Below are 57,671 nucleotides of genomic sequence, written 5' to 3'. Positions count from 1 at the left end.
ATTTCCCTAAAACCATTCTGCTTCACTTCACAATCAATTTTTAAGCTGTACCTAATGTCTACAGGGAAGAGATTTTCAATAAATTTTTGGTTATCCGTATAGGATGCCATAGCAAATCGACTTTCTGCAGATTTCTGTACAGTTTCGGGAATTGAAAAGTCCTTTCCGAAAAGCTCCTGCAATTTGTCGTAAAGGTCTTTACTTTCTTCCGTTAAATCTTTTATCTTGGAGTACGCTTCTTCCGCCTTTGACACAAATACTCCGTCTTTATTGTAAACTTGCTGTTTACTCCCTAAAGCACTCCAATATTTTTGGTCTGGATTCAATCCTTTCAGATAGGAAAATAAATCTTTTAAAAGGGATAAATAGTCATTAAACGTTGTAGACTCATATTTTGGATGTTTTTTAAAAAACTTATGTACCAGAGTATCTACTAAAAGCCCACCCATTTTAAAACCAATATGATTTTTCCATGCTCGAACCATCTGGCAGACATATTTAAAATGATGGTCCGTAAGCTCAATCATATACTCACTTTCACCAATTTCAACCATGGGATCAGTTCTTTTCCACTTACCGCCATTGTTAGTATCAGGATATTTATAACTGCCATCTTTTTCTTCAAACGCAGGGCAAACCTCAACTTCATAATTTAAAAATGTAACTACAACAACTTGCCCATCCCCTCTTACAATCGTGTTAGGATATCTCTTTTTTATTTCTGTTTTAACCGATTGAAGGAGAGCAGATTGTCCATTTCCCTCATAATTATTGTATTTTGTATATAGTTCATCGGGCAAGACAAACAGCATATCCAAGTCACTAACACCTTTTATGGCAGTATTTCTACCTAAAGATCCGACCTTATAACCATGGTCTTCTTCACTTTTGGTCCCAAAATAACTCGTATTTAACCGTTTTGTTATGGACTTAAATTTTGTATCAATGTCTTCTATATTACTAATCTGTAACGAATCAGCAAAACTTTCAAACACTTCGTTTAACATTTTATGCACCCCTTTCAAAAATAAAATACCAAGAAAAGAAAACAAGCGGTATAACAAGCACAAGGAAGAAAACAAGTGATAACGGAATCATATCTCTCAAAAATGAAAAAGGTCTTTGTTCTTCAATCCATTTTTTCTCCATTTGCCAAAAGAATTTATAATGAGCAAACCAGTCAGCACCAAAAATCTGTTGGCTACGACTTATCTGGTAATATTTTGTAAGGATCTCATTCAATTGTTGTACTTCTGTTGTAAATGTCTGCTCTGATGAATTTCTTACTTTGAAATAGAGTGCTTGTACTTCGTTAAATAATTGCGTTAACTCTTGTCCAATTTGACTGTATATTTCCTTTTCTGCATTGTATGAATTCATTGTAAGTCCGATTATGCTTGCTAATATAAGAATGGTCGAAATCATTGTACTATAGTTATAATTTGGATAAGCTAATTGTCCTACACCAATAAATAAACCTATTAATGATATTCCACTTGGAACTTTTGAGACAATATCATAGGTTGCAAAGTGCTTCTTAGCTCCAAAGCCAATTCTGTAACCATAATCCGCTAATTGTTTTAGAAGTGCATCTTTGTCCATTGAATTCAATATACATACCCCTTACATTAAGATTCTGATGTAACTATTTCTACAATTACCAAATCTAAAGTATTCATTAGGAATATTATACCATTATTTTTACGAATATGTTTTTACCACATTATCAATATTTTAGTTAAAAATAATTTACAATTTTATGTATAAAAAATATAGTAATTGGGGAAACTAATAAATTCCATGTGTGTTTTATAATTATTGAAGGATACTACCTCCAAGTCTAATTTTTTGGAGGTAGTAATTATAATGGATAAGAAAAATAACAAAGAACTTATGAGTTTAATGTGGGATAAACAAAAAAATAAGAATTTACTTAATTTGGAGTTTAGTGATGTAACTACAAAGGACAATAAATCCATGACGTATTGGATTTGTCACTTTGAGGGTAGGTCGTGTAGTTTTAGAAAGACACCTAATCAAGTATACAAAGCACTTTATCAAGGTTCTGCTAAATGTAATGTATGTCATGAACTTCCTTTTGAAAAAAGTATCATGTTTAAGAAACCAGATAGAGTAGCGAAATATTGGAATCATTTAAAAAATTCAGAAATAAATGTATTTCCCGAATATACTACCCCATATTCGAATAAATATGTCTATGTCCATTGTGAGAAGCATGATTGGCAAGGTAAACAAGGATGTTCAGATTTAATAGATCACAACCCTTGTCCTTATTGTAGCGGAAAAAGTGCAACAGCCGACTACAATTTGCAAGTGATATTTCCAGAAATCGCAAAAACTTTACATCCTGAATCAATGCTTATTGAATGCCTCTTCCTTCTCCCTGTATTACATTCTTTCTAGTAGAACAAGATCATACAATCATAATATTTTTCTAAAAATCATGATTTACTATTAAAATGACAAAAATCCCAATATATAATGATTTTCGAATAACCGTTTCATTCAAATAAAATACATTAACCAACAAGCGAAAACCGCGGTTACATGATGTTATCCCTTTGGATAACCATGTTCTGCGGTCTTTTTTGTCTTTAAATTTACACCACTATATCAATGAGAAAGGAAAAAAGACATTTATGGCCAGTAGAAACGAAATCATAAATACGCAAAACACAAAGCTTGATTTCAAAAGAATCTATGAGATTTGCGAAAAACATGGAATTTCAAAAGAGGTTGTATCCTTGTTTATACAGTTTGAAGGGAGAATACAAATTGATCAAAATAATTCAAGAACTTAATCTGCCAGGTGGGACTACACGATCGGTTGTAATTAAACGTAAATCGAAGTCTTCTGCATCGGTTAAGGAAGTTGAAATACAGTTGGGATTAGACTTATTTAAAAAAGTAGACTCTGAATTTACTAACAAAAAAGAATAAAAATAATCCTTCTTGTTCATAATGATTACATAAATGAACAGGAGGGATTCTAATGACGAAACCTAAAATAATAAGCATTACTTATTCTGAAGAAATACCGGAGGAATCAGCAATCATGTTATATCGGACTATTGAAAAATTAATAATAGAGTCATTGCCTTCGGATCCACATTTAATTGGACTTTTCTTAACCGGTTCTTTGGATGAATTTAAAAAACAATAAAAAAGGAGTCAAAGGTGAAGAAATATATGAAAAATAAAATTTCCAGACAACTTAAAGCGGAGTATAAACGAACCAGTTCAGGAGGACAAGACTTTGAGTTACAAACTAGCTCAAACGCGCAGTTTTTAATAGATATTCCCTCCGATGAGATTTTGACTTTCACTGATTTTGATGTGTCAGCAACAAAACTTACAATGGATGATAGACCTGCTCTAATGAGAATGATTAAACTAGTTAAACAGGGGCGTATTAATAAAATTATTGTGTATGAACGGGATCGACTTGCAAGAAATGTATACGAATATATTTATATTGTGAAAATTTTCTATGAACATAAAGTAGAAGTTATTTTTACTGCTACAGATGCACCAGCATTTTCTAGAGATTTGTTTCTAGAGACTTGGTATGGCTTATCGGCTCAATTTGAAGGAAGAAGAATTTCAACTCGCTTATCTGATGCTAGAAAGAGAAATCCTTCATCTTTAATTGGATTTAAAAAAGAAGTAATCAAACATGAAAATGGGCAGTCGCAACGTTTCTATACACCAGATCCTAAGAATAAAGATGAGTTGCTAAATTTATTTACAGAATTTGCTGAGGTTAAAAGTCGAGAACAAGTTTTTGAAGTGCTTATGGAATATCGAGCTTTACTGGATAGAAATGAGTTTAGAGTGATTGATATTCTCCGCACCCCCTTCTTTGCTGCTCATTATGAAGGACCAGATAGAACATATCACAAACTATCTCACGTTGAACCTATTATACCTCTCGAACTTTTCAAAAATGTCCAAGTTAAACTAGATGAATTTGAATATGGAATTAATGATGGAATTTCGTTATCACAAAAATTAGCACTTATCATTCCCCTCTGCGGAAAATGTCAAAATGTATTAAAATTCAAAAAAGGAAATATCGGAGAATCAGGAACTTACTATTGCTCCAAACACAAAAAGCACTCTATTAGTGTTACAGAATTGCATGAAACAATCATCCAATCTCTAAAACTAACACTAAGTAAAATTAAATTCGAATCTATCAAAACAATTACACAAAAAGCAATTAATAACCAAATACAGTGTTGTAGTAAAGATTTTGATGAAAAGTACTCACAACTTGAAACATTATGTATTAAATTTTCTCAGCATCATAAACCAATCGATAATTCTTTAACTGTAAAAAGAGCTATGAACCAAATTGAACATATAAAAGAGACGTTGAGCAAATTAGAGAACACAATTACTTCCCTTCAAAACTTAAAAGTAGAAGTAAATACCCTTACTGAGATAGTAACTTCTAAACTAGCAAATTTAACTGAGAAAGATTATTTTGATTTAGCTGATTTATTAATTTCAAGTATTCAAATTAACGACGATTATGTACTTTTACACTATTATTTCAATGATTTTTTTGAAGAAGGGAATGAACAGCAAGATGTCTTTATTAGTTGATAATTTTTCAAAAAATGCAATAGGCATTGCAAGACGGTCAGACATTAAACAAAAACATAACGCTTCTATCGAGACACAATCAGAAGAAATACGATTACGCGCAACAAGTGAGGGCTTCAACATTGTTGAAGTCTTTATTGATGATGCAAATAGTGCCTATCATCAAGTTGTAACCAGTAGAAAGGCAATGACTGATTTATTGGAGGCCGCACTTTCAGAAGACTTAAATATTGAAGCAATATTTTTCTATGAGGAATCACGTGTCTCTAGGCAATTTTATGATTTCACTTTATTTATTCATGATGTTATAAAAAGAGATAAGCCATATATGAAGTTTTTCTCTACTTGCACTTTCGGTGAATGGGACCCTTATAAAGTAGAATCTATTATTAAATTTGCCACTGCTGCTAGTGAATCTGTTGCAAAATCAAGGCGTGCAAAAGACGGTCAAAAAAACGCATTATCCAAAAAAGATCGTCCCGGTTCTAAAATACCATTTGGATACAAGCTACATTTCCCATATCTAGCTGAAACAGATGAAAATCCAAATAACATTAAGGGAGAACAAATTCTTCATCCTGATTCAGCAAGAATTGTTTTATTCATTTTTCACCTTTCTTCCTGGGGGCATAGCCAACAAAGTATTGCGAACTTATTAAACGAAGCAGGTATTACCTCACCTGAAGGCAAAGTATGGAGCAGCGGTACGATAGATTATATTTTGGATAATGATCAGTATCTAGGTCATCTATCTTGGAACATTCGGGTAAGTCGTAATACTAGTCGAAAAAAACAACGTGGTGAATATGATCTCATCTTTAATCACCATGAACCAATAATTAGTGTTCACTTATGGAACATTACACATCAAACCATAGAGCTTCATAAAAGAAACGGAAAAAATAACAGCTCTCCCTTTTTACTAAGAGGGCTACTTCACTGCCAAAAGTGTAATCAATCTTTAGTTTCAAAGAATGAAACTCCAAAAAATTCGAAGCACAGTTATTTAGTCTATCGATGTCCTTCTTGCAAAAAAAAGTTAATCTTGGATGAAATCCATAACGAGATTCTAAAGGAACTATCTTCAAAATGGTATGTCATGTTGGAAAACTTGGAACATACTCTAGCAAAGCTCATGACTAAAGGGAAATCTAAGATCGAAGAACACCGAAATTCAATTAAAAACCAGCTTCAGGAAATCACTTTAAATGAAGAATTTTTAATTAATGATCCTGAAAAAGTAAATCAAAATAGTGACTGGGACTTTATACTTTCAATTAGTAAATCAAAGTTAAATAGAGAAATATTTAAAGCCAACACTTTCATTGAACATATAAATTTGCTAACTGATGGATTTCACTCTAACCAGATTTTCACATTATTAAAGCTAAACAATCTTCAAAACCCGGAATTAAGGACATTACTGTTAACATTATTTAAGAAGATTGATGTTGACTTTGAAAATGGTAAATTACTTTATGTAGATTATAAGTTAGCTCCATTCTCTGAAATCGATTTGTATTATGAGAGCATCAAAGAATAAATAGTAACTATTGAACACTTAGCTTCTTTATACAGCTAGTTGTTTTATTATTGTAATAATTTTGACTTGGTATGTTACCGATTAATCAAACAATTAACTTGGTATGTTACCGAATGGACATGCCATTGAAGATCAAATGAATATGAACAGAATTAACAAAACCCTTGATATCAAGTCTCTTTCAGAGTCATATTTCGGTAACTTAACTAGAACAGGATACTGTTCATGTCATCTTACCGAACTTATTATTAACATTCTTGTCATGTTACCGAAAATGTAAACCACTTTTCAGAGGAAAGTTCAAAAAATTACACACTGCAGCCCAATGATCTACAACTAACGCACCCGTTACTTTAATAAGCATTTGTCCGAATGTACCTATCTTCTGTAAGACACTATTCCCATAATCCAGCAACTGCAATACTCCACACCATAATAGCGAATGATACCGTCAACCAAACTGTGTTTATTGAAAAATTCTCTTCAGCTTTCACCTTTTTGATAATGCTAATTAAATTTAAACAAAAAATAATTGCAAGGATAGGAGTCCCATACACTGCAATAAAAATAAAAAACATCACTGTTAATCCCCCTCTTCTCTTTTTCTTAAAGCACCTCGTTAGCTTAATAATTTCTTTTTATAAATGAAATATAAAACTATAAAGAACAGGAATGAGTAAAGCTAATCCGAGACAAACTATCGCTGTTAATTTTGACTGTTTTGTAATGCGTTCATTCCCTTTGTGTAGGTTTTCAAAAAATGTAAGTGTGAAATAAAAACTGAAAATAATGAGTAAAATCGAAATAATTCCAGCCCAACCTACTGTTTCTAAATTATTCATTTTATCCTCTCCTGACCCATTTTTTTACTGAACTAAACTGCTTACGTTAGTTTGAGTGTAACATTTCACACATTGATCACCGAAATCAACTTGATGTTCTAGGCATAAAAATAGACAGGTATAGTAAGCAATAAAAATGGGTTTTTGCGGGATTTGTTTCATTTTGAAGGTTGAACTGAACTAACTTAACTAGTATTCAATAATCATTATGGCTAATTTTCATCTCCAGTACTTTTTATTTCTCCCTTTAGCCGCTATTATTAAAATAGAAGATATTCATGAGAGATACTTATTCGATTATTGATGAAAGGAGAATAACTGTATGAAGCTTGTATTGTGTTTGCATTGTCAAGACCTCTTTAATCTTGCTCTAGAAGAGAAGTCATGTCGATGTGGATTAACTAAAGGCAAGTATATCAACCAATTACATGCTATATATTCTGGTGAACATGCCATGCCACTAGGCTTCGCTAATTCCTCCCTGATAAAAGCAATTCAAAATCAGCCGAAAGAAGGCTTGGGTGAGACATTTACCGCCTTTATCATTCCTAGAGAATGTGCAACCTTTGTGAAGGAAGATTAAAACTTATACTTATATGAATCCTCTTTTTATAATAAACGTAAGAGCGGGGTTAGATAAATGGACTTCAACAAACTGATGCTTTATGCCAATATTTTAGGCATATGCCTACCAGTAACATTAACGTTTTAGTTATTGCGAACCTAATCACTGGGCAACCGATTTATCCATACACAATCGTTGGTCTGGCCTTTGGCTATGCAGTAATGATAAAACGGAATATCTTGTTTCAGGACCTATGGCAGAAATGGTTCAAGAAAGATAAATAATAGTTAAGCTCCTTCTTCATCAAAAAACGGAACAAAGAGCAAATATTTTGGACATCTAAACATAATCTCTATAAAACTATTAATATTCGACTGCTTGATTATTTCCGTTCGCTTCAAAATCCTTCTGTAACTGTTCTTTTTAGTTCCTTTCAATAATTATTCTTTAATACTCTCAACGTGTGTAGGAGACAATACTAAAGTCTCAGCAATTTCATCAACCGTTATATTTGCATGGATTAATTTTGTAACGGCTATGGTGTTGTCCGTTATCTCATATTTTCGATTATCATTTGCGTTTTTCTCCGCTTCTTCCTTTATAAGTGATTCCAAAAAACCTCCCACTTATTATCTTCAATATAGAAAAAATTTAGATAACCTGCATCCACTTCTTTTCCCATTGAAGTTTTGTTCCTTCATCTTTCTTTTTCCGTAGCCTTGTTTTTACGTGAGTACATATGTTGAAGGTTAGAAGTCAATTGATTAAAACGCACATCGGATTGTTGCTGCCATATGGTTTCGCGAAATGACAAAATTTCATTGGATGCGGGCTTTTTCTCTCATGTTCAGTTCGCGTTCTTTGTTAGATTATTATAATGAAGGGAAAACGAATCTAAACAGTAAAGTGCCTAGATTCTTGTCCTTAATTCTCAGTTTATAGTATCCAAAATAGTATTGAATAATCTTACACCCAACTTTATCTATCTACTATGAAGTATATGAACTTCCCTTCAATTCCTTCCCAAGTTCTCTCTCATTCAAGTATTCCACTTAACAGAATAGATTTGTCTGAATTCTTAGGACCTGGTAACCGACATTAATTTATTTAATAAATTTATTGGTTATAGAATAAATAACCAAATAATAGACAATAAATATTGTATATTGGAGGTAAAATGATCATGATAATAATAAAAAAAAGTGATGATAAAATAATTTATTGCTACTGCTGTCGCAAAAGAACTCTATTTGTATGTAGAGATCTGCACAATAATAGTGGTGTAGATAGTCATTGTAGTGAATGTCCATACGTATGGTTTGAATGGCAAAATCGAGCCGTGGAGCGAGAAAAGGAAAAGTGGTTGGAGTATAATGGCGGAGTAGTTAATAAATTGAAAGTTAACAAAAAAGTCTTTATACAATAACGACCATTTTCACTTTCATTTTCTTCCGTTTAGAAGACATTAAAACCACGCGCGATTTAACACACCAATAAACTTATATTAGCACTATTGAACCGTTTTTAACTTGACACTTGTGATGATTAATAGCAACGTGTTTGTTATTGGGATTAGGATGTCTAGGATACTTTTTTTGGATAAGAATGTCTTCCGATTGAGAAGTTTCAAAAACATAGATATCGTTCTTATAATTCTTTTCAATGATATTCAATAAATTATTTGTCTCGATATCATAACAATTAGCCTTATCAGATGCATCTCCGCTACATTGACCATATCCCAGGAACAAGTGCGTTGTTGTACGAAGTGTTTTCTTAATTTCCTTTCTATTTTCTTTCATGGCAGAAAGGTATTCTGTCTCGGAAAGAGACTGTATTAAAGTATAGATTTTAGATGAACTAGGTTCATAGAATGGGTAAAGATTATAAAATCTTATCCAATGTATATCAGGTATATTCATATGAATGTATTTAGTTACAAAGTTTATGGTATCATCGGAATCAATGTTATCCGCACTGCTTGGATTCATAAGGATACAGGATGCAATACCTCTCTTTAAAGGTATTCTTAAAGAATTCCTAATTTCAACATTGCTATTAAGAGGATTCTTATCTGCAATAATACTGTTTATTTTAACTAAATCAGAGTCATAACTTCTTCTAGCCAAACAAACACCCCCTTTTCGGATAATATTTAAAGTAATAGTATCAAATTGCTTTAAATATTTCTCCGTGTGTTAAGTAAGTTGTTGAAAAAACTTGTTTATTTTTTCTTCAATTCTTTTTGTCCATTAATATGCTTTATTAGAAAATTCTTTTCCTCTACTAATTCTTTCATCCTCATATCGAGTAGTTCGAATAAACTATTAAAATCAGTATATGTTTTCCTTTTGAATATTTCATAATAAGGTTCATTGAACCACTGAAGGATACCTTTAATTATGTTTCGGCTTTCGTAGAAGGGATTATACCCGCCATAATCATCATCGGATTTAGGTTCAAAGCCAAATCTTATGAGGTAAGAAACTATATCATCTCCAACCATGTACTCCTGATATTCTGCATCATAATGTTCTTCAAGTAGAGATTCTAAATGTTCTAATTTATAACTTAAGAAAAAAGCATCAAACTCGAATTCATCCTTAAAATCCCCTATATAATCTTCTCCATTTGATTCTACCTTTATAATCAATTCGATATGTCGATCGAATAAGTCTTGATATGACTCCTTTATAGAGCTAATGATATTCTCTAGGTCGGTATATAGATTTATAAAATATTCTCCGTTTATAATTATCTTACTATCAATGGCAATTGTCTTCTTATGATTAGTTAGTAATGGAATTAATTCATTAGAGAGCTTCTCTATGTAATCCGTATTCTTTATAAGTATCCCTGCTTCGATATTTTCTTTACCATAAAAATTACCTGAACCGATATAAGCGATATTTTCTGTCATCACAATTTTTAGATGAGCGTCAAGATTAATATAGTGAGAAATACTGTCTTTATCTTTTTGAAAGAGTTCTATATAATTTTGTATATTTCTTCGTGCTGTTTTTATTGCTGCTGCTCTTCTTTCAGTAGACATTTTAGTAAGATGTTCTTCTTTAAAAACATTAGGTACACTTGAAATTAGAGTTACTTTTCCTTTTACATTCTTTAGATGTTGAAGGAGTTCATCATTGTATTTAATGCTGTAAGTGGTGATGAAGATTTCTTTAGCGTTAGGAAAGTCATTAAGTACATCCCGAAAGTTATATTCCCCTTGTGAACAAATAAATTCAATATCTCCTAGAGGAATCCTTGCTATCACTTCCATATTTTAAACCTCTTTCGATTATGTGATTTTAATGTTAATTGTATTTGAAAATATTTCATCTCAAATACCGTAATAAATTATATAAGAATAAGAGGAACCTTTTACTTCTCATCATTTGCACTAATTTTACTATCACATCATTATTACGTCCCAGTAGTACTTTTAAGTATTCGCTGGGGCGTTGGTATTTTTGGGTTTTTGGGATTGATTGTAGAGGATGTATAAAATAAACTATTAAATATACCTCTTGATGTGCAAAGATACAAAATAAAAAACGATTTTAAACCAAAAATTTATAAATAATTAATGTTACAACAGTACTTATTTTTTTTGCCCGATCCACATTTACAGGGATGATTCCTTCCAACTTTAATTTTCCCATTTATTTTTTCATCTGATGATACCAAATCAGAAAAATATGTCCATTTAAATCGATCATCAAAATATTTCGATGGTTCACCACACAGCATGAATAAAATATTATCTAAAAATGTTTTTTTAGGAATTGTATGCTCAGTCATAGTGTAAGTTATATTACACTTGTCTTGTACTAACATTTCAGGATATTTTTCTAAAATCCAATATTGAGCAATAATACTTCTTACTGTTGAAGGATAGTCTCTCCAAGTCATATCAGAATTAATTTTTTCAATTACTTCATTATTTCTTTTATCTCGTCTCATAACATCTCTACAATAGTCTCTAGCCGGTATCCATTCATCATTATTAAAAAGTATCATGTTCAATACCGGAATATTGTCATTAACTATATCAACTGCATCTTCAGGAAGAATTTCATTTCCCCCTATTTTCTCGATTCGCATAGACAAAATTAATAAATAGATTCCTACTTCGACTGGTACTTCAAGGTTTAAATCTATATTTTGAATTGCTAATATAGAAAATTTATCACCCCTCTTCTCTAAAACTACTGAATAGCATCCAAGACTGGAATCATCAAGACTGGAAACACCTAAGTATCTTCCATTTGGTCCATTTCCTGCTTCAGAATGAGCAATTAATAATGCTCGTACAAAGGGATGCGGCATATAATTTATATCTTTTTTTATTTGTCTGTTAACATAATCCATATAGACATTAAAACTCATTTCAAATTCATCTAATTTTGGATTAAAACTACTTTTTCGTTCTAGCATCAAATAACATCCCCATTACGCCATTTTTTAATTCTTTTTTTTCTTTATTTAAGCGAGAAAATTGATGCACAAAATCAAAGATTCCATAACTCGCAGTTACAGTTGAGATAAGAGGTAATAAAGCAAGGCTTGCAGGTATTAAACCTGAGACAGCTGCTCCAGTAACTACCAATCCATCAACCGATAATTTTTTCCTTAATTTACTATTAATTTCATCTATCATAAATGTATGGTCTAAAAAAGCTTCTTCTATATTACTCAAAACTTGATATTTTACTTTTTCCGATGTTAGAGCATTATTTGCATTGTAAATATTTTTTCTTAGAATATTTCTTAATTGAACTAATTCTTCTTCATTTCTTAGTATATTGAATTTTTCCATATCATAATTAATTAGCCATTTAAATTCACTTTGTTGTAATGATTCAAGAATTAAAGTATCGGGATCACTTTTAAAAATAAAGTGATTTTTATATAAATCCCAATAATCACTTCTATCAAAGATAATTTGTGAGTTTAATCCTATAGCATGTGTAAGTTCATAAGAAATATTAGAGAATTGACCAAAAATTTTGAAAGCTAAGGTTTTACCAATCGAAAAGTCATTTCCATTTTGAAAAGTACCAGAGATATTTTCATGTACTTCCATTAAATAATCTTCTACTGACATTCCTCTAAAATCTATTAATTGGGGATTTTTTATTAATTGCTTTATCGTCTCTAAATCATTAATAGAACTTAAATACTCAAATATTTCTTCCCTTTCATTAAAATCGCTTTCAAGTACATTATTTACATATTGTGTCCCATATTCTTCAGCAATGCCATATATTTCATTCTGACCTTTTTCATCAAAAATTGGTGGAATTATTATAAAAAGAGGAATAGCACCTTCTCCAAAAAATAATTTCTTTAATTCAAACAAATTGAAAGCATGTTGAATAATATTATAAATATACGCTTCATCTGTAGAAATAGGTTTAGTAAACATTAAATACCCTATTGGCTCTTTTATTAAAATTGTATCAACATAAAGAGCTGTTCTATTTATAAATCCATTATGATTTAGTGGAGAAATATTCCCACAATAAGTTGTTTTAAAAATATTAGAGTTATTAATAAAACTTATCATTCTGTCAGCATGCTTTTCCCAAAAATTGAATAAATCTTTTTGTAAATCTTCAATACTTGCAATTAGCATCTTTGAAGCTAATTGATATTTTTCTATTCTAAAGGCTTGTAAACTCACATCAAGCCCTGGAATATAAATAGTACCAAAATAGTCTTCTAATAACGTAAAATATTCCTCCGTTATTTTTTCAATCTCTCTTATAACCATTGAATCCAATATATTCACCTTCGTCTGGAAAAATTTACTTCCTTTAGTATGTATATCTTTAAGCACAAAGTCTATGTATTATTTTTCCATTTAAAATATTTTATAACTTACTTATTAGATTTTTTTTCGAAAATATATTATCATTTAAGTTCTATAATTTTTCCACTACATTCCTTTTAAAAGAGAAAATTATCTTATTACTTACTTCTTTAAAGAGAAATGATTGTAAATCATAAGGTTAAGATATAATGAAATTTTGATGGTCCTTGGTCACGCATCATTAGAGATTACAACCTCTACATATGCACACCTCACGAAAGAGCTACGTGAAAAGGGTTCCAAACAAACGGTAGGCATTTTTGAGCGGCTATCTATCGTATAAAATCGTGTATAATTTGTTTAAAGAGGTGTATAAATCGCACCTTTTCCAATTACTTTCTAACGTGAGTAACCCTTAAAACATAAAATGCGCTTCAAACACTTATATAACAAGGGTTTGAAGCGCTTTGATTTTTATTCAATTCTATCCAACCTGAACCCTTTAACGTCCCAGGAAGTATTCAAACCCCCAGTATTAAAATACATTAAACAAAGCAAACCTTTTTAAAAAACAGATCACTTGCTCACCAAAATGCTCACAGATTGCTCACAGAATTATTTTTTTCAGTTGTTTTTATTTAACACAGTTGATTTTACGATTGATGAAAACCTTGTTAAATCAACGTTTCCCATACTTATTTAACTGAGCTGAACTAGCTTAATTTAGCCAAATGATTTCGACAAGGTGGGGGTCGCTGGTTCGAACCCAGTCGGGACCATAACAATAAACCATTGGTACGTATGGGTTTACAGAAAAACACCATCCTTTATTGGATGGTGTTTTTCTATGTTTGACGCAAATTTGACGCAAAACACTTTATATTTCGTTATATAAAGTTATAAACCATTGTATCGACAAGTTACTTCACTCGTTTTTAGCAACTTTTCTCTTTGAACCGTCATTTTCTTTAACCCACTCATTCAACCACTCAATTTCCTTTGGCTGCAAACTCTGTTCTTCCTTCGTTTCACTATCTACTACGTGGAAAAACCACTTTTTAATAATTTTCCTTTGTTTCTAGTAGTGAACATTTTAATTTGCCACATGTTCTCGAATCCTTTTTTCTCTACGTATTTTTAGTTCAGTACATAAGAAAACGGCATATTATCCTTTGAATTAAATAGATACACATTCAATTAATAGTTCTGCAAAGTTCTCTCTAAAATCCTCTACTGAAAAAAAACTGTTTTCTGTCATGCTTGTTGTTATAATAATTCCTCCTGAAAATTAATGTTTTTTTACATTCTCGGTTTTTTTATTCTTCTTGAAACAAAAAAAACTTCCGAATAGGAGATTGTTTGGATAGCGTTATGCTATGTGCAATCTTCAACCCGGAAGGCTGTATATACTATTTGTTTATAGGTCAAAAAAAAGTAAAAAATCAAGGGAATATATACTATTATATCGTCGATTTTGAAGTATTCCTATTCAGTGGAAGCGGGAGAAAAATAAAGTAAAGGGTATATGTATACACCGTAACAACTATCGCTAGTTTCGTTGTTCGGTGCAACTGTAAAGATGATATAGCAGCTCGTACATCACTCGATTGGTCGATTGAAAACCAAACTTCATAATTAGATGTTTCGCTTCCAGAGAAACCAAGTAAGCTGCTACCTTGTTCGTTTTCACTTGTTTAAAGCTTTTTTTACGAGTCGTTGACCTATTTGTGTATTTCGAAAAACAAGATGGACTAGAATGACATCAATAAAGGTTAAGTTTTCTCTTGTTTGTAAATCAATTCCTTCACCAAAAGATATCAGTTCGACGATCTCTGCTCCGAGATACGCACTAAGGATAGTCTTTCCAACTTTATACAGACTTCTAAACTATTAAGAGGTTCTATTTCTAGTCTACTCACATCTGACTTTGGGAAATTACTTTTGAAGATACCCAAAGTCTATTGTGTACTATGTGATTATTTTGATTTAGCTAAGCATCAATTTCACCGATATACAAAGGTGTAACCACTCTGAACCTTCCTCTTCTGTAATTTCCGCATAAATAGTATACTTTCAAATTCATCGGATTCTAATTAGTAGAGTGGATTTTTTAGGTGTTTTATTGAAATAAATAAATGGGGTGTCGAAAGATATTTTAATAAAAAAAATCGAGTGTAACTCGCTAGAGTTACACTCGATTTCATGTAGTTATACTTTATGAATCAACCAATTTAACCGACTTCTTCTGATACCCTTCTATGTTTCTCAATAAACGTGAGAGATGCAAGATTGAACTCTTGTGGCCTTTCTATATTACAAACATGACCACAATGATTGAGGATGATCATTTGAGCGTTTGCATCTCCTTTTATATCTTTCTCTAATACCTTCACAAACAAGTGGTCTTCATCACCTGAAATATAGAGCTTAGGAATATTCCCACTCGTTTCTTGTACAGTTTGATAGGTTGTATCTGCGTTTCGAATTAGATCAAACCATGAGAGAAAATTGGTTTTCTTCATTTTTTGAGCTTCTCGTATAAACAACTCCCTAGACTTCTTGTGATTCCTTTTCGGCATCATAATATGTGCAAATAAAGAATAAACCAACATAAAAGGAGTCACTCCTTTTATTAACCTACCCATTAATAACAACGTTTTAGAAAATAGGTTGAATCCTGTAATAGTACCTCCTAAAACCACACTTATCACTCGTTCAGGCTCTTTTTGTAGAATGTGATGAATGATAATAGAGCCTAATGATATTCCGACAAAGTGTGCCTCTCTAATCCCCAGTAAATCCATTATTTTCCCTATTTCTTCAACCACTAAATCATAGGTAAACTTCTTTTCGTACGCATCTGTATCTGGAGACTTTCCATGTCCCGGCAAGTGAATAGCTAACACATTAAATTTCTTTTTATATTCATCGATTTGTTTATAAAAGATTTGGGAATTACCACCTATTCCATGCAACAGAACAATATGGTCCAAACCTCCCCCTTGGTAATATTTATAATCTAACATTTATTCATCCTTTCAACACTTGTACTAGTTACTAAATTGTAACTGTGTCTATTTGTTCTTTCAATCATTATCTTCATAATATACAGTATTTTAAGTTGCTTATGACCTTTAAGGCTTTTGAAAATACCCTAACCCGAAAATGACTTTTTGCTTACAAAGAAAAAGTACAAAACCGAAAAAAAGAGAGACAAATATATCTCTCCTTATAACAATGCCTCATCATAATTTCCATCGCTTCATGTGGAAGTAATGAATTTTTCCCTGCAATTGGTCGAGTGAGGTTATCAAACATATCAGCTACAGCAATAATCTTCGCAAATAAATGAATGTCCTTTTCTCTGAGACTTCGAGGAAAACCCGAACCGTTAAAGTTTTCGCATCGTTGGTAGGCACAATGAGCGATCAACAAATTTAAGTCTCGTTCCTGTCTACACATTTCAAACCAAATTTCCGGATACTTTTCCCACTCATTTTGTTCTTCTTCTGTGAATTCTTCTTTCGTTAAAAGTTCCTTTTTGAGTTTGGTCTTCCCTATCTCATGGAAAGTCCCACCTAGTACTTCAAAGCCTCCATCTCTAGTATATGCGCTTTTGATATGTCTCCTAAACTGATTAAAAAACAATCTCCTTCTAAAGCTGGGAACATTTCTATTCTTATATTATCAAAATAATCCAACTCTCTTTAAAGTCCTCCTGAATTTATCACAGTATATAAAATATTTGGTTATATTACATTTTCGGTATAAATATATTCTTAAAATGAATAACCAATATCCTTGCTCTTTTTTATAAATCACTACTTTTCATTTAATCCTTATGATTTCCCCTCCACCTCTTATCTATTTTCTTGATTAATGCTGTCTTTTAATAAAAGGGTAGTGATCAGGACCTCATATTTAAAAAGCCTAATTTTTCACTTATATTACCGAGAAATTAGGCTTTTTATATTTGGATTCTCTTTAACATTGTAAACGCGATTTCTTGATGCTGCCCATCTGAAGGAAGTTGTCTTTTTAAGTTAGATGGGCAAAATAGCGCTTAAAATTAGTGCAAATTATCGCCTAAAGTGACAATGTGCTTTTTTCTTGCTATTTATGTAATAAAACCCTGTTCATTATTCTACGTTCAACAACCTATCCTGATTTATCTTAACTGTAGCACTTAATTTGCCAAACGGTCTTATATAAATATCCCTATTATTTTTCACATAGAATCAAATGCTGATACAAGCTATGTCCATAGGATTTATACTATAATAGTATTATTGTAAATTTAAGGAGGTTCAGTAGATGGAGAAAATTGCCCGAATTGTTAAGACATTATCAAGTGGTAAACATGAAATAACGATTCACATTCCTAATGTTCGATACGCTAAAGAAAATGATTTGTTGTGGAAAAGACATGGAATCACCCATAAAATGATTGAACATAATATGGAGCTATGTGGATTTGACATAGTTTCTTACGAAGAACATAATGGCTCTCAAACTAAAATTACAACAAAATGTTGTAATGTTGATTGTAATGGCACATGTGAAAAAAAGTATGGTAATTTTATTTCACATGAAAGTTTGCCATTATGTGCATCATGCACTTCAATTGTTATGTCCATAAACAGAAGCAATAAACGACCAATCGTAGCAATTAAAGGCTCTGAAAGAAGTTACCCACTTTTAAACGTTACGGGTGCAACACAGTGAAAGCGGGAAAGGTAATACTGAAATTAAATCATAAAGGATTAGCTATTATAAAACAGTTGTAACCTGTTTTCATCAAAAAAGTAATACAGACCACCTGTCTACTCTTCTGTCCGCATAATTAACTTTTTGTACCGATCTTATTTTACTCAAATGACTTTAACACTCGTGAAAACCTTATTAAACCAGACTTATTTAACTAAATCGAATTCAATTTAACTTGGTTATTTAAGGGTTACAAATTCGACAAGGTGGGGGTCGCTGGTTCGAGACCAGTCGGGACCATATTGCTGAAATCCCTTACCATCAGGGATTTCAGCCTTTTCTATTTCGAAAAACAATCAATTAATTGATTGACTTTTAGTACAGCGTGACGGATTTTTCAAAAACGTTTTTTTAAAACTTTGAACAATAAAAACAGCCACCTTCCATTACGGTCGGTCGTTTCCTTTATTCTAAAACTGTTACATCTACTATTTCATCTAGCTTCAACATAAAAGACTTGAATACATCTTCCATTTCGATTGTTCGTCTACCCAAATCCACCCAGATAATTTTTCCATTATGAAAAATGAATTTACCATCATCCCAAGTTTTTATCTTGACATCTACATTTCGTTTCATAGCTATTTCGATGTTTTCTTGTATCGCATCCAGGTCCCATTCATCTAAATCAGGTCGAGGTACTTTTTTAATTTCTTTATTATATTGTCTAATCAGTGCTACGTGCTCTGGCAACATCATGGCACCCATTTTTTACTTCCTCGATCACGTATCTTTGACAAGTCCAATTGATGATCCATCTCCTCGAAGTGCTCCATCAGATAGCATCCCTTTCACGATTCACGACTAGAACAAATGCAAGTACATTTTCTATTTTGAAAGTCCTTTTTGTACCACGCAAGAAATTATAAGCCTGAATAAATCTGGTGAAACACTCAAAACTTTTACTCGCCTTTTACTGATTTCACCTTTGTTATTCATGTAAATAATTTCTGTAATCTGACTATATTGCATGTACTTCAAAATATTTATAAGCACATACGTTCCCTATAACTCTTTTCCGCCATACGAACAATAGTTCTATTTTATAACAAGTAAATTTTGGACAAATAAAAAAAGCGACCAACTCAATTAATGAGAAGGTCGCTTTTTAAGAAGAGGAGATACAAAATAGGAAAGTATCTAACATTTAAAACTTTTTACTAACCATTTTTCTTAAAGTCCTTAGGCGCATCGGACAAATTATACCCCATGACTAAAAAGTGACGTTGCCAAAGCTGAAACACTGTCTAAATCTACATCATATTCGTTTAGTACTTCATAAAACTTGCTCCTACAATAATAAGTAGGATAAACAATACTACAATCAACACGAAGCTAGATCCGTTATTACTGTAGTTGCTGTTTTCGCCTCCGCTATATCCATACATCTTATACCCCCTCCTTCCCTCTTACTATTTATAGATTATGTAGAGATTGTAGGATGGTTAGGGTAATCTATCTTGTAATTATGAATATTATTTGTATCTTACTGTAATGAACATTTTAACAAAGCTCCCAAAATGACTATTATCGTAACTGCTAATTGAATAAAATATGTATGTATTTCCATCATTTATTCCTCCTTGTATTACTTTCCCTACTTCCACTAAATTGCTTTTTTTGTTGAAGAAAAGCTATCTTAACGATTAGCTAATACTGAAACTGTAGTAACCTGTTTTCATTAATTGAGTAATACAGACCACCAGTTTACTTTTTTGTCCGCATAATTAATTTTTTGTACCACACTTATTTTACTGAAATGATTTTATAGACAAAAGCCACAAACCTTGATATCTGAGGTTTGTGGCTTTTTATTTAGAATTCAATTTGTAATTATTAGTTTGGGATAAATTGGGGTTTAGATTCATATTAACTCAGTGAGCCTAATTACTTTAAGCATTGGATCTGGATTCTTCATCTTAAATCGATTCACTGCTACTTTTTTTATGGCATAATGTTCTTCCTCGGACATTTTTATCTTAGGATACTTTCTTTCACTATATTCATAGCCTAATGCTCGTAAAAAACTTAGAAAAGATGTTGTGTATTCAAACGAAGATGAATATCTAACATATTACTGTTGAAAAGTGTTTTAAAACACATTGACCAGGCTTTAGGGGATATAGAAAAACTACAAAATAGAACCAGTCTTAGGAAAAATATCGCTGAAAGTAGCAAGCCCAATAATTGAACGATACGAACAAAAAGCGTCTCCATATACTTCAAGGTCGAATAGTTTTTATTTCACTGTTCACATATTCCTTAAGGATTAGTAATTCCAATACGTCTTGCGCGGAATATTTATAAGTAGCATGCTCAGGAATAAGTTCGTTGAATTGTCTAACTAAATCATTAAGCGTTTCAAAATAAAAATTATCCATTGCTATTTCAAATTTAGTAATAGCGTTCACCTTCTTCTTTTTTAGAAGTATGAACCTATCAGGTGAGATTTATTCAGTTGAATAGGATAGCTGATGTTGCCAGCTTGCTTGAAATTAGCAAGGAAAAGAAAGGTGTTAGAGTCAGCCCTATAGTGAAAACAAATTTTCCAGCTACCAGTTCTAATGGTAGCAGATCTTAACGCTGATAATCTAAAAGGACCTTGAAGCTTTCTACATGTTCATGTTCCCCGGATGAAATAACTTCTTTAGTGGGGTGTAGGCAGCCTTATAAAGGTTTCAGCAAGTTGTACGGGGCGCTAAGTACTGATGATTGACCACGCTATTTTAGTCTGTAGCAGTATTATTACTTAAATGTACGCTTCCTTTAGATGAAGTATTTTATTTGCCGTTGTACACACCATGGAATATTCTACTAATTCCCATACGAAAAGACCCATCCCACCCATTTCAGATAAGATGGGTCTTAATTTTATGTCCAAACAACCATTAACGTAACTCCAACCACGCAACTGCTTCACAATGTGTTGAGTGTATATAGCAGCACACAAGATGCTAGTTACTTTATGTTAAATACTTGGTTGCACTGAAACGACTTTTACGTCTTTCCTAATTAAACCTCACATACTTCTGATACGGGTCACCGTAATACATCTAAATGAGTTTTTACTGCTTCAGACATTATTTATATGTTCTACAAACTTCTTCGCAGCACGTGATAACGGAATATTTTTTAAATAGCAGATGCCAATACTCCTTTTTGGAATTTCCTCTTCTAGCGTTATCTCGTATAAATCTCCTCTTTCTAAATAATCCCTAGAAAACTCTCTTATGACACATGAAATACCTAGATTTATTTTTGTAAATTCTAAAACTAGATCATACGACCCGAGTTCAAACACAGGTGAAACTTGAAAGCCCTTCTCTTTAAAGAAATTTTCGACAAACATTCGTGAATTTGATTTCTTTTCTAAAAAAATTAGGGGCATTCTCATTAAACTTTCTAAACTAATCGGTTTTTCCGTTAGTTTTTTATATTTTTCTCCGCATACAAAAATATCTTGGATTTCCTTACAAGGGATGACTTGAAGATGCTTGTCGTGGACCGGTAAATTACATATCCCCACATCTGCCTTTCCGGATTTAATAAAATCACATATTTCTGATGTGGTTCCATTTAATATATTTAATTTGATTTCAGGGTAGCTATTATGGAATTCTTCCAAATAAGGTAATAAAAAATAGCGAGAGATAGTATCTCCAACTCCGATACGTAATTGTCCAGTCTTTAATGTTTTAAATTCTAATATTTTATCTTCTGCGATATTAATTATTCCTAAAGCTGAATTAATATGCTCATTTAACAGTTTTCCTTCATTTGTCAATGTTACTCCCTTTGATGTTCGATAGAAAAGCAGTATTTCCAATTCTTTCTCCAACTTTGAAATTGCTTGACTAACAGCGGATTGGGTCATATATAGTTCTTGTGCTGCTTTAGAAAAACTTTTATTTCTGCTAACGATGTTAAATATACGGTATAAATCCAATTTTCCTATCATATAAGTTCTCCTAATATCACATATAATATTTATTAATTTTACTTATACCACTTTAACAAGGTATAGTAAACTTATAGGTGTTAGAACATTAGCACATAATATGATTTAAAGTGTACTTGATTAGGGGAGAGATTATATTGACAAGAGCAGTTGGAACAATAGTACGTGGACTTCGCGGTCCAATCATTAACCAAGGAGATAATATCGAACTAATCGTAGTTGATACGGTTTTAAATGCAGCAAAAAAGGAAGGATTTTTGATTGAGGATCGTGACATTGTAACAATAACGGAATCCATTGTCGCTCGTGCACAAGGAAACTATGCCTCAGTTGACGATATAGCAACAGATATAAAAGCAAAATTCGGTGACGACACAGTTGGCGTCATTTTCCCAATTCTTAGCCGTAATCGATTTGCCAATTGCTTACGAGGGATTGCAAAAGGCGCAAAAAGTATAGTTTTAATGTTGAGTTATCCAGCCGATGAAGTTGGGAACCACCTTGTAGACATTGACGAACTAGATGTTAAAGGCATAAATCCATGGACTGATGTATTATCTGAATCTGAGTTCCGTGAACACTTCGGTAAAATTCAACATCCATTTACCGGTGTTGATTACATCGAATACTATAAATCTCTAGTCCTGGCTGAAGGTATAACTTGCGAAGTTATTTTCTCAAACAATCCAAAAACCATATTAGATTATACAAAGTCTGTATTAACTTGTGATATTCACTCACGTTTCAGAACGAAACTAATTTTAACAAAAAACGGTGCTGAAAAAGTATATGGTCTTGATGATATTCTTTCAGAATCAATCAATGGTAGTGGCTTTAATGAAGAATATGGTCTTCTAGGATCAAATAAAGCAACAGAAGAAAGCGTCAAATTATTTCCGAACAACTGTCAACCAATCGTTGATGGAATTCAAGCAAAAATCAAAGAAGTAACAGGTAAAACCGTAGAAGTAATGGTTTATGGAGATGGAGCATTCAAAGATCCAGTCGGTAAAATTTGGGAGCTTGCGGACCCAGTAGTATCTCCTGCTTTTACTCATGGACTTAACGGTACTCCAAACGAAGTGAAATTAAAGTACTTAGCAGATAACAATTTCTCACACCTTCGTGGAGAAGAGTTAAAACAAGCTATATCTGGATTCATAGAGAATAAAAACGAAGACTTAGTTGGTGCGATGGAAGCTCAAGGTACCACACCTCGTAGACTAACAGACCTAATTGGATCATTATCTGATTTGACTTCTGGTAGTGGAGACAAAGGAACACCAATGGTCTATATCCAAGGTTACTTCGATAACTATACTAAATCATAAGGTAAAAAGGATGTCTTGATTAAGACATCCTTTTTACTTTTATATTTTTATACCCAATTCACTGCAGAACAAGATTTGATTAAGAAAGGTTTTTTCTCACAAAAATATATTATGGAATGATGTTTAGGCTGTGTATCTCCTCTTTGACACAATTACATTCATCCAAGTAAAGAGGTATTTATGACTCCCATTACTTATATTATGTCTAAAGCTATTTCTATCATCTTTGTAAATGAAGTTTGTCTCTCCTCTTGAGTTGTTTGTTCATGTGTAATCATATGGTCACTTACTGTTAAAATTGTTAATGCTTTAGCTCCAGCACTAGCAGCATTTAAATATAAACTTGTCGTTTCCATTTCTTCCGCTAATATTCCCATCTTAGCCCACTTTTCTGTTGCAGTTTCATCAGCATTATAGAAAACATCACTAGATAGTACATTCCCTACATGAACCTTATAATTCTTTTCATCAGCTATTTTCTTAGCTTTCTCTAATAATTCATAAGATGCTGTAATTGGAAATTGACCTGGAAGATTCCATTGATGTGCATAATTTGAATTTGTCGCTGCTCCCATTGCAAGTATAATATCATATAACTTAATATCATTTTGCATAGCCCCACATGAACCTATACGAATTAAACTTTTAACCCCAAAAATATTAATTAGTTCCCATGAATATATTGCCATACTTGGTGACCCCATACCGGTACCCATAACAGAAACTTTCTTTCCTTTATATTCGCCTGTGTACCCCAGCATACCTCGAACTTCATTAAAAAGAACTGGTTTTTCTAAAAAGTTTTCAGCAATAAACTTTGCACGAAGTGGATCTCCTGGCAAAAACATAGTTTCTGCTATTTCTACTCCATTTGGCTTAATATGTGGCGTTTCTTTTAATTTATTGTTTTTCATTTGTTTCTCTCCTTAATATCTTTATATTATTGTTAAACTGTATCGTTTAATTAAATTTCTAGTCTACTTATATTATTTACTATAAACAAAAAATATCAAGCATAAACTAATCAACATTGATAGCTTCCTGATCTGATTCAAAGTTTTATCAAGTTTCCCATACAATATTCACTATTATTAATTTTGAAATTTTTTTGTCCCTGTGTTAGAAACAAACATGAATGTTTCTAACACAAGGACATTTTATTAGGGACATTTTATTAAATAGACAAAAGCCACAAACCTTGATATATAAGGTTTGTGGCTTTTTTTGTCCCTGTGTTAGAAATAAACGTGAAAGTTTCTAACACAGGGATATTTTTTAATATGTTACTTTCTTAATGAGGACAAGAAAACATCTTGTGCCGCTTTTACTCCAGCTCCAGGCTCAAATTGATAGGATAAATCCTGCAAACCTGCTTCCATTAGAGAAACTGATTGAAGGATATCACTAGGGAAGCAATAGCCCATATGTCCGAATCTGAAAATTTCGCCTTGAAGATGACCGAGACCACCAGCAAAATCAAGGTGATACTTCTTCTTTAGATGTCCTAAAAAGGCTGTAAGATCTAATCCTTCTGGGGTACGTATCGCTGTAACTGTAGGTGATGCATACTTATCACTTGTTAATAATTCAATTGACAGGGCTCTCATGGCCTCACGAACCATGTTTTTCATAACTTCATGTCGTTCAACCGTTTTTGAAATACCGCCTTCCTCCTCAACTAAATCGCAAACAGCAGAAAGACCTTTGATGAGCGAAATTGCCGGAGTATTAGGTGTCATTCCTTTTGCTGCCCATTCACGGTAACTTAACAAATTTAAATAATAAGCAGTAGAATGATTAGCCTCAATCACTTTCCATGCTCTTTCACTTACGGCTAAAAGGGCAAGACCCGGGGGAAGCATCATCGCTTTTTGTGAACCTGTTACCAAAATATCAATACCCCATTGGTCCATTTCAGCAGGGACACCCCCAATACCACTTACTCCATCGACTATAAAGATAGCATCTGAATGGTTGCGAACCACTTCGGCTAATTGCTCGATAGGGTTTAGGATTCCTGTTGAAGTTTCGTTATAAGTAGCAAAAACAGCCTTAATATTGGATAGTGGTTTTAAAAATTCAATCAGATCTTCCTTGGTACAAGCTTCACCCCAATTTTTTGCAAGTTTATGTACATGTAAGCCATATCTCTCACATATGGAAATGAAATAATCCCCAAAGGCACCTACTGAGATGACGACTACCTCTTCACCAGGAGAAACCGTATTTACCACAGCTGCTTCTAATGCTGCCGTTCCGCCCGAAGGAAGAAGTAAAATATCTTGCTTCGTCCCGAAGAAAGCTTTTACATTTTGTGTTACTTCTTGATAAAGATTAACAAATTCTACTGTACGATGGCTAATCATATCTTGTGTCATTGCCAGTTCCACTTTTTTAGGAATTGGAGTAGGTCCAGGATGTCTAAGAATATTTGGATACATAATTTTTCCTCATTTCTACATTTTAATAAAATTTATTTTCTAGGTTGGATAAGACCTTGCTTTCCTCTTAAAACCGTATTGTAAACGATAATACAGCCACTATCCCTTTTGTTTTCAAATAAAATTTTACTGTCTTCGTACGGTTATCTTATAAACGTTCTTTCCATGAGATTCAGATCGCTTATTATAGTTACCTTAGCATAACTCTTATTTAATTTCAGTACATGTTTTTTGTCCCTGTGTTAGAATTAAACAAGAAAGTCTAAATATTCACATTTGTTTAAAGAAACGTGAATGTTTCTAACGCAGGGATATTTTTTAAATAGGCCCTAACTTGATTAAGAATATTCATACTGTTGAATCATTACTATAACGAGTAGCATATAAAATACAAAGGGGTGGTTGTAAATGAAGAAAGCAAATGTTTTAATCGGAGTGTCAATAGCATCAATGCTCGCATTGACTGGTTGTGTAAGCGAATCAACCAATGAAAAAGTAGAAACAGCTCAAACGGTGGAAAAAGCAGTAGAAAAGCCTGAAGTTCAAAAATCGGATAAGGTTCAGGATGATTTGTTAAGTTATATGAACGAGATCATGCCTTCACTTGCGGAACAAGAAGTAGAAGTAATTTCCTTATACGATAGTGTTTCAGGTCCTAACTATACAGATGATGAAACGATGTATAATACAATATTAGACGAAGTTATTCCGAAATATGGAAAGTTCATTACGAATTTAGAGGAAGTAAAAGTAGAAACGGAAGAATTAAGGAACATACATGAGAACTACATTAAAGCTGTCAATATTCAAAATAGTGGCTTTGTCACTATTCTTTCAGCACTGGAAGAGCAAGATATGGATAAAATGAATGAAGCCAATGAGAAGCTTACCGAGGCTAGAAAGATGATGAGGGACTACCAAACTCAAATTCAAGCACTTGCTAAAGAAAATGATGTAATAATTGAAATGGAATGAAACCTGTCTACATCGGCTGTAATTGAATGATTTTTTTGTCCCTGTGTTAGAAACAAACATGAAAGTTTAAACATTCACATTTGTTTAAATGAACGTGAATGTTTCTAACGCAGGGATATTTTAATATAATCAATATTTTACTCTTAATTCAGCATTAATTATTCTACTGAAGAAAATTTATGCATTAATATTCTTTTAACAGATTCGTCTATTCTTTCCTCTGATAGTTTATTCGTATTAACAGCATTTAAAATCCCATTATTTTTTGTCCCTGTGTTAGAAACAAACATGAAAGTTTAAATATTCACGTTTGTTTAAATAAACGTGAATGTTTCTAACACAGGGACATTTTTTATTGAATGTTCCCCGCATTGACAGCGACAGCTGTTGTAGCGATGGTTACATTATACATCAATAGAAAAAGTAACCACTCTCAGCTTCCGACCAAGAAGCTGAGTGGTTACTCTTTTGACTAACCGCACTTCATTCTAATGTCAGCCACATTATATAAAAGTGCCTGTCACCTCAATAAGCAAAACCTTCTTTACAAAACTGGCACCTTTTCCTGTTTAATTTGGCGTGCAATTTTCTCTGTTAAGCGTGTTGTCACTTTCGGTAATACCATTTTAATAACAGGTGTGAACACAGCGCCTGTTAAGCCACCTGCATTTACTTCAATTGTCCCTGTCATCGTTGTTTGCCCTGCCGTTTCTTCAGCAGTAAACTTACCACTACCTGTAAAGTTGTCCGTTAACCCTTCTAACTCGAACCGAATCGTCGATGGCTCATGAAATTCAGTGACGTTTAACTCCATTTTCACAGTCTTTTTAAATCCTTTAATATTCCCTTCGAATGTCCAAACTGACTTTTGTTCATCAATTTGTTCATGCTCCTTATAGGCAGGAACCATTACTGCCCAGTTTTCAATTCGACTAACGTATTCCCATACCTTCTCTACAGATGTTGGAATGATTACAGAATGCGATGTAATTGCCATACGTTTCACTACTTCCTTCTTTATGTATTTATAATGTGAATCTACTACTAACATATTAGTATTATAACTGTACAGATTCATTTTTAATATTCTTTCCGAAAGAAGTTACCCACTTCCAAACGTTACGGGTGCAACACAGTGAAAGTGGGAGATGAATTTCGGCTGACGCTAGTAAGAATACGAGTTTTTAGAGCCTAATAGTATAACATTCATTCTCTGTGTGGCATGATGAGTAGACAGAATGTTACGACTCTCGAATTGGAATGAAGACGATGATTCGTTATATGAAAACCCCATTTCGAACGAGCAAAGAAACCGTGTTATTTTCTTGTAGTAGAGAAAACCTGGTTTTTCGTAAAATGCTAAATTTGTGTCCCATAAGGTATGCTATTCTATAATTGCTTAATTTATCCCAATTGTTGTTTTCTTTTTATGGTAGTGGCGACAGTCTGCACGACCACCATAGCTACATTAATTACAATCAGTCCCGCTATTGCAGCTTAGAAGCTATCCGTCGCATCGTGAATCCAGCTGCAAAAATATGAATGAACAAGATAACTTTAAAGATAAAGCAACGTTTCCTTCGTTACATAATTACCATCCCAAGAATATTTCCATCGGAACTGAAACTTTTGCTCCCAATCAAACAAAAAATCCTCGAAATGAGGATTGACCTCTTTTATATGCACAAGCTAACATTCCTATCTAACTTGTTCGGATTTATAAAAATAAAATAAAAACACCGTTCAGTATTGAACGATGTTCTTACATGAATCCTGTTTAAAAAAATTTTATTGACTATTATCTTCTTGCTGCTCTGTAGGTTCTTCGGTTGGATCTGGCTCATCTTCATCGCCACCGTTACAGCCGAATAAAAAGCCTGCTGATAAAATAACAGTCATAAGCGCAAAAGCATTTTTTTGCTTCATCCTAATCCCTCCATTTCTGCATCTACTCCCGTTAATGTTTCCCACTTCTTAAAAAGTATTCATTAGACGCTGAAAACGTATTTATTTTAGCCATTTGTTTTCTCTCGTCGCTTGATGATAATTTCAATCGGACCTTCATCGATTTTTGTCCCTGTGTTAGAAACAAACATGAATGTTTCTAACACAGGGACATTTCACTAATTTTCGGCGTCATTGTGTTAATTGGAGCATGTACTGCAGCACTTGGTGGGGATGATTCCGATACCGAAGATGAAAAAGTGGAAACTACTGCACCAATTGTGGAAGAAGTAGAAGAAACACCAGAAGAGAAAACTACTCGTGAAGCCAAAGAAGCAGAAAAGAAAGCAGAGTCTGAACAAAAAGCCAAAGAAGAAGCGGAAGTGGAAGCCAAGGCGGAAGAAGAAAGAATTGCACAAGAAGAGGCTGAAGCTGAAGCCAAGGAAAAAGAGGAAAGTGTCCCTAGGGAGCATAAATCGGCGTTAAAGAAAGCGGAATCATACGCGGAAACTATGCACATGTCAAAGGTAGGCATTTATGATCAGTTGACTTCTGAATATGGAGAGAATTTCCCCCCAGAAGCTGCTCAATATGCGATGGATAACATTGTATTCGATTGGAAAGAAAACGCATTAAAAAAGGCACAATCATATGCAGAAACTATGAATATGTCAGATTCGGCTATTTACGAACAATTGATTTCGGAATACGGGGAAAAGTTCACTCCGGAAGAAGCGCAATACGCGATAGATAATTTATAATTTAGAATAAAATAAAAATGAACCACCGTCTCCTAATCGAGGTGGTGGTTTTTCTATTTACTCTAAAACTGTTACATCTACTATTTCATCAAGTTTTATCACAAAGGATTTGAATACATCTTCCATTTCAATTGTTCTTCTACTCAAATCCCCCCAGATGACTTTTCCATTATGAAAAGTGAATTGCCCATCTTCCCAAGTTTTTATCTCGATATCTACACTTCTTTTCATAGCAATCTCTATATCCTCTTTTATTGCATCCAGATCCCATACATCCTAGTTAGAACCACTATAGTGCAGTGTAATCTGTTTGTTTTTTTCCATCGTTGCTTCATAAATACTGATATTTCCTACAGATGAATCAGAGGCATCAGAATGAACCTCAAAATCTTCATTTAGTGATATAGTCCAAACAGCTTCGTTATTTTTCTTTAAAATGACAGCAAGTGTGCCAAACTGTTGAATATTATCCCATTCAAACAATTCCGTTTTATCATTTTGAATCACAGAAATACCTTCCGTATCGCTTATCACTTTTATGTTTTCACCTTGCCAGTGGCCATGAATCTCAGCCCCTACATAATAATAAGAACTACCACTACCACGATCACCATAAGTGGCAATAAATTGTTGAATGCTATTGTCTTTTGCTTCGTATGTAACGGCAACGATATCATTCGCTAACCATTCCACTTGAAATTCTCCTCTTGACTCAAAAGGCAATCTTTCTTTTGGGAGAGCTAGAATGCTATAGTAGTTCCGATAATAAACGATCTCTCCTTTCTCTATATTTTCTTTAATAGATAAAATATGCATCCAATTAGGGGATATACTTGTAATATTTTTGACTGTTTGATTACTGGAAACAAGCATGGATATATGAACTACAATAAAAACGACCACTATACTTGCACCGATTATTTTCAGCTTTTTAGTAAGTGTTATTAGAAGCAGAATTGCTAGAGTTAGAAAGACGATACATAAAATATTTATAATATAAAATAATCGATTATCAATGTACTCAACTTGATACTTTGCAGAGATAAACAAATAACACATTTGTAAACAGCAAAAACCAATTGCTAAACAAAGTAGAGTCCAGCCAATTATTCGATTTCGTTTACTCTTATTCTGTTTCATTTGGCTGTACCTCCTTCTGAAAAATCCATGTTTTACCGTTATCATTGGATACAAATTTACCTTTTACTCTACCACCTTCATAATCTCCATTAGGACCTTGATTAAGTAAAACTGTTAATTCTTCTCCCACTTTTACTGGTGTTTCAGCTGTAACAAAGACTTGATGATACTTCTCTGGTATATTAATTACTGCTTCACTCCAAGAGTTTCCACCATCATCGGTAACATAAAGATCCGGTTTCACAGGATTAATCGTTCCAAAAGATAAGAATCCTGTTAATTCATCTAAAAATCCTCCATCCGAAATCAATCTCGTTACCCCAGAATTGTTGGTTTCCTCCCAACTCTTTCCACCATCATGTGTTAAAAAGACATGTGAAGCCTCTTGTGACATTGTACGATCACCGGAAATAATGATATATCCAAAATTTTTATTTGGAAAGTCTACTTTTCTAAAACGCATGACTGGGAAGGGTTCCGTAACTAATGATTCCTCCCACGTTTTACCTTGATCATTTGAATAGATTAATGTAATCCTTTGATTAATGGAATATAAGAATGCAACTCGATTTTCTTCAAGAATATAGCTATTTTCAATTAGTACTTGTTTATCTCCATTATATTCCCCTTCAAATAATTGATCTTTTTCAACTGGAACCTTAATCCAATCATTTCCTTTATTATATGTAATGTTCACCTTGTCATTTTGTAACGTGTATGCAATCATTTCATCTATATTAATCGGTTGTAACTGTTTGATTTCACTTTGTGGCGCTTGGGTATCCTGCAAATTATTTAACTGATTTAGTTGTGGATATGTGATTTCTTTAGAATTTTGATAATGGAATACTGTTGCAATAATTAGGATGAACATAATAAAGCCTGTTAGAACTAATATAATTTTTTTTATGAGGATCGCTCCTTTTTTGTAATCCTTTTTCTAGCCCTAACAACACCATTATTTAAGAAACAGCCTATAGACCATCTAGGCTCACTATCGCTCTCTAAGCCTTTCCAGAATGAATAACTCCACTGCGAATTAATAAGAAGTTGTATGTTTTATTTTTTCATTATTTCACTCCACTCCTTTTGTAATGTATTCGAGATGAGCAATGAAACTCCTTCTTTAGTCTATAATTGTGTCATCTATTAATTCATACAGGCTCAAGCTGAACAAAAAGAAAGTATATTTTTTTGTCCCTGTATTAGAAACAAACATGAAAGTTTAAACATTCACATTTGTTTAAGTAAACGTGAATGTTTCTAACACAGGGATATTTTTCCCTGGACTTGCCTTTGAGTTGGGACTCGGATATACCCAATAACCTTCAACTTTTCACCCTTCCGTTACGACAGCCCCTTTTAAAACGATCGTGTGGATAGAACCCCAATTTTTCAATATTACTGGTGCATTTGATAAAAAACTCCTTTTATACAACTAAACCCCCATCATTTAATGGGGGTTCATTCTTTAATAATATTATTTTTGGCTTAAATCAAATTCTACTATCTGTTCATCAGTTCCACCATCATATGTGTCTGTTTTCATTGAACCGCCTATTACTAGTCTTACTTTCTCTATTTTGCTAGGGTCTGCATTAATTACGAATCCAACTTCTCCATCCTTATTTACCTTTCCATAATAAGAACCATCTTGGTCTTCATCATAATCAATAAAATCTAAACTACTCTCTAACACTTCTTGCTTTCCATTTGCAAACAATACTACTTGACTAATACCAGAAAAATTATAATCCTCATCAGATGTATTTTCAGCATTATAACTTACGTATAAATAATTAAACTCGCTTCCAACCTCTTTTTCAGCCAGATATGAAATATTTCCCTGTTCTTCTTCTGAAACATTACTAGCTTTCTTGAAAGATACTTCTTGAACATTAACATTAATAGGATTAACGTCATACTTTTGGTCTTTAGCAATTACTGAAACGACTACGATAGTTTTTTCTGATTGTGGCTCTTCCGCTACTTCCTCGCTTACTGCACCGTCATCACCTTCGCCAAACAAATCTTCTAATTGACTAAGATTAGCAAAAATAGATTCCGTAAAACTGTCATCGTTGACAATTTTATATACTCCATCTTTATTCTTTTCTAGATTCAATTTCACTTTACGTGTTGCCATTGTTACATCTTCCGATTTCAAGTGTTTTAATGTAGTTTTCTCCATTAAATCTTCGAATGCTTTTTCTGATTCTGGTGTTTGCTCTTCAAATGCATTTGCAAATGCTAATGGCATTACTTCTGCCATTGTACTTGTCATCGCATCCCCGAAGTCAACAGATGTAATTTTAGCTTCTACTACTGCCTTATCACCACTAACAGAAACTTCTACAGGTTTTTCAAATTTATAATTTTTAGATATTTCTTCTATCATAGAAATTGTAAACTCTTCATCGGCTGTGCTGTCTACATCTGTTTTTAAACTATCTGTGCCACCCTCAACATATGTTCCTGCCTTCTCAAAGTCTCCCTTTTGAATTGACGTTAAGAAGCCATCTACTGTATCAGTTGGTTTTTCTGCTCCACATCCTGCTAATATGCCCAAGGACACTCCAGTAACCATAATTCCTGTAACTATTCTTTTTTTAATATTCATAATATAACTCCTCTATTTATATCTTGTATTAATCTTATAAATATTACCACTTTACCCTCAATTTTGTAAGTAGGAATAAAGATTGGTGTGAGAGCTGATACAAATCAAATTTTATTCAACAAGTGTGTATTTTGTAGAATATAGCACATTTTTCAACTTGACGACCTTCAATTATAGGCTTCTAATGATAGGCTAGCATAAATATCTTAGTTTTTTTGTCCCTTCATTACAAAAAAACATGAAAAGTTTAATTTTCACAATTGTGTAACACAGGAACATTTCTTTGGTGTTATGATTATACATATATGTGAATTAACGCGAATATTTGTAAAACAGGAAACCTGCAAGGATTTACATAGAAGATAATAGGATGGTGTTTCTATGAATGGTATTGGTTATCGGACAATAAAGACTGCTATAGGAGCAGGGATGGCAATTTGGATTGCGAGTTTTTTGAATTTGGAATTTGCAACATTTGCAGCAATTATTGTTATTATGTGTATCGAGAAAACGCAGAAAAAAACATTAATTACAATTAAAAATAAATTCTTTGCCTCTCTTTTATCTTTGATTCTTGGTGCTTTATTGTTTGAAGTGTTAGGGTATTATCCCATTGTCTTTTCCTTATTTATTTTATTATTTGTTCCAATCCTCGTAAGAGCTCACATCCAGGGTGGTTTTGTCACAAGTATGGTTGTCTTATTACATGTTTATACGGTAAAGGATGCTAACTTGTCTATGTTTCTGAACGAGCTCTATATTATTTTCATCGGTATGGGAATTGCCCTTCTCGTCAATAGTTTCATGCCAAATTTCAAACGAGATATTGAAATCTTTAAGAGGGAGATTGAACAAAAGTTTGAAATTATTCTCTTTGAATTCTCTGCCCATTTAAGAGATAGTATGCGGAATTGGGATGGGAAAGAAATACTTGAGGTAGAAGATTTGATTAATCAATCCAAAAGCATTGCCATTCAAGATGTAGAAAATCATCTGTTGCGAAAACAAAATAAAGATTATTATTATTTGGAAATGCGAGAGGATCAACTGGAACTCCTAAAACAAATGATGAAAATCGTTGCTATTTTCTCTTCAACTAGCCTAGACGTCAAACAGAAAGAAATGATTGCAGAGTTCTTGGAGAATTTAAGTCGCAACGTTCATTCGGGAGATACAACGGACATTTCATTGAATGAGTTAGAGGAATTATATACCTTGATCCGCAAGATGGAGTTGCCGAAGACAAGAGAAGAATTTGAAGTACGGGCGAATCTCTTATATTTGATTATTGAAATGAAAAACTACTTAAACATAAAGAAAAACCTTTTTGCAAAAAGAAGTCGATAGTGAAATTATCCCTGCGTTAGAAACAACCGTGAATGTTTCTAATACAGGGATATTTTTGTCACCTGCAACTAAGTTAACCCGCCCCCACAAAATCCCTTACAATTTGATTAAACTGCACCGGCTTTTGTATATTTGATAAATGCCCTGCCTTATTTAACACGGTCATTTTAGCCCCACGCGCCCACATTCTCGTGTAACGGGCATTGTATATATAAGGTGTAACGTTATCATTGCTAGAAGCTATAATGTGTATCGGTGTAGATGTACTAAGATAGGGAAGATAATTAACCCCTCGTATAGCTCTCGATGATTGTACATAGGTTTCTCGGTTCATATGAAACGATTTAACAGCATGATGCAACTCCTGATCTGTTGGCTTGTATAATGTATCCCCGGCAGTTTGTGTTATATATTGTTCATCGGATAGCTGGTTCAATGAACGTTCTCTCACCTTGACTGCTAGATCAAGCGCAAAACTGGGAACATAGCTTGTCGTATTGGCTAAAATCATCGATCTAACTCGTTTTGGGGATTGTTTAAGTATCTCTTGAACAATCACACCACCAAGCGACAACCCGCAAAAGTGAGCCGATTCAATCTGCTTATCATCCAACATTTTTAAAATATCTTTCGCAAAATAATCTAATGTCATATCTTCCGTTACTAGCGATTCCCCGTGACCTCGCAAAGTCGGAATAAACAACTGATACTGGTCCGCTAATTCTTTTTGTAACTCCCAAGCATCTTGCGTTTGTCCAAGACCATGTATAAAAACTATCGGTTCGCCTTTGCCAATGATTTGATAATCCATGTTATACCTCCTATTTGGTTGAATTATTTACTCGATTTAATCATCTTGTAACCACTTTATTTTCTAAATCTTTACCTATAGAACGACAATGAGAGAGAAAATCATGTGTTTTTACACCCTCAACATCTTTGCATTGATAGATATTTTTATAAGTGTTTGTAGGTTGATCAGTAATCAATACACTATAGATTTATGGATTCCCTATTTGACCATAACTTTAAACACTTAATTGTAATATTTTTTCTTTTTTTCCTCTATTTATCCTAAAATGCGACAAAAAACTCACATTTTCATCTTTAACTAGAGACCTCTGTCTAAGACTGACCTTAAAATGCTACAGAGTCCGACACCAATATGCTATGTATAAATAGCTTATTTCATTCCTCTACAGTCTTTTATAAGAATACAGCCTTTATACTTCATGCTCTGTAATGCGCCAATTAGTTCTCTTAAATTTCTTGAGTTGGATTTTTTTGTCCCTATGTTAACATTCATTCATTATCCTCTAAGGTTTACTACATAAAAAAACACGCACAGGGAAAAGTAATTATGGTAATAAACTTTTAATTAAAGGAGATGATACCGGATGTCAGATATTCTATATACTTCAACTGCAACAACTTCCGGAGGGCTAGAAGGAAAAGTTCAATCCTCAGACGGTGTTATTAATTTGGCTACCGCTATACCTGGAAGCCAAAGAAATGAGGAATTAGATCACGTTACAAATCCAGAACAATTATTCGCAGCTGCATACGCAACATGTTTTGATAGTGCTTTACAAATAGTAGCGAAAAAAGAAAACGTTGATATCGAATCACAGGTCACAGCTAAAGTAAATTTGTTAGAAAATGAAACAGAAGAAGGCTATAGATTAGCTATTAACTTACAAGTAAAAGGCGATCACATCGAAAAAAGGCAATTAGAAGATTTAGTTGAAAAGGCAAACCAAATATGGCCTTACTCAGAAGCAAAAAGAGGAAATATGGATTTCACCTTAGAGATACAGTAAGTAACAAAATCATTTTCCCTTTAATAGAAACGTGAATGTTTCTATCAAAGGGAGTTTTTTTCATTCCAAAAAAACTTATTCTATATAGGAATAAGCCTTGATGGGATTAAATACATTTTTGTTTAACCTTATTTAGCAGACAATTCACTTTCAGTTACCCATTTATGATTTTTTACTACCTCTCCGGTAGTAGATACGAAATCAACCATATACACAGTTGTTTCTTCACCTGTAACAATATCAGCAGTAGCTCCTTCCATCCCCTCCATATGTTCTACATCTATGATTACCTTTGCACCAGGTTCATAAGGTTCTGACCCACTACCTTCTATTTCTTCATGAATGACCCATGTATGATTTCCTACTCTATCTCTATCATTGGTAGAAGTATAAGAAACGGTATAGGCTACCGTATCATAAGCACCGACAATGGTTGCTTCAGCACCTTTCATCCCTTCCATATGTTCTGATTTAATAATAGCTTTACTTCCAACTTTAAAAGCTGGATTTTCAGCCACTTTCAGCCCTTCAGGAACTTCGCCTGAACCTGAAGGCTCCATTTTAGAATGGTCCATGTCCATGCTTTCTTCCGTATTAGTATTCATACCTTCGTTTTCATTTGGACTTACTTCCTTTTCATCATTAGCGCATCCAGATAATGCAATTGCTGCAGCCATAGAAACAATCCCCATCACTATTTGTTTTCTCATCTCTATCCTCCTCCAAATCCATAAAAAATTGATTAACTGATTGTGATTGTGATTTCCCCCGAATGAATTAGGTTGTTTTTATAAAGTATTCTACTTTCGATCTCTTTATATACATAGAATTTTTTAAAGAATATCGTTGTTTTAGGAAATTTAGGGTGGGGTAAAGAATAGACATAAAGAGATGAGTGAATAAAGATTGTGGAGGCGATCAAATGATTACGAAGGAACAAGCTTTATTAACAAAAGAAGATTTTCATACTAGAACGGACTTGCCGAGTTGGCTCTATAAAGAATACGAAACTTTTCATAATACGGTAACTGATAAATCGTTTCCTTGTTTCTTTGGTATGGGTGGCGAACTGAAGGGCGAGCTCCGCTATGCTTATATCAATCAAGACGACTGGTGTAATCTACCCTTTGCTGTAGAAGGCTTTCTAGATTTATTTAAATTACCGAACTACAAGAGACACGGCCTCTTTGTATTTGTAGAGCCTTCCCTGCAAGAGGGTTCTATCGAAGACTACCGAAAGCAATTTTGGGATATTCTCCAATTCCTACATGAAGTTGACGAAACTGAATGGCCAGAAGGCAGTCCCCGCGATCCAGAGCACTATTTATGGGATTTCCGATTCAATGGAGAGCCAATCTTCGTGTTTGGAAATGCTCCTGCATATAAGAAGCGAAAAACACGTCATCTAGGAAATGCGATGGTTCTAGGATTTCAGCCTCGCAAAATATTTGAAGGATTAGAAGGAACTGAAAAAGGGGGAATTATGTCACGTGAAAAAGTTCGTACACGTGTAGAAGCTTGGGATCAGCTACCTAAGCATCCAGATATCGGCCACTACGGTGACCCGTCGCATAATGAATGGAAGCAATCCTTTATTGGTGATGATATTGAGCCAATTCAAGGTAAATGTCCATTCCACCATAAATCACAAGCATGATTTTTGTCCCAGTGTTAGAAACAAATGTGAATGTTTCTAATACAGGGACATTTAACTACTCTACCTTCACTTGCCCCATCATGCCGTTATCTTCATGCTCAAGAACGTGACAATGGAACATATAAATACCTTTGTTTTTAAACTTAACAGCTAATTTTATTTTTTCTCCGGGTTGTATAGCTACAGTGTCTTTCCATCCTTGTTCATTTTCTGGAGGTTCTATCCCATCAATTGAAATAATTTTAAACTGTGTACCGTGAATATGGAAGGGATGGATCATACCGCCCATCATATCTGGTTTATTATAAATTTCCCATATTTCCGTTACACCTTGTTTTTGCGTAAAATCAATTCGTTCCATATCAAATTGTTTACCATTAATTGTCACCATATTTCCCATACCGAAAAGTTCCAACTTTTTAGAAACAGGTAAATTTCTTTCTTCATCAGTTACAGCAAAATCATTCAAGCTTTCTGGTATATTACCTGAATCAATAAGTTGATTATTGATCGCAAATGGCAATAGTATTGTTTCATCTTCATTGATTAGTGCTACATCGCTAGACGAATCATAACCTGAAAAATCAACGATGATTTCTGCACGCTCACTTGGTGTTAGCTTAATTTCATTTAATGTTACAGGCTTATTCAAAAAGCCACCATCCGTCGCTATTTGTACAAATGAGTTCCCTGTACTTAATTTGAAGGTGTAATTGCGTGCATTAGATCCGTTTAGAATACGTAGTCGTACTTTTTCGTTATTCACCGTAAGCTTCGGATTAAGTGTTCCATTTATTAATAATGCATCCCCAATCGTCCCATCTTCATTTTTGGCTTCTTGGTAGTTTAATTGTTTCTGATCATCAAACTTTTTATCTTGAATAATCAAGGGTATATCATTTACACCATAATCACTTGGTAATCCTAGATTTCCCGAATTTTCATCATCAATATAGATTAAGCCAGCTAAACCTTTATAAACTTGTTCAGATGTTTTCCCTTCAGGATGGGGGTGAAACCACAATGTTGATGCTTCTTGATCAACTTTAAATTCTATTATTCTAGACTCACCAGACTTTAAGTTTTGATGTGGGCCACCATCAGCTTCACCCGGCAATTCTAATCCATGCCAATGGAATGTTGTTTCATCTGATAATTTATTACTTGTTCTGATTTTCACTGTTTGTCCTCGGTTTACCCGAATGACTGGGCCAAGGAATGAGCCGTTATATCCATACGTTTCTGTTTGATATCCATCAAAAAACTGCGTGCTTCCTTCTTGTGCTTCAATATTATAAACAATTCCTTCATCATCCTCATGTTCAAGTACTGGTGGAATAATAAGATCATTTTCTCCGGTAGAATCGTTTAATGTTAGAGGGTCGTTATGGCTCATATGACTGTTTTCCATATCACCTTCCGTTCCATCTTCCATTTGCATATCTTCCTGGGTCATATTAGAGTGTTCCATATTATTATCTGAGTCTGAGTTGTTCTTACTACAGCCTCCTAGGATGACGATACTGACCAAGAAAGATGTAATCCAAATTTTTGATTTCATACTTGTATTCTCCTTTTTGTTTATTTACCTTTCCAATGTAACAAATAAATATGGAAAAATTATGGATTCCCCCCTCCCATTGCGTTATTTTTTTAATTTTTTGATATTAGATAATAAAGTAAGAAGGAAAAATTCGCCCGAAAAATTTTCAGGCGAATTAATACCATGCTTATTTTTTTAAAAGGCTAACCGGTTCACTAATTTTTGACATCAAACTATACATCTTTAGCACCTTCCATTTACTTATTTTGTTAACTCACCATTTGACGCAAGTTTATCCCAAGAAAGTCCTTCATCTGTAGTTATAAAAATATTGTTATTATTTGTAACTATTACTATCTCTTGTTGATTTTCAGGACTTACTGCTATAAAGATGATTGGATCCATCTTCAAATCTTTTGGAAGTTGGACGTCTATTTCTTCATTACTCTCAAACAAGAATGACTTCAGGTATACTGAATCATTATCAAAATTAGTATAATATCCTCCTGTTTCATTTAATGTTATATAAGTGACCATTTTTGCATCATTCATTGATTTAAAATTCTCACCATAATCATCCGAAATAAATATTCCATCTTCACTACCGATTGCAATTATTTCTTGGCGCGTTGGATGGGCAGACAAATTAAAAATAGAATCTGAAATAAACCCATTCATTGTAGCTTTCGTCCAAGAAACTCCTTCATCTGTAGAATAATGTAACCCTGCATTCATCTCTTCAATGGGTGTTTCATTTAATACATAAATCGCATTGGAATCATAACCTGCTGCAAGGTAATGAAAATCAATTTCTCCGTAAAATGCTAATTGTTCGAAACTCGCACCTTTATCTCTGCTTTTAATGAGACCAAGAGGATTTTTAAATTCTGAACCTTCTACTGGATGACCACTTGAAAAGAATCCTTCTCTTACAGCTTGAAAGCCCATATAGTCATGCTTTTGACTATTTGCTTCTTTCCAGCCATCTACCCCGTATTCATATAGTCCTAAATGTGATGCAATGACGAAATTACTACCACCATTTATATATCCTAACCCGTGTATATGATCAATTTTATTATTTTTTACTTCCGTAAATGAATATCCTTCATTTACGTTTGAGTTACATGCAGATAGTCCTAATATTAGGACTAATAAACCGAATATAATTTTATGTTTTTTCATTTTGACTTTTCTCCTTTAGCACCATTTATATCCTATTCCCCATACTATTTTAAGAAATTCATCAATAGGGAAGCCTGCATTTTTCAGTTTTTCTCTTAAATTACGAATATGTGAGTCAACTGTTCTTGTATCTGTATATGTGTCATATGCCCACGCAGCATGCAAAAGTTCTTCTCGTGTATACGTCTTTTTGGGGCGAGTAATTAATGCTTCGATGATGTAAAACTCTTTTAAAGTGAGATGTACGATTGAATCTTGAAATTGTAATGAATACGTTTCTAGATCCAACTTCAAACCCTCGTAAGTAATAGTAGCTTCTTTTGATTCACGTTCAGACAACCGACGTAAAATCGCATTAACTCTTGCTACCAATTCATTTTCGTCAAAAGGCTTTGTTATATAATCATCTGCTCCAGTGTTTAATCCTTTTACTAAATCTAGCTTATCTGATCTTGCGGTAAGCATAATAATAGGTATATTCGAAAACTCGCGTATCTTTTCACATACTTCCCATCCATTTATCTCTGGCATCACGACATCTAATAGGACAAGATCAATTTTTTCATTTTTCAGTATCTCGATTGCTTTCTTACCACTTGTTTCTTTAATACATTTGAATCCAAGCGGTTGGAGAAATAATTCAATTAGATTCAACATTTTTTGCTCATCATCTACTAATAAAATCGTCCGCATATACTCTCAAAACCTCCTAAATCGTTACAGTAAATGTACTTCCATTGCCGTAAATACTTTTGACTTCAATGCTTCCGCCATGCGCTTCAACTAACTCCTTCACGACGGCAAGCCCTATACCCGAACCGACGAATGAACGTGAACGTGACTTTTCAACACGGTATAGCTTCTCAAATACAAACTCAACTTCATCAGTGGGAATTCCTATTCCGAAATCAATTACGGAGATGATTGTTTTCTTCTCTTTTTTTCGAACTGTCAGTGTAACCTCTGTATTTTCTTTAGAATACTTCAAGGCATTATCAAGTAAGTTTAATACAATTTGCTCTAATCGTAAGGAATCAGCATGGACTTGAAAATTGTTTTCACATAGTAAAATAAGTTTAATATTTTTCATTTCAAAAGAAGGTCCAACTAATTTGACGATGTTTTCAAAAAACGTTTGCGCCCCAAAATATTCCTTTGACACTGTGAAAGTATTCTCATCCATTTTTGCTAGATCTAATAGATTTTTAACAAGTTCTTTCATTCGTTCTGACTCTTCGGCAATTATTGAAAGATACTGTTCTCGCGCTTGTTCACTAATTTCTTTTCTCATGGCTACCTTCGTATACCCGATTAAATAAGTCAAAGGCGTACTTAATTCATGTGCAATTGACGCTAAAAATTCATTTCTTTCATTTTTTAATCGTTCCAAATCATTGGCCAGTTTTTGAATAGAACCTGATAGCTCCCCAAGTTCATCTTTACCTATGTATGGAAGTCTTACATCAAAGTCCCCTTTACTCAGTTTTTCAGTCGCTTCTTTCATACGGATTAAAGGTCGCGTAATGACTTTTGATAATGCAGTATAGACGATTAAAAGCACTATAACACTTATCCCACCAGCAATCCAAAAATGCATATTTAGCTCATTAACCAGCTGTTTAATAGAGCTCGTACTTTGAAACATGACAACATAACCAGATTGAACTGGACTCACTTTATATGGATGTGCACTAATAATATAAGAAGCTTCTTTCCAATCTGAAACCAATATTTGATCAGTTTTCAGATTAAGGTCTTTTAATAAAGGGAGATATTCTTGAAGTGAAGGCATGTTTTCAACCGAGCTGCTTGCGACCTTATTTTTATTATCTGTAATAATGACTTCACGTGCTCGGTCTTTTTCCATCAATACAATATGTTTCATGGTTGTATCTGAATAGTATTCTACAAGTACATCTCTGTGATTTGATCCGCTTGCCAATAATTTTGAAAACTCTTCTTGGACTCTTGTTTGAATAATATTTTGATGAAGATAAAAGATAAAAACCGTTTCCATTATTAGTACAGTCAAAAAAAAGTAAGCTGTTAACTTTGTCGATATTCTATTCATCTACGTATACGCCCTCTCCTTCTATAAATAGTATAGTGAATAAATATGAAAAAAATATGCAGAAACTAACTAACGAGCATATAAAAAATAATTATTTTATGACGCGTTAATTTCTGTACAATATTTGAAACCCCTGAATGCTCATCATAACAAATACTTCCCTTAACTCACTACATTACTGATACATTTTTGGAGTGACTGTTCAATCCAAGAACGACTATAAATCAAATTAATTGAAAAATTAAATACTAATTATATAACAGGGTTTACTTTTTACTTCTGTTATAGTACAATGGATTTAATAACAAACTAAATGGGGGGGTAATAAAGATGATGAATTTAGAATTTTACCGTAACTTACCGAAAAAAGAATGTCGTGAATGTGGTTGTGAAATTAAAGAGCAACATGAATCCTATTTATATGAATGTGAGCACTGCTTGCGTACACATGAAGAGTAGGTAATGGTTTTTGGTATTTAAAAAGAAAATAAGACTAAAAAAGGCATAAACAAAACTTTTCGTAAAAAGAAAAGTTTGTTTATGCCTTTTTAACATGTAATTATTTTGAACCTATTATAAGTAACTATAAGTAAACATAAAAAGCCCGATTTCTCAGCAGTAAAATTAAGTAGCGTTGTTTATATATACACCTCTATGCTAAATCTCTTTTGCAAGTCCATACTGATAAGATACACCCATATGATCACGCAACGTAGTACCTTCGTAATCATCATGAAACAGTCCACGTTATAGTAAAATCGGAATGACTTGGTCAACGAAATCAGCTGTACCAACAATAACAGAGTGAGAGTTGATCCCTCCTTTTACTAAAACGTCCCGAACTCTTAACAAGTTCTAACACACTGGATGAACCTGGATTTAGTAATTAATTATTTAATTTCTCCAAGTACTTTATCCATCCAGTTAAGATACTCTATTACGTGATTTCCGATTTGACTTGTAGATATTGCATTATTATTTCTCATATCGACTAATTGATTGTGCAGAACATCACTTAGAAAGATCTCCACTTGTATTCTTTTCTTTGCTTCATCTCCATCAAAATCATTCAAAAAAAGTTGATACTGTTGGTTTGTTACAGCCAATAACCCTTTTGTCATGTTCATTTAATTTACTCCCTTTTGATTGAATTGAATGTCTCTAACACAGAGACATTTTTAAAATATTCATTGAAACATAAAAAGCAGACGTTTTAGAAGTACGATAATGCACTTCTAAATGACCGTCTGCTTTTTATGATTTTATTTAAACACGGCTACTAAACGGCCTTTGACTTCGTGATTTTTTAGTTTTTCTAAGCCTTTGTCGATTTCTTCGAATGGAATCGTTGTTAATTGAGGTGTCATTTTACCTGTAGCAAAGCACTCATATACAACTTTTAAATCTTCTATTGTTCCACCATTACTACCAAGGAGCCTAATTTCTTTTGTTATCACCAAATACGTATTAATTTCTGATTGGAGAACACCCATACCAACAATAACAACTGTCCCTTTAGGTTTTATAGCTTCAAGTGCATCAGCTGTTGTTTTACCAAAACCAGCAAAATCCACAATTAAATCGCATTCTGCTTCTTTCATATCCACAATATTGTTATAAACTTTTTTACAACCTAACTCTTCAGCTAGTTTAGTGGCAGCTTCAGAAACATCTGATGCATAAACTTCACAGCCTTTAATCATGGCCATTTGTACAGTAAACTGACCAAGACCCCCGATTCCGACAATACCAACTTTCATACCGGGTTTTGCTTGTCCAATTGCGAAAAGAGCATGATAAGCAGTTAAACCAGCATCAGTAGAAGCGGCACCTTCTTCAAATGAAACTCCTTCAGGGATTTTAACACATTGTTTTGCAGGAACTAATATTTTATTTGCGTAGCCACCATCATAGTTATACCCAGCAGCTTGACGCGTTTCAGGATCAAGTGGATTTACTCCAACACGATCACCAACTTTTAAAAATTAGCTTAGTAAATTATAGACCCTTCACCAAAATATGTGCTTGACTAAAAGCTTTGATTTTTCCCCATTGTTAGAAACAAACGTGAACGTATCTAACAATGGGACTTTTTTCAATGGGTTTTACATTGGCGCTAAGGTTGATACTTATTAAGTAATACATCTAGTTCTTCACTACATTTGACTACTTCAGGATGTATGAGTCCTAATTGCTTCGCTTTTGTATACATATCTTTTCTTTTGATCTCAATTACAAGCTTCAATTTTCTCTTAATTAATAAACTTTTCATAAACATCCTCCAATAACTTGGGTGATTTCGGTTGTGTCCTATACCTCCTAATTAAATAGGTAGTCACTTACCTTTATGGTTTTTCCGATAAGTTTATTCACTACTATCCCCCGCCACTTATAGAAGTTGGAGACTTCTGCTCCTGGGCAAGCTCGTCGCAAAAAAACATTTGCTGAATAAAGTTAAATTTTCAGCTCAATCTTAGCGTCTGCTTTTAGTTTTTCAACGTGGTTAGCAAGTATTTCTTCCTGTTTTTGTTGTTTAAGAATTCCTTTGATTTCTTCACTAGCTTCTTGAAGTGGCGGGAGTTCCTGTCCAACTTCTTTTGATTGCGCTGCAGCTTGATCATAGTATTCTTGAATCTCTTTATCCGTTACTTTTACTTCATCTGCTGGCACAACTTTTTCTTGATATTTTTCAACAAGTAGAGATTCAGCAATTTGCTCTTTTACTGTTTTAACGTCCATACTTTCGGCTTCCAAAGCTTTTTTCATAGTTTTTTCTCCACCAAATTGTTCTTCGAATGTTGCATATCTTTCATCAATTTCAGCTTCAGATGCAGTTATGTCCGCTTCTTTTGCTTTTTGAAGAATTAATGTGTGGTTAACAAGCGCATCAAGTGCTTGTCCTTTTACCTGTTCTGCTACTTCTTCGCTTGTTGGGTCTTGTCCAGTTTGTTGCATTTGATCTTGGAATGAAGTCAATGCAGCATTATATTCAATGCCTGTAAGTTCTTCATTATTTACAACAGCTACGATTTTTTTCTTGTCTACTTGCTGCTCAGCTAACTTGACTTGCATGGCTTCAGCAGATGCTTCTCCTTCTTTCGTGCCTTTCTCATTTCCCTCTATTTGTGGTGTTTCCTCTTTTGCCCCTTTATCTTCTTCACTGCAAGCAGCTAAACTTAAAGCTAGTGCACCTGCTACAAATGGAAGTAGTACTTTTCTTAATATCATTTCATTAAAACCCCTTTCGAATCTGGATAAACCATTGTTAACGTTTGTTTTCTTTTAACTATTCTTCAGTTGAAGGTGAATCAAACCATTTGCCAAATTTGCTATACAAATGCTTGAGTATAGTGCTTTTTTTGGTGCTATTGTTCAATAGTGTAATTTCATTCATTGTCTCATGCACCGCCTTCATTTTTTTGTGTGCTTTAATCACAGGCCAAAAGGTGAAATTTTCATTGTAAGTAAATGTTTACTACTTATCAACTAGACGTAGTATATCATGTGAGCATTTGTTTACAATCCATCAAATTAACTAGTGTAAGTGATTGTATGCAGTTGATTGATTTGATAATATAATTATGAAGTTAATACTTAAATAAGGAAGTGTACACAATGGCTACTAAAAAAACAAAAGTGGTGTCTGTAAGGTTGTCGGAGGATACACATACACGGTTTGAATATATTAGAAATCAATTATCGGAAATCAATTCTATAGAGATATCACAAGGCAACTTAATGTCCAACATGATTGATTTTTACTTTAAGTATATGGAGAATGTTGATACAGAAGCCATTGCGGAAATACAACGGGTGGCACTAGTGAAAGCTCTATCTGATAAATTGCCACCTATTGACGAAATACAAGATTCCCCTTTACCAGCATTAATTGAAGATGTACAAGCAGAACTAAATAAATAGACATTTTTTTATATCTTGGACAAGTTGGCCCGATTGTTGAACACATGTAAATCAACTCTCTACAACTCTTGCCAGTTATGTAAAAAGCGTCTCCACTTATTGTAGAAATGCTAACCGTTAGCGCGACAAGTGCTATTGTATTTTGCAAAAAATACCTACAGAGAATTGCAAAGGACACGTACATAGTATTGCAAAGTATATTACATACTCCAAGATGATTTTACATGGAGCCTCTGCGGGCATAATTCATGAGCCTAGAAGCCAGAAACCCCAAGGATCTGGCTCTAGCCAAAGTAGGCTATCATACCCACCTCTCCATGTAAAATCTTGCTCTAAACACTATGTATTTTTCTTTGCAATTCTCTGTCTCGGTATCTTGCATTTCTATGTACAGTTATTTTGCAATACACAGCTATTCTACTTTTTGTACTTTTAAACCGTGAATCTCACCAATAAGATTTCTGTAATAATCCGAACGAATTGAAAAACCTCCAAATTCTTCGTGGGTTGTACAGGAAAACCAAGCAAAATCATTCTTTAAAAATGTTAAATCTTCAGGTAATTTTGGAGCTACCCAATCATATAAAGTATTCGCAAATTGTTGTAATAGTTTACACGTTTCTTTATTTGACTCAATTACATAAACCGTTGCGGATGGACCTTTTGTCTTTGTATTTGCCCATTTTTTTGTTTTATAGCTTTCTATCATATAAGGTTTAAATTGTACAAGTATCTCTTGATTGTATTTTAGTTCTTTCCTGCTCACAAAATAGAACTTATCTGAATTATCACATAGCACTTTTATTAGTTTTCTGTAAATTTCATCCGCAGGGTTTTCAGTTAAGTCCCAGTATTCCATTTTATCACCTACCTTCTTACAGTAAACTTCCCCGTTAGTGAAAAAGCGTCTCTACTTATTGTAGAAACGCTACCCCTTACTTGAATATACTATTTTACTTTTTTTATTTCTCCCAGTGTTAGAAACATTCACGTTTGTTTAAATAAAAGACTCATTCTTCAATTACTTCAATCAAATCAGTATGTATTTTAACAAAAAAATTTTCTAATAAATTCCCTAACTTCCCATCTAGTTTGTAATACTCATTATCCGCTCTTTCAATGATGCTATAAAATTCACTTTCTTTAATCTCATCATTTTCTAAACCTAAGTACATTTGCCACAATTGCTCACCGTACTTTTTCTCAATCACTACATAATCATTAGCACCAATTTCTTCAAGAATACTTATAAGTTCGTTTAGATAATGATTAATGCCAACTTCTTTTATATAATCTGAAAACCATGTTAGCATCATCTCATGTCCACCGCTTTCAAGTTCCGAATAATATTGAAACACAATGAAAGCTTCATTAACGGTTTTCTTTTCTGTTGGGAAATCATAATCACATATCACACTAATAACAGCGTTCCATATATCATTATTATTCATTAAATCTTTTCTTTTCATTTTAGACTTCATAATATTTCCTCCAATTAAGTTTAGTTAGTAATCCAATATTTTCAATTTCTTTTTGTTGAGTTAGTAAAAGGTTGATCTTTATTTATATACCCTTTTTCATATAATTGCATATATTGGTTGAATATTTAAATATATAAAATTTTACTATCATTGTATCTCAATTGGAAAAAATATGCTCTAAATTATTTGTATTAATTCGAACAAGTACAATTTCTCATAAAAAAGAAGAGAAGAAACTTCCCGCGAAGTTCCTTCTCTTCCTATTAACCTCGTCTGGCATATGTTAACTTTTTTTGTCCCTGTATTAGAAATAAACCTGAATATTTCTAGCACAGAGTCATTATTCATTTGACTTCTAGAATAGCCTCGATTTCTTCTTGGATCTCTTTATTCACCAAAAGCGAACGTTTTTTTCTCAATTCAAGATCCATTTCTTTGTCAATGAAATTATTCGTATGTTTGTCAAAACAATTAAAACAAATAGAGTAAAAATCTTTTTTCTCTTGCTTTAAAAAATCAAACTCCCACGTTTCAAGTTCCAAATAACTTACTTTATCTTTCGTTTCTTTTTCACATATTTCGCAAGTTGTTTTCATTATAAAAAACCCTTTCATACATCTGCCTTTTATTTTTTTCCTGTATGGCGATCTGTAATTCTTTTTAAACGTCCATGATATTTCAATATATTTGCTTGTGATTGTTTGGCCTCATCACTAGTAGGTTGTAAGTTGGCAATATCCCAGTATTTCACAACTACATCTAATACTTGGTCAAAGTATTGTAGTGGCCCATAATTCGTTTCTATTGCAATTGTTTTCATTCTATCGTTAAAGTCTGGCATAATAGTTCCTGGCATAGAGAAATTAATAATTACATTCTCAAAATAAACAATGAAATTCGGATCAAGTTCAAGATGTGCTTTCACTGTGTCGCGATAGAATGCATAATGAAGTGCTTCATCTTTTGCTATACGTCGAAGTAATGTTGCTAAATCTTTGTCGTACGGGCCCGCTGTCTTAGCTACATTATTATAAAACACTAGTGTAGCTAACTCTTGCAATGTAGTATACGCCATTGTTGCTAAAGGGTTAGTGAAGTCTGGAAACCAACCGCTTTCAACTACTCTTTTTCTTAATTCATGCAATCTTTTCGGATCTACGTTTCGTGTCACCAATAAATATGTTTCAAGTAAGTTAGAGTGCTGGTCTTCTTCAGCCGTCCAAGTGCGTACGAAATCATTTATTACTTCCATTGAATTTTTAAATGTATAATCCAAATGCGAAGTATACCAAGGTAAGTTTACTTCTGTAAGTAATGCTGTTTCAACTGCAACAATTATACCTTCTGGTAGAGTTACTTGACTCTCATCCCAAGGAACTCGTTTAAAGGACATGGCCTTGTCCCATGGAATAAATTCGTGATAGCTCCAGTCCATATTTGCTGAACGTTCCTTATGTAATTGATATAATTCTTTAATGCGTGGTTCTAAACGTATATCCAAATCTGAATTTAACATTATCTTTTCTCCTTTAGGTGTATTACCTTCTAACTTTAAAGCATTTGAAGTTATTTAACAATTACAATTTTTTCAAACAATAGCCGTAGATGTCTGATTTTTTTATTTTGCATGGTTCTTGTGATTATCGCTTTTTAAGAACATATCTGTTATCAGCAATAGTATACACCCTACTAAAATTATACTGGCAATGATTGTTCCTCGCGTATCCTCGCCCCATCTAGTGAAGATTGAATAGACTTGAAAGATACTCAAGAGAATAATTCCAACTTTTAACGGTAATCTTCTTATTTTCATATACCCCACCCACTTATTGTAGAAACGCTACCCGTTAATTGAAGATTTAAATTAAGATTTACTTTTTCTTCTTTAAAATAAATAGTTCTCTAATGAAGGCCCCGATTGCTCCAGATACAAAGATTGTAGATATTAAGTTCACAACTCTTACAAATGTATGCGGCGTGTAAATAACTTGAACGCTTTGAATAATTACAAATAAGCCGAAAATAATGGATATCACTACTATAAATTTAGGCGTAGCTTCCCTTCGTTTATTTATTATAATCATCCTCTCATACTCCAAATATATACCAGCTAACTTTATATGACATTTATTGAAAGACCCCTTGTGTCCAAAGAATAAGGCTAAAGATTAAATATAAAATGATTGCAATTAGTAGAACAAAAGCTACTTGTAAACGAGTGAATGCTTGTGATGTACTTTGCTGTTTCTTTTCTCCAACCATTTTTGCAACTTTAAAATTGATTGGAATGAAAAATAAGGAGAAGAAAAACCCAGCAGACATTGATATACAAATACCTTGAATGAAAACAGGTGCATTTAATTCAGACAGCATATTTCCGACCACGAAATAAGGTATCCCAATCCAATATCCGAATGTCAAGATTAGTAAGGTTATTGCAATAATCAACAACATAAAATTTTTCTTTAAAACAAATGCGTATGCTCTACTATATAAACTCATAACCCATCCCACCCAACCATTTATTGAGCAACTAAACTGTGCGTGTTAAGTAGAATCCTCCACAATCTCATATCTATATTAACATAAATACCCAATTTATATCATTCATTTCTGAACACGCCCCACTCCAAATGGACAAGGGCGTTTTTTTATACCTATGAAGTAACATCATTCTATGTTCAATAGCAGATTAGATTTTTTCTTATATTACAATTAGACCATTAAGAAAATGAGAAAAAAGTGCTATTAGTGAAAATTGGTTATGCACTTGTATTAATAGGATTATAAAAATTGCCAATTTTTTATTACTCATTTATTTCAATTTTCATTTGCTCACACATTATCTATTAAGTTCCACTGTAATTGGCTCTAATAATTCTCTCATATCTGATGTTATTTCACCTGATTGTGAAACATAAAAAATTTCAGCTGTTAATGTAACAGTAGCTACATCCTCTGGTAAATTATATAACGCAAAGCTCCAATCAAAGCCATGTCCATCCTCAGAAATAGCTCCACCATTGTCATGGATTTCATACTCATTTCCATGATTATCAATCGCCTTCACGAAATGAATTGATGATAGTGGGTGCTTTTTCATAATAGCTGGGTCGATGTTAAATTCATACTGTATAACTGTTGATAAATCAGTATAGTTCACTTTATTTATTTGAATTTTCGCTTGATCATCAGTTGAAGTTATTTTTAAATGTTCTGATTTACCAGGAAGTGTATCCATTGTAAAGGTAAATGACCAATCCCCTTCAAAAGTTTCATTTGTATCGGGGTTTGAAATTTTTTCAGGTTGCCATATAATTTGCAATACGTCCAACTCTTTATTAAATGTAGGTGTCATTTTTATCATACCTGTATAAAACCCGTCAGCAGACTTCTCTAATGATGAAGCCCCTGTTGCAGCAGTAGCTCCCTTTATATCGAACATTGTATCAATTAAAGGCTGCTCCCCTAAATCTTTGTCGGAATGGATGGCATACGCCACCATTAAAGTAGTACCATCGTAAACTGCATTTTCAATCATGATATCGATACCATTACTCGATTCCACTTGGTTAATAATCGTCGCCAGCGCCACATAGTTTTTTGGCACAAAATTAGGATCGATTTTTTCTAAAATATTTTCAACAAAAGGTAACTGACTCGCAATTGTTGGCAATGCATACACGCTTCCTGAAATCGCTACTAAACTAACAACTGCAGCTGTTACAACTTTTTTCCACGTACGATTGGACGCTTTTTTTGTACGTGCATTTTTACGGATTTTCTGCTTCTGCATGTCTGTTAATGACTTTTCCTCAATTGTATCAACATCTATTTCCACAAATCTTTTCATCTCTTCATTCATATGAATTGCTCCTTTAATTTTATATTTTGAGCAAGCTTTTTTCGACCACGTGATAAACGATTATCGATAGCAGTTACAGACAAATGTAAAGCTTTTGCTATTTCACTACTTGGTAAATTTAAAAAGTATTTCATTATGAAAATGTCACGATCTATTTCTGGCAATCGACTAATGGCAACTAGTAGCTCATCTCTTTGTTCCTTTTGTATATATGCCCCTTGCATATCAGGTATTGATTGCTCCAAAAGAACTTGCTCATCTGATTGTTCACGTGTCTTTTGCTTTTCTAATGCACGATAATAGTCAATCGCCTTATATTTTGTAATCATGCCAAACCACTTTTTAAAAGCTATTGCGTCGCCATCAAATTGATGAGCACGTTGCCAAACAAGTAAAAAGGTATCATTTACACATTCATCGACGGCTTGACGGCTAATATGTCCCAAAATATGATGGGATATACCGTGAACTAAGCCTCCGTAATGATCCATTATATATTCGAGTGCATCTTCTTTTTGTTTTTTGAGTCGACTAATATAATTTCTCTCTGTACATTTCATTTGCTCGCTCCTTCACTTCATTCGAAAAGCTTTTCACTAACTATAACGAAGCAAGCAACAACTTTCTCGCATAAAAAAATCGATGTAAATGAAAATTTACATCGATGAGGTAGTATATAATTTGGTATTGTTTTTTAATTCTCTATAGCCTAAAAAAACAGGTTTTTCTTATTGTCTATTTTTGATAAAACCAAATGGATTATCTTGGAAAGCGAATCTTTAACAAACGCTACCCATCCCCAAGTAAAAACTGCTAGAATCCATCTTGAAATCAATAAATCTAACGAAATAACATTTTTATTACAGAACCTATTACGAGTCCTAATCCTGATCCAATAAATATTGTAAATCCAATATTAAAATTAAATATCAATCCAATAATAATTCCAACACCTGCTCCAATAACCAATCCAATACCTACCGATTCCTGAAACATCTTACTCATTTCCCCCCTTAATTTTCACTGGAAATGTAACCGAGTTTTTAAAATGACATTGAATGCCCGTGCCTTGCTAAAAACGCTTCTTTTTCTTTATAATCTGGCATTATACTTCCAACACGTCTCCAAAATGATCGATCATGATTCATATGAATTAAATGACATAGTTCATGGATTATTACATAATCGATGACTTCGATTGGGGCCATAGCAAGACGATAATTAAAGGTTAGCTTTTTATCTGAACTACAACTACCCCACTTGGTTTTAGATTCTACTATTTCAATGATTTTAGGCTTTACTTTCAGTTGTTTTTGATATATTTTTATCCGTTCTCCTACAATCGTCTTACATCTCTTGATATAGAACTTCTTGAGATTATTTTTAAGTGCCTCTTCATTTAATTCACTATTATCTATTAATTCATGAAGAAAACACTCTTTTCCAAGGTATAAGAACTTCTCCTTCGCGTGATATTCTCTTGCCCTTGGGATTTCTCGAGCTACTCCAATTTCATGAATTTTCTCTAGTATCCATTTCCCTTTACTTTCTACTGCATTGACAATAATTTCTTTACTTGCGTCTTTGGGAACTTTAACAGTTATGAAACCTAATGAATCTATATGAATGGATAGTTTCTCCCTATTTCCATACTGAACATTAAATTCTATCATTTTATTTTCAAATTTAACTTTCATAACTAGCATCACATTTATACATTGACTTCCAACCCTTACTTTTTAATAAAATCATTTCTTCTTTTTCAACTTACTCTCTGTTTTCTTTCTATTCTAAGCATCCCTAATTTCATTATGGTTGAGATGAAGGAATAGATTTTTTGAACATTTTTCACGTCATTTACGTGGCTCGACTTGATCGCATTGTTAAAATTTATCGATTCCTTAATTCTTCCATAAGCTTAACGCCAAGAACCGTTGATGGAATTCGATAGTTTGGCGAGAGGTTAGAAAGAATGACAACGGCAGTGCCACTTTCCGGATCAAATCCCAGATAACTGTTGTAACTGTCGGTACCCCCGTTATGTCAGACATTGATCTTGTCATCTTGAACGACTTTAGCAACCATAGCTGCTGTAAATGTTTTTGTGAGTGAACCGATTTCATATGTATGAAGCTCAGGCGAAAGTATCCCGGCATTATTTCCATATACGATATAAGAGGATTGTCCATCTTTCACTATACCTACAGTAATGACTGCATCCCGATTGTCCTTAAGTGTATAGTTTAAAGCGTCATCAAAGGACAGTCCTGGAATTTTTTTCATCATATCCTTACCATATAATGACAATCCAATAATGATGCCTGCTGCAACCAAAAGAAGCACAACAATAACTACTATTGTGTTTTTTGTTTTTCGTTTGCCTTTTAATTTTAGCATATTACATTTCCTTACCCATTTTATTTTTTCCCTGTGCTAGAAACTTTCAGGTTTGTAACTAACACAGGGATATTTCACTATGGTTGTTTGTAATATAAAGCATTCATTCCAGCAAATAAAGGTTTACCACTATCGTTTTTGCGGTCAATTATATCTTGACCAGTTATATCGGAGTATGAAACCCCATCTTCATTTGAAGTAATGACCTGGAGCTTACTTGTTGGATCAAGCGTGTGAACATAGCCCCCTTTTGCCTCGAAGTATGCAGTCGTAACTTTCCCTCTCATGGATAGATCCACAAAAATATAACCTAATTCCGCTTTCCGCTCAATTGCATCTGATTCCACAATACTGTCATTCAAAATCTTTAAGTTCATTCTCATTCACTCCCAGTCTGCTAATACTTGGTTAGTTAATTACCATTGTGTAACAATTTTACCATATATGTATCTATAAAATCTGAATGATGAGATAATTTTTTTACGACAATTTAATTGGTGATGTCATAATTTGGAGTTGGTCCATGTGCTTAATCAAAAGTACTCCAGCAACCATTTGAACAAACCTTTTCTGATTTCCATGCAGCAATTAAGTCAAAAACACCCCATTTCATGCAATGGGGTGTTTCTGAAAATTTAAAAGTAAATAATTAAATATCTACATTTGTTATGCAATTTTATAGATTTTGAGCGTTTTTTAATTTTCATGGTACTTGAATAAGCTGAATTCAAACACAAATATATTAAATAGAGCCTGTTCACCTACTTTTTATACAGATGTTTCAAAATAGTTTTTGTAAACTCCTCATAAGAAGAATTATCCCCTCGCTGGTTATACCATTTTCTAATCGTTTCTCCCAACCAAAACGGAACAGAATTTCCATCTATTAAATGATAGTATTGCTCATATCCTTTTTTTAGATGCTCCCAGCGAAAATCATCACCTGGCAATGTGTATTCAGATACATCAATTATTTTCGCTCTTCCGTTTTGTAATAAAATATTTTTCAAATGGATATCACGTGGGTTAAGACCCTTACTCCGAACATATTCTCTTGCATCCTCCACTTCATTTACAACACTTTCCGGAATGTGAATACCTTGTAGAATACAGTCAAAGAGCGTTTTTCCTTCCTCGTAACTTAAAACGAGGCATTCGTCGTATGAAGCAAAACATCTTGAAAAGAAGGGTGAATCTCCTAATATATGATACACATTTGCTTCAACTTTTACTTTGTTCACTTTGTCCTGAGCATACATTTTAAATGCATAAGCTGGGGTGGAAAGAGATTGAAAAACAGCTGCATCTGTCCCGACACCTATACATTTCAAATCATCAGCATCACCACTTATGGTTACAGGTTCGTTATTTGGATTTGAAAAAACTTTAATTTTGGAAAGAGAATCAATAGCTTTGTCCCAGTCGCTTTCCATATAATCTCTCCCTTCTTTAGTATTGATGAAAACTATATTTCCAATTACTTTAATAGGGATTCTATATTACCCTCATAAAAAATTAGATTATTTTTTAGATGACTTCACTACCATTTTTTAAGTTTACCACCAAGTTACTTGTTCAACTAACCAGTATGCTTGAGCTCAATTAGAAAAATAGCTTTACACCTACTTTAACTTAAGCACCAGTTAGTAAGTATTGTTTCTTCAGCCTTGAAACAAGCAAAAAAATTGAAAAAGAAATAAGGAACGGTATAAAAAAAGCATGATTCTGTTATAGAATCATGCTTTTTTTGTTATGACCCGGATGCTACAGAAGCAGCATTCAGCTTCTGGGACACCCTTCGACAATCAAGTACCTTTTTATAATTGAGCCCATGTTAGGAGGACCTTCACTTCCTTTCTCAAGAAGAAGCTAGTTAAGGTCCTTTTATTTTAAGGCCAATTTCAATTTATACTTCTCCTCTTCAATTACTTCAGGCTTTGAATATTATCTCTGTCTTACAAATTCTTTCATGGATGGCTAATGAGGAACGCTATCGAATAAACGACGGAAGCGTGAAGGAATTGATGTAGCTTTGCAAAATTGCACAATTGCACAATTCTTGATGGACCAAAGGCCAAACAAAATACTAAGAACTGTATATCGCCCCTTGCAGTGACGGAAAACTCGCCTATTTGAAAAATAGTGAAAGAAGTCCATCGTTAATTGCTAGATTGTACATATAGTACAAGCCAAATAATACACTGATGAAACCAGAGATAATCGTAAACAAAGAATTAATTTCTTTTTTAGAAGAACTAAACACGAATGGTATACCAATCACAGTTGTAAAAAGGAGCATCCCTGCTATCGTACCTCCTCCAAAAATAAGAATATATGTAGCGCTCTGCCAAAAGCTATTTACTGTGCTCATCGTCAATAAAACTATTGCAGCACTTCCAGCCAGCCCATGCACGAGACCGATGAAAGACGACTTAACAAAATAATGTTTATCACCATACTGACTATGATTTCCATGGTCATGACGATGATTTTTATTCGCTGACAAAACGTTGACTATTCCTAAGTAGACAAGCATGACACCGACTAAAAATTCGAGTGACATGGATACTTTATCTGAAATGCTATTTTTCATTAAAATAAAAGTAATCCCAATAAAAAACAAAGTAGCCGTGTGGCCGATTCCCCAAAAAACACCTGCTAAAGCCGATTGCGATAATTTTTTACTTCTGCTAGCAATTGTTGAAACGGCAATAATATGATCCGGCTCAATCGCATGTTTAATGCCCAGTATAAAACCTAGTGATAAAATTGAAAACAACGTGACATCCATCTAAAACCCCTTTCTATCTTTAATTCAATCAACATTTTTGTCCATCAAAATATTGATCTGATTAATATTTTCGTAAGGTAACTGGATGGCGATCATACCACTCTTTGCGGAGGAACGTGCTGCAAGCAACTATAAGTTCCTCAACTTTTTGTGTAGAATGAGCCAGTATACGCACTGTAAAACCGCTTTCTGTCAAGAGGGACAGTCCTGCTTTGCACGCGCCTAAATCTTTTTCGATTACATTATACAACCCTTG

General features: G+C 33.4%; 60 protein-coding genes and 2 pseudogenes (2 of these 62 cut by a window edge). 15 read left to right on the top strand and 47 right to left on the bottom strand.

Features of this window, described 5'->3' with window-relative positions:
* Nucleotides 1-1,007, bottom strand: partial view of an SMODS domain-containing nucleotidyltransferase gene (locus tag C7437_RS02525; RefSeq protein ID WP_111438061.1) — the 5' portion only. The gene continues 316 nt to the left of window position 1, outside the view; 1,007 of the gene's 1,323 nt are visible here — the first part of the coding sequence; the start codon lies at nt 1,005-1,007; the stop codon falls past the left edge of the window.
* Nucleotide 1,008: 1 nt separating this feature from the next.
* The gene (locus C7437_RS02520; RefSeq protein WP_245909224.1) at nt 1,009-1,602 is read right to left on the bottom strand and encodes an SLATT domain-containing protein; all 594 of its coding nucleotides are present in this window, start codon (nt 1,600-1,602) and stop codon (nt 1,009-1,011) included.
* Nucleotides 1,603-1,866: 264 nt separating this feature from the next.
* On the opposite strand from C7437_RS02520, the gene C7437_RS02515 reads away from it, so the two are divergent.
* The 5 genes from C7437_RS02515 (at nt 1,867) to C7437_RS02505 (ending at nt 6,175) form a co-directional block, all read left to right on the top strand.
* On the top strand, nt 1,867-2,424 hold the full coding sequence (locus C7437_RS02515; RefSeq protein WP_111438059.1) for a hypothetical protein: 558 nt from the start codon (nt 1,867-1,869) through the stop codon (nt 2,422-2,424).
* 372 nt (nt 2,425-2,796) lie between these two features.
* Nucleotides 2,797-2,961, top strand: a complete 165-nt coding sequence (locus C7437_RS16855) for a hypothetical protein (protein ID WP_170122298.1) — start codon at nt 2,797-2,799, stop codon at nt 2,959-2,961.
* Between the two features lie 52 nt (nt 2,962-3,013).
* The gene (locus tag C7437_RS16850; RefSeq protein ID WP_170122297.1) at nt 3,014-3,184 is read left to right on the top strand and encodes a hypothetical protein; all 171 of its coding nucleotides are present in this window, start codon (nt 3,014-3,016) and stop codon (nt 3,182-3,184) included.
* 26 nt (nt 3,185-3,210) lie between these two features.
* Nucleotides 3,211-4,632, top strand: a complete 1,422-nt coding sequence (locus C7437_RS02510; protein ID WP_111438058.1) for a recombinase family protein — start codon at nt 3,211-3,213, stop codon at nt 4,630-4,632.
* A complete protein-coding gene (locus C7437_RS02505) occupies nt 4,616-6,175 on the top strand; it encodes a recombinase family protein (protein ID WP_170122296.1) in 1,560 nt (519 codons plus the stop codon). Before C7437_RS02510 ends, C7437_RS02505 begins: the two co-directional genes overlap by 17 nt.
* 395 nt (nt 6,176-6,570) lie before the next feature.
* Here the strand turns inward: C7437_RS02505 and C7437_RS02500 are convergent, their stop codons facing one another.
* Together C7437_RS02500 and C7437_RS02495 are read right to left on the bottom strand one after the other, a co-directional pair.
* Entirely contained in the window at nt 6,571-6,756 is a 186-nt protein-coding gene (locus tag C7437_RS02500; protein ID WP_111438056.1) for a hypothetical protein, read from the bottom strand.
* Between the two features lie 57 nt (nt 6,757-6,813).
* A complete protein-coding gene (locus C7437_RS02495) occupies nt 6,814-7,017 on the bottom strand; it encodes a hypothetical protein (protein WP_111438055.1) in 204 nt (67 codons plus the stop codon).
* Between the two features lie 322 nt (nt 7,018-7,339).
* On the opposite strand from C7437_RS02495, the gene C7437_RS02490 reads away from it, so the two are divergent.
* Complete coding sequence (locus C7437_RS02490; protein WP_111438054.1) at nt 7,340-7,600, top strand: hypothetical protein; 261 nt, start codon at nt 7,340-7,342, stop codon at nt 7,598-7,600.
* Nucleotides 7,601-8,022: 422 nt separating this feature from the next.
* On the opposite strand, the gene C7437_RS16845 is transcribed toward C7437_RS02490, so the two are convergent.
* The 7 genes from C7437_RS16845 to C7437_RS02450 form a co-directional block, all read right to left on the bottom strand.
* Nucleotides 8,023-8,196 (bottom strand): hypothetical protein, encoded by a 174-nt coding sequence (locus C7437_RS16845; protein ID WP_170122295.1) that lies wholly within the window; start codon nt 8,194-8,196, stop codon nt 8,023-8,025.
* Between the two features lie 885 nt (nt 8,197-9,081).
* A complete protein-coding gene (locus tag C7437_RS02475; RefSeq protein ID WP_111438052.1) occupies nt 9,082-9,711 on the bottom strand; it encodes a DUF1643 domain-containing protein in 630 nt (209 codons plus the stop codon).
* A 95-nt stretch (nt 9,712-9,806) separates the two neighbouring features.
* Nucleotides 9,807-10,865 (bottom strand): phospholipase D-like domain-containing protein, encoded by a 1,059-nt coding sequence (locus C7437_RS02470; RefSeq protein ID WP_111438051.1) that lies wholly within the window; start codon nt 10,863-10,865, stop codon nt 9,807-9,809.
* Nucleotides 10,866-11,158: 293 nt separating this feature from the next.
* Nucleotides 11,159-12,022, bottom strand: a complete 864-nt coding sequence (locus C7437_RS02465) for a hypothetical protein (protein ID WP_111438050.1) — start codon at nt 12,020-12,022, stop codon at nt 11,159-11,161.
* Entirely contained in the window at nt 12,003-13,370 is a 1,368-nt protein-coding gene (locus tag C7437_RS02460; protein ID WP_111438049.1) for a hypothetical protein, read from the bottom strand. Before C7437_RS02460 ends, C7437_RS02465 begins: the two co-directional genes overlap by 20 nt.
* A gap of 2,261 nt (nt 13,371-15,631) precedes the next feature.
* Nucleotides 15,632-16,426: an alpha/beta fold hydrolase gene (locus tag C7437_RS02455; RefSeq protein WP_111438048.1), complete on the bottom strand. Its 795-nt coding sequence runs from the start codon at nt 16,424-16,426 to the stop codon at nt 15,632-15,634.
* Between the two features lie 151 nt (nt 16,427-16,577).
* A complete protein-coding gene (locus C7437_RS02450) occupies nt 16,578-17,048 on the bottom strand; it encodes an HD-GYP domain-containing protein (protein WP_111438047.1) in 471 nt (156 codons plus the stop codon).
* A 666-nt stretch (nt 17,049-17,714) separates the two neighbouring features.
* Here C7437_RS02450 and C7437_RS02445 point away from each other — a divergent pair.
* Nucleotides 17,715-18,125: a hypothetical protein gene (locus C7437_RS02445; RefSeq protein ID WP_111438046.1), complete on the top strand. Its 411-nt coding sequence runs from the start codon at nt 17,715-17,717 to the stop codon at nt 18,123-18,125.
* Between the two features lie 447 nt (nt 18,126-18,572).
* Here the strand turns inward: C7437_RS02445 and C7437_RS02440 are convergent, their stop codons facing one another.
* From C7437_RS02440 to C7437_RS02420, 3 genes and pseudogenes are all read right to left on the bottom strand, one after another.
* Nucleotides 18,573-18,875, bottom strand: coding sequence for a YolD-like family protein (locus tag C7437_RS02440; RefSeq protein ID WP_111438045.1), 303 nt, complete (start codon nt 18,873-18,875; stop codon nt 18,573-18,575).
* A 560-nt stretch (nt 18,876-19,435) separates the two neighbouring features.
* Nucleotides 19,436-19,510 (bottom strand): annotated as a pseudogene (locus C7437_RS17425) (YjcZ family sporulation protein); the annotation flags it as partial.
* A gap of 1,730 nt (nt 19,511-21,240) precedes the next feature.
* Entirely contained in the window at nt 21,241-22,125 is an 885-nt protein-coding gene (locus C7437_RS02420; RefSeq protein WP_111438042.1) for a LysR family transcriptional regulator, read from the bottom strand.
* Between the two features lie 137 nt (nt 22,126-22,262).
* Between C7437_RS02420 and C7437_RS02415 the strand changes: the two genes are divergently transcribed.
* On the top strand, nt 22,263-23,456 hold the full coding sequence (locus C7437_RS02415) for a coenzyme F420-0:L-glutamate ligase (RefSeq protein WP_111438041.1): 1,194 nt from the start codon (nt 22,263-22,265) through the stop codon (nt 23,454-23,456).
* 194 nt (nt 23,457-23,650) lie between these two features.
* Here the strand turns inward: C7437_RS02415 and deoD are convergent, their stop codons facing one another.
* Both deoD and C7437_RS02405 read right to left on the bottom strand, forming a co-directional pair.
* On the bottom strand, nt 23,651-24,370 hold the full coding sequence (gene deoD, locus C7437_RS02410; protein ID WP_111438040.1) for a purine-nucleoside phosphorylase: 720 nt from the start codon (nt 24,368-24,370) through the stop codon (nt 23,651-23,653).
* Nucleotides 24,371-24,739: 369 nt separating this feature from the next.
* The gene (locus tag C7437_RS02405; protein ID WP_111438039.1) at nt 24,740-25,897 is read right to left on the bottom strand and encodes a pyridoxal-phosphate-dependent aminotransferase family protein; all 1,158 of its coding nucleotides are present in this window, start codon (nt 25,895-25,897) and stop codon (nt 24,740-24,742) included.
* 408 nt (nt 25,898-26,305) lie between these two features.
* Here C7437_RS02405 and C7437_RS02400 point away from each other — a divergent pair, with 408 nt between their 5' ends.
* Nucleotides 26,306-26,872: a hypothetical protein gene (locus C7437_RS02400; RefSeq protein WP_245909190.1), complete on the top strand. Its 567-nt coding sequence runs from the start codon at nt 26,306-26,308 to the stop codon at nt 26,870-26,872.
* A gap of 544 nt (nt 26,873-27,416) precedes the next feature.
* Here the strand turns inward: C7437_RS02400 and C7437_RS02395 are convergent.
* Together C7437_RS02395 and C7437_RS16840 are read right to left on the bottom strand one after the other, a co-directional pair.
* Nucleotides 27,417-27,869 (bottom strand): SRPBCC family protein, encoded by a 453-nt coding sequence (locus tag C7437_RS02395; RefSeq protein ID WP_111438038.1) that lies wholly within the window; start codon nt 27,867-27,869, stop codon nt 27,417-27,419.
* Nucleotides 27,870-28,660: 791 nt separating this feature from the next.
* Entirely contained in the window at nt 28,661-28,798 is a 138-nt protein-coding gene (locus C7437_RS16840; protein ID WP_170122294.1) for a hypothetical protein, read from the bottom strand.
* 221 nt (nt 28,799-29,019) lie between these two features.
* On the opposite strand from C7437_RS16840, the gene C7437_RS02390 reads away from it, so the two are divergent.
* Nucleotides 29,020-29,577 carry an Ltp family lipoprotein gene (locus C7437_RS02390; protein ID WP_111438970.1) on the top strand — a complete coding sequence of 186 codons (558 nt, stop codon included), beginning with the start codon at nt 29,020-29,022 and terminating at the stop codon, nt 29,575-29,577.
* 57 nt (nt 29,578-29,634) lie between these two features.
* Here the strand turns inward: C7437_RS02390 and C7437_RS02385 are convergent, their stop codons facing one another.
* The 4 genes and pseudogenes from C7437_RS02385 to C7437_RS17420 form a co-directional block, all read right to left on the bottom strand.
* The gene (locus tag C7437_RS02385) at nt 29,635-29,832 is read right to left on the bottom strand and encodes a YolD-like family protein (protein ID WP_281269932.1); all 198 of its coding nucleotides are present in this window, start codon (nt 29,830-29,832) and stop codon (nt 29,635-29,637) included.
* A 21-nt stretch (nt 29,833-29,853) separates the two neighbouring features.
* Nucleotides 29,854-30,717 (bottom strand): hypothetical protein, encoded by an 864-nt coding sequence (locus C7437_RS02380; RefSeq protein ID WP_111438036.1) that lies wholly within the window; start codon nt 30,715-30,717, stop codon nt 29,854-29,856.
* On the bottom strand, nt 30,704-31,591 hold the full coding sequence (locus tag C7437_RS02375; protein WP_111438035.1) for a WD40/YVTN/BNR-like repeat-containing protein: 888 nt from the start codon (nt 31,589-31,591) through the stop codon (nt 30,704-30,706). Before C7437_RS02375 ends, C7437_RS02380 begins: the two co-directional genes overlap by 14 nt.
* Before the next feature lie 1,146 nt (nt 31,592-32,737).
* A pseudogene (locus C7437_RS17420) lies at nt 32,738-33,337 on the bottom strand (hypothetical protein); the annotation flags it as partial.
* Nucleotides 33,338-33,718: 381 nt separating this feature from the next.
* Between C7437_RS17420 and C7437_RS02365 the strand changes: the two are divergent.
* Nucleotides 33,719-34,684, top strand: a complete 966-nt coding sequence (locus C7437_RS02365) for an aromatic acid exporter family protein (RefSeq protein ID WP_111438034.1) — start codon at nt 33,719-33,721, stop codon at nt 34,682-34,684.
* 73 nt (nt 34,685-34,757) lie between these two features.
* Here C7437_RS02365 and C7437_RS02360 read toward each other — a convergent pair whose 3' ends face one another.
* Entirely contained in the window at nt 34,758-35,495 is a 738-nt protein-coding gene (locus C7437_RS02360; protein ID WP_111438033.1) for an alpha/beta fold hydrolase, read from the bottom strand.
* 586 nt (nt 35,496-36,081) lie between these two features.
* Between C7437_RS02360 and C7437_RS02355 the strand changes: the two genes are divergently transcribed.
* Complete coding sequence (locus C7437_RS02355) at nt 36,082-36,504, top strand: Ohr family peroxiredoxin (RefSeq protein ID WP_111438032.1); 423 nt, start codon at nt 36,082-36,084, stop codon at nt 36,502-36,504.
* Between the two features lie 128 nt (nt 36,505-36,632).
* Here C7437_RS02355 and C7437_RS02350 read toward each other — a convergent pair whose 3' ends face one another.
* A complete protein-coding gene (locus tag C7437_RS02350) occupies nt 36,633-37,214 on the bottom strand; it encodes a YdhK family protein (RefSeq protein ID WP_111438031.1) in 582 nt (193 codons plus the stop codon).
* 212 nt (nt 37,215-37,426) lie between these two features.
* On the opposite strand from C7437_RS02350, the gene C7437_RS02345 reads away from it, so the two are divergent.
* The gene (locus tag C7437_RS02345; RefSeq protein WP_111438030.1) at nt 37,427-38,161 is read left to right on the top strand and encodes a YqcI/YcgG family protein; all 735 of its coding nucleotides are present in this window, start codon (nt 37,427-37,429) and stop codon (nt 38,159-38,161) included.
* 55 nt (nt 38,162-38,216) lie between these two features.
* Here the strand turns inward: C7437_RS02345 and C7437_RS02340 are convergent, their stop codons facing one another.
* The 4 genes from C7437_RS02340 to C7437_RS02325 all read right to left on the bottom strand — a co-directional run bounded on the left by C7437_RS02340 (nt 38,217) and on the right by C7437_RS02325 (nt 42,960).
* Nucleotides 38,217-39,722: a multicopper oxidase family protein gene (locus C7437_RS02340; protein ID WP_111438029.1), complete on the bottom strand. Its 1,506-nt coding sequence runs from the start codon at nt 39,720-39,722 to the stop codon at nt 38,217-38,219.
* Between the two features lie 243 nt (nt 39,723-39,965).
* Nucleotides 39,966-40,889: a F510_1955 family glycosylhydrolase gene (locus tag C7437_RS02335; RefSeq protein WP_111438028.1), complete on the bottom strand. Its 924-nt coding sequence runs from the start codon at nt 40,887-40,889 to the stop codon at nt 39,966-39,968.
* A 15-nt stretch (nt 40,890-40,904) separates the two neighbouring features.
* The gene (locus C7437_RS02330) at nt 40,905-41,582 is read right to left on the bottom strand and encodes a response regulator transcription factor (protein ID WP_111438027.1); all 678 of its coding nucleotides are present in this window, start codon (nt 41,580-41,582) and stop codon (nt 40,905-40,907) included.
* Between the two features lie 16 nt (nt 41,583-41,598).
* Nucleotides 41,599-42,960 carry a sensor histidine kinase gene (locus tag C7437_RS02325; RefSeq protein ID WP_111438026.1) on the bottom strand — a complete coding sequence of 454 codons (1,362 nt, stop codon included), beginning with the start codon at nt 42,958-42,960 and terminating at the stop codon, nt 41,599-41,601.
* 330 nt (nt 42,961-43,290) lie between these two features.
* Between C7437_RS02325 and yhfH the strand changes: the two genes are divergently transcribed.
* A complete protein-coding gene (gene yhfH / locus C7437_RS02320) occupies nt 43,291-43,419 on the top strand; it encodes a protein YhfH (protein ID WP_111438025.1) in 129 nt (42 codons plus the stop codon).
* 431 nt (nt 43,420-43,850) lie between these two features.
* Here the strand turns inward: yhfH and C7437_RS02315 are convergent, their stop codons facing one another.
* The 4 genes from C7437_RS02315 to C7437_RS02300 all read right to left on the bottom strand — a co-directional run bounded on the left by C7437_RS02315 (nt 43,851) and on the right by C7437_RS02300 (nt 46,188).
* On the bottom strand, nt 43,851-44,087 hold the full coding sequence (locus C7437_RS02315; protein ID WP_111438024.1) for a hypothetical protein: 237 nt from the start codon (nt 44,085-44,087) through the stop codon (nt 43,851-43,853).
* A 135-nt stretch (nt 44,088-44,222) separates the two neighbouring features.
* Complete coding sequence (locus C7437_RS02310; RefSeq protein ID WP_245909187.1) at nt 44,223-44,720, bottom strand: zinc-binding dehydrogenase; 498 nt, start codon at nt 44,718-44,720, stop codon at nt 44,223-44,225.
* 356 nt (nt 44,721-45,076) lie between these two features.
* Nucleotides 45,077-45,232, bottom strand: coding sequence for an aspartyl-phosphate phosphatase Spo0E family protein (locus C7437_RS02305; protein WP_111438023.1), 156 nt, complete (start codon nt 45,230-45,232; stop codon nt 45,077-45,079).
* Between the two features lie 182 nt (nt 45,233-45,414).
* Nucleotides 45,415-46,188: a SurA N-terminal domain-containing protein gene (locus tag C7437_RS02300; RefSeq protein WP_111438022.1), complete on the bottom strand. Its 774-nt coding sequence runs from the start codon at nt 46,186-46,188 to the stop codon at nt 45,415-45,417.
* Between the two features lie 387 nt (nt 46,189-46,575).
* Between C7437_RS02300 and C7437_RS02295 the strand changes: the two genes are divergently transcribed.
* Nucleotides 46,576-46,881, top strand: coding sequence for a hypothetical protein (locus C7437_RS02295; RefSeq protein WP_111438021.1), 306 nt, complete (start codon nt 46,576-46,578; stop codon nt 46,879-46,881).
* A 412-nt stretch (nt 46,882-47,293) separates the two neighbouring features.
* On the opposite strand, the gene C7437_RS02290 is transcribed toward C7437_RS02295, so the two are convergent.
* The 15 genes from C7437_RS02290 to C7437_RS02225 form a co-directional block, all read right to left on the bottom strand.
* Nucleotides 47,294-47,740: a hypothetical protein gene (locus tag C7437_RS02290; protein ID WP_111438020.1), complete on the bottom strand. Its 447-nt coding sequence runs from the start codon at nt 47,738-47,740 to the stop codon at nt 47,294-47,296.
* 151 nt (nt 47,741-47,891) lie between these two features.
* Nucleotides 47,892-48,362: a DMP19 family protein gene (locus C7437_RS02285; protein WP_111438019.1), complete on the bottom strand. Its 471-nt coding sequence runs from the start codon at nt 48,360-48,362 to the stop codon at nt 47,892-47,894.
* Between the two features lie 344 nt (nt 48,363-48,706).
* Nucleotides 48,707-48,976, bottom strand: coding sequence for a hypothetical protein (locus C7437_RS02280; protein ID WP_245909186.1), 270 nt, complete (start codon nt 48,974-48,976; stop codon nt 48,707-48,709).
* A gap of 11 nt (nt 48,977-48,987) precedes the next feature.
* Nucleotides 48,988-49,878 carry an acyl-ACP desaturase gene (locus tag C7437_RS02275; protein WP_111438018.1) on the bottom strand — a complete coding sequence of 297 codons (891 nt, stop codon included), beginning with the start codon at nt 49,876-49,878 and terminating at the stop codon, nt 48,988-48,990.
* A 355-nt stretch (nt 49,879-50,233) separates the two neighbouring features.
* On the bottom strand, nt 50,234-50,446 hold the full coding sequence (locus C7437_RS02270) for a hypothetical protein (RefSeq protein ID WP_245909185.1): 213 nt from the start codon (nt 50,444-50,446) through the stop codon (nt 50,234-50,236).
* Between the two features lie 43 nt (nt 50,447-50,489).
* The gene (locus C7437_RS02265; RefSeq protein WP_111438017.1) at nt 50,490-50,864 is read right to left on the bottom strand and encodes a hypothetical protein; all 375 of its coding nucleotides are present in this window, start codon (nt 50,862-50,864) and stop codon (nt 50,490-50,492) included.
* A 340-nt stretch (nt 50,865-51,204) separates the two neighbouring features.
* Nucleotides 51,205-52,227, bottom strand: a complete 1,023-nt coding sequence (locus C7437_RS02260; protein ID WP_111438016.1) for a DUF4179 domain-containing protein — start codon at nt 52,225-52,227, stop codon at nt 51,205-51,207.
* Nucleotides 52,224-52,787, bottom strand: a complete 564-nt coding sequence (locus tag C7437_RS02255) for a sigma-70 family RNA polymerase sigma factor (protein WP_111438015.1) — start codon at nt 52,785-52,787, stop codon at nt 52,224-52,226. Before C7437_RS02255 ends, C7437_RS02260 begins: the two co-directional genes overlap by 4 nt.
* A 280-nt stretch (nt 52,788-53,067) precedes the next feature.
* Nucleotides 53,068-53,232, bottom strand: coding sequence for a hypothetical protein (locus tag C7437_RS16835; RefSeq protein ID WP_170122293.1), 165 nt, complete (start codon nt 53,230-53,232; stop codon nt 53,068-53,070).
* Between the two features lie 38 nt (nt 53,233-53,270).
* Nucleotides 53,271-53,924 (bottom strand): M48 family metallopeptidase, encoded by a 654-nt coding sequence (locus C7437_RS02250; protein ID WP_111438967.1) that lies wholly within the window; start codon nt 53,922-53,924, stop codon nt 53,271-53,273.
* Between the two features lie 346 nt (nt 53,925-54,270).
* Nucleotides 54,271-54,624: a serine hydrolase gene (locus C7437_RS02245; protein WP_111438014.1), complete on the bottom strand. Its 354-nt coding sequence runs from the start codon at nt 54,622-54,624 to the stop codon at nt 54,271-54,273.
* 77 nt (nt 54,625-54,701) lie between these two features.
* Nucleotides 54,702-55,001: a hypothetical protein gene (locus C7437_RS02240; RefSeq protein WP_111438013.1), complete on the bottom strand. Its 300-nt coding sequence runs from the start codon at nt 54,999-55,001 to the stop codon at nt 54,702-54,704.
* Nucleotides 55,002-55,385: 384 nt separating this feature from the next.
* Nucleotides 55,386-56,057 carry a serine/threonine protein kinase gene (locus tag C7437_RS02235; protein WP_111438012.1) on the bottom strand — a complete coding sequence of 224 codons (672 nt, stop codon included), beginning with the start codon at nt 56,055-56,057 and terminating at the stop codon, nt 55,386-55,388.
* Between the two features lie 695 nt (nt 56,058-56,752).
* Nucleotides 56,753-57,415 carry an urease accessory protein UreH gene (locus C7437_RS02230; protein ID WP_111438011.1) on the bottom strand — a complete coding sequence of 221 codons (663 nt, stop codon included), beginning with the start codon at nt 57,413-57,415 and terminating at the stop codon, nt 56,753-56,755.
* Nucleotides 57,416-57,476: 61 nt separating this feature from the next.
* Nucleotides 57,477-57,671: the final stretch of an urease accessory protein UreD gene (locus C7437_RS02225; protein WP_111438010.1), read on the bottom strand. 630 nt of this gene lie beyond the right edge of the window; the window shows 195 of its 825 coding nt (coding positions 631-825); its start codon lies off the right edge, out of view — the gene reads right to left on this strand; the stop codon is at nt 57,477-57,479.

Source organism: Psychrobacillus insolitus (assembly GCF_003254155.1).
GTDB classification, from domain to species: domain Bacteria; phylum Bacillota; class Bacilli; order Bacillales_A; family Planococcaceae; genus Psychrobacillus; species Psychrobacillus insolitus.
The sequence above is the reverse complement of the archived record's forward strand: the minus strand, read 5'-3'. Positions and strand labels throughout refer to the sequence as shown.

Bases quoted from the DNA above. Each gene is read 5' to 3' on its own strand.
- C7437_RS02520 (WP_245909224.1), bottom strand. From the start codon at position 1,602: ATGGACAAAGATGCACTTCTAAAACAATTAGCGGATTATGGTTACAGA.
- C7437_RS02515 (WP_111438059.1), top strand. From the start codon at position 1,867: ATGGATAAGAAAAATAACAAAGAACTTATGAGTTTAATGTGGGATAAA.
- C7437_RS16850 (WP_170122297.1), top strand. From the start codon at position 3,014: ATGACGAAACCTAAAATAATAAGCATTACTTATTCTGAAGAAATACCG.
- C7437_RS02510 (WP_111438058.1), top strand. From the start codon at position 3,211: ATGAAAAATAAAATTTCCAGACAACTTAAAGCGGAGTATAAACGAACC.
- C7437_RS02505 (WP_170122296.1), top strand. From the start codon at position 4,616: ATGTCTTTATTAGTTGATAATTTTTCAAAAAATGCAATAGGCATTGCA.
- C7437_RS02495 (WP_111438055.1), bottom strand. From the start codon at position 7,017: ATGAATAATTTAGAAACAGTAGGTTGGGCTGGAATTATTTCGATTTTA.
- C7437_RS02490 (WP_111438054.1), top strand. From the start codon at position 7,340: ATGAAGCTTGTATTGTGTTTGCATTGTCAAGACCTCTTTAATCTTGCT.
- C7437_RS02470 (WP_111438051.1), bottom strand. From the start codon at position 10,865: ATGGAAGTGATAGCAAGGATTCCTCTAGGAGATATTGAATTTATTTGT.
- C7437_RS02465 (WP_111438050.1), bottom strand. From the start codon at position 12,022: ATGCTAGAACGAAAAAGTAGTTTTAATCCAAAATTAGATGAATTTGAA.
- C7437_RS02455 (WP_111438048.1), bottom strand. From the start codon at position 16,426: ATGTTAGATTATAAATATTACCAAGGGGGAGGTTTGGACCATATTGTT.
- C7437_RS02445 (WP_111438046.1), top strand. From the start codon at position 17,715: ATGGAGAAAATTGCCCGAATTGTTAAGACATTATCAAGTGGTAAACAT.
- C7437_RS02440 (WP_111438045.1), bottom strand. From the start codon at position 18,875: ATGGGTGCCATGATGTTGCCAGAGCACGTAGCACTGATTAGACAATAT.
- C7437_RS02420 (WP_111438042.1), bottom strand. From the start codon at position 22,125: ATGATAGGAAAATTGGATTTATACCGTATATTTAACATCGTTAGCAGA.
- deoD (WP_111438040.1), bottom strand. From the start codon at position 24,370: ATGAAAAACAATAAATTAAAAGAAACGCCACATATTAAGCCAAATGGA.
- C7437_RS02405 (WP_111438039.1), bottom strand. From the start codon at position 25,897: ATGTATCCAAATATTCTTAGACATCCTGGACCTACTCCAATTCCTAAA.
- C7437_RS02400 (WP_245909190.1), top strand. From the start codon at position 26,306: ATGAAGAAAGCAAATGTTTTAATCGGAGTGTCAATAGCATCAATGCTC.
- C7437_RS02395 (WP_111438038.1), bottom strand. From the start codon at position 27,869: ATGGCAATTACATCGCATTCTGTAATCATTCCAACATCTGTAGAGAAG.
- C7437_RS16840 (WP_170122294.1), bottom strand. From the start codon at position 28,798: ATGAAGCAAAAAAATGCTTTTGCGCTTATGACTGTTATTTTATCAGCA.
- C7437_RS02380 (WP_111438036.1), bottom strand. From the start codon at position 30,717: ATGAAACAGAATAAGAGTAAACGAAATCGAATAATTGGCTGGACTCTA.
- C7437_RS02375 (WP_111438035.1), bottom strand. From the start codon at position 31,591: ATGTTCATCCTAATTATTGCAACAGTATTCCATTATCAAAATTCTAAA.
- C7437_RS02365 (WP_111438034.1), top strand. From the start codon at position 33,719: ATGAATGGTATTGGTTATCGGACAATAAAGACTGCTATAGGAGCAGGG.
- C7437_RS02360 (WP_111438033.1), bottom strand. From the start codon at position 35,495: ATGGATTATCAAATCATTGGCAAAGGCGAACCGATAGTTTTTATACAT.
- C7437_RS02355 (WP_111438032.1), top strand. From the start codon at position 36,082: ATGTCAGATATTCTATATACTTCAACTGCAACAACTTCCGGAGGGCTA.
- C7437_RS02350 (WP_111438031.1), bottom strand. From the start codon at position 37,214: ATGAGAAAACAAATAGTGATGGGGATTGTTTCTATGGCTGCAGCAATT.
- C7437_RS02345 (WP_111438030.1), top strand. From the start codon at position 37,427: ATGATTACGAAGGAACAAGCTTTATTAACAAAAGAAGATTTTCATACT.
- C7437_RS02340 (WP_111438029.1), bottom strand. From the start codon at position 39,722: ATGAAATCAAAAATTTGGATTACATCTTTCTTGGTCAGTATCGTCATC.
- C7437_RS02335 (WP_111438028.1), bottom strand. From the start codon at position 40,889: ATGAAAAAACATAAAATTATATTCGGTTTATTAGTCCTAATATTAGGA.
- C7437_RS02330 (WP_111438027.1), bottom strand. From the start codon at position 41,582: ATGCGGACGATTTTATTAGTAGATGATGAGCAAAAAATGTTGAATCTA.
- C7437_RS02325 (WP_111438026.1), bottom strand. From the start codon at position 42,960: ATGAATAGAATATCGACAAAGTTAACAGCTTACTTTTTTTTGACTGTA.
- yhfH (WP_111438025.1), top strand. From the start codon at position 43,291: ATGATGAATTTAGAATTTTACCGTAACTTACCGAAAAAAGAATGTCGT.
- C7437_RS02315 (WP_111438024.1), bottom strand. From the start codon at position 44,087: ATGAACATGACAAAAGGGTTATTGGCTGTAACAAACCAACAGTATCAA.
- C7437_RS02310 (WP_245909187.1), bottom strand. From the start codon at position 44,720: ATGAAAGTTGGTATTGTCGGAATCGGGGGTCTTGGTCAGTTTACTGTA.
- C7437_RS02305 (WP_111438023.1), bottom strand. From the start codon at position 45,232: ATGAAAAGTTTATTAATTAAGAGAAAATTGAAGCTTGTAATTGAGATC.
- C7437_RS02300 (WP_111438022.1), bottom strand. From the start codon at position 46,188: ATGATATTAAGAAAAGTACTACTTCCATTTGTAGCAGGTGCACTAGCT.
- C7437_RS02295 (WP_111438021.1), top strand. From the start codon at position 46,576: ATGGCTACTAAAAAAACAAAAGTGGTGTCTGTAAGGTTGTCGGAGGAT.
- C7437_RS02290 (WP_111438020.1), bottom strand. From the start codon at position 47,740: ATGGAATACTGGGACTTAACTGAAAACCCTGCGGATGAAATTTACAGA.
- C7437_RS02285 (WP_111438019.1), bottom strand. From the start codon at position 48,362: ATGAAGTCTAAAATGAAAAGAAAAGATTTAATGAATAATAATGATATA.
- C7437_RS02280 (WP_245909186.1), bottom strand. From the start codon at position 48,976: ATGAAAGGGTTTTTTATAATGAAAACAACTTGCGAAATATGTGAAAAA.
- C7437_RS02275 (WP_111438018.1), bottom strand. From the start codon at position 49,878: ATGTTAAATTCAGATTTGGATATACGTTTAGAACCACGCATTAAAGAA.
- C7437_RS02270 (WP_245909185.1), bottom strand. From the start codon at position 50,446: ATGATTATAATAAATAAACGAAGGGAAGCTACGCCTAAATTTATAGTA.
- C7437_RS02265 (WP_111438017.1), bottom strand. From the start codon at position 50,864: ATGAGTTTATATAGTAGAGCATACGCATTTGTTTTAAAGAAAAATTTT.
- C7437_RS02260 (WP_111438016.1), bottom strand. From the start codon at position 52,227: ATGAATGAAGAGATGAAAAGATTTGTGGAAATAGATGTTGATACAATT.
- C7437_RS02255 (WP_111438015.1), bottom strand. From the start codon at position 52,787: ATGAAATGTACAGAGAGAAATTATATTAGTCGACTCAAAAAACAAAAA.
- C7437_RS16835 (WP_170122293.1), bottom strand. From the start codon at position 53,232: ATGAGTAAGATGTTTCAGGAATCGGTAGGTATTGGATTGGTTATTGGA.
- C7437_RS02250 (WP_111438967.1), bottom strand. From the start codon at position 53,924: ATGAAAGTTAAATTTGAAAATAAAATGATAGAATTTAATGTTCAGTAT.
- C7437_RS02245 (WP_111438014.1), bottom strand. From the start codon at position 54,624: ATGCTAAAATTAAAAGGCAAACGAAAAACAAAAAACACAATAGTAGTT.
- C7437_RS02240 (WP_111438013.1), bottom strand. From the start codon at position 55,001: ATGAACTTAAAGATTTTGAATGACAGTATTGTGGAATCAGATGCAATT.
- C7437_RS02235 (WP_111438012.1), bottom strand. From the start codon at position 56,057: ATGGAAAGCGACTGGGACAAAGCTATTGATTCTCTTTCCAAAATTAAA.
- C7437_RS02230 (WP_111438011.1), bottom strand. From the start codon at position 57,415: ATGGATGTCACGTTGTTTTCAATTTTATCACTAGGTTTTATACTGGGC.